This window comes from Kaistella montana (assembly GCF_024436175.1).
Lineage (GTDB): Bacteria > Bacteroidota > Bacteroidia > Flavobacteriales > Weeksellaceae > Kaistella > Kaistella montana.
Genome location: NZ_JANFQP010000001.1, coordinates 1 through 57,671 on the forward strand (window position 1 = coordinate 1; position 57,671 = coordinate 57,671).

Annotated in this window: 57 protein-coding genes and 1 tRNA gene (1 of these 58 running past the window's edge); 34 read left to right on the top strand and 24 right to left on the bottom strand. The window is 37.1% G+C overall.

Annotation, left to right across the window (positions count from 1 at the left end):
* The 8 genes from NOV28_RS00005 to NOV28_RS00040 form a co-directional block, all read left to right on the top strand.
* Positions 1 to 1,192 (top strand): hypothetical protein (locus NOV28_RS00005; RefSeq protein ID WP_255926262.1); only part of this gene is annotated, 1,192 nt, incomplete at its 5' end.
* A 429-nt stretch (positions 1,193 to 1,621) separates the two neighbouring features.
* Positions 1,622 to 1,819: a hypothetical protein gene (locus NOV28_RS00010; RefSeq protein WP_255926264.1), complete on the top strand. Its 198-nt coding sequence runs from the start codon at positions 1,622 to 1,624 to the stop codon at positions 1,817 to 1,819.
* A gap of 79 nt (positions 1,820 to 1,898) precedes the next feature.
* The gene (gene rfbC, locus NOV28_RS00015) at positions 1,899 to 2,444 is read left to right on the top strand and encodes a dTDP-4-dehydrorhamnose 3,5-epimerase (protein ID WP_255926266.1); all 546 of its coding nucleotides are present in this window, start codon (positions 1,899 to 1,901) and stop codon (positions 2,442 to 2,444) included.
* Between the two features lie 215 nt (positions 2,445 to 2,659).
* Positions 2,660 to 3,013: a four helix bundle protein gene (locus NOV28_RS00020; protein ID WP_255926268.1), complete on the top strand. Its 354-nt coding sequence runs from the start codon at positions 2,660 to 2,662 to the stop codon at positions 3,011 to 3,013.
* Positions 3,014 to 3,079: 66 nt separating this feature from the next.
* Positions 3,080 to 4,174, top strand: coding sequence for a dTDP-glucose 4,6-dehydratase (gene rfbB, locus NOV28_RS00025; protein WP_255926270.1), 1,095 nt, complete (start codon positions 3,080 to 3,082; stop codon positions 4,172 to 4,174).
* 62 nt (positions 4,175 to 4,236) lie between these two features.
* Entirely contained in the window at positions 4,237 to 5,094 is an 858-nt protein-coding gene (gene rfbA / locus NOV28_RS00030) for a glucose-1-phosphate thymidylyltransferase RfbA (RefSeq protein ID WP_255926272.1), read from the top strand.
* Between the two features lie 114 nt (positions 5,095 to 5,208).
* Entirely contained in the window at positions 5,209 to 6,510 is a 1,302-nt protein-coding gene (gene rimO, locus NOV28_RS00035; RefSeq protein ID WP_255926274.1) for a 30S ribosomal protein S12 methylthiotransferase RimO, read from the top strand.
* A gap of 523 nt (positions 6,511 to 7,033) precedes the next feature.
* On the top strand, positions 7,034 to 7,405 hold the full coding sequence (locus tag NOV28_RS00040; RefSeq protein WP_255926276.1) for a septal ring lytic transglycosylase RlpA family protein: 372 nt from the start codon (positions 7,034 to 7,036) through the stop codon (positions 7,403 to 7,405).
* A 63-nt stretch (positions 7,406 to 7,468) separates the two neighbouring features.
* Here the strand turns inward: NOV28_RS00040 and NOV28_RS00045 are convergent, their stop codons facing one another.
* The 3 genes from NOV28_RS00045 to porX form a co-directional block, all read right to left on the bottom strand.
* Entirely contained in the window at positions 7,469 to 8,158 is a 690-nt protein-coding gene (locus tag NOV28_RS00045) for a YciE/YciF ferroxidase family protein (protein WP_255926278.1), read from the bottom strand.
* Between the two features lie 240 nt (positions 8,159 to 8,398).
* Positions 8,399 to 9,163, bottom strand: a complete 765-nt coding sequence (locus tag NOV28_RS00050) for an exodeoxyribonuclease III (RefSeq protein WP_255926280.1) — start codon at positions 9,161 to 9,163, stop codon at positions 8,399 to 8,401.
* Positions 9,164 to 9,297: 134 nt separating this feature from the next.
* A complete protein-coding gene (porX, locus tag NOV28_RS00055; protein WP_255926282.1) occupies positions 9,298 to 10,839 on the bottom strand; it encodes a T9SS response regulator signal transducer PorX in 1,542 nt (513 codons plus the stop codon).
* A 213-nt stretch (positions 10,840 to 11,052) separates the two neighbouring features.
* On the opposite strand from porX, the gene NOV28_RS00060 reads away from it, so the two are divergent.
* The 7 genes from NOV28_RS00060 (at position 11,053) to sucD (ending at position 18,313) form a co-directional block, all read left to right on the top strand.
* Positions 11,053 to 12,267, top strand: a complete 1,215-nt coding sequence (locus NOV28_RS00060; protein WP_255926284.1) for an HD domain-containing protein — start codon at positions 11,053 to 11,055, stop codon at positions 12,265 to 12,267.
* A 161-nt stretch (positions 12,268 to 12,428) separates the two neighbouring features.
* Positions 12,429 to 13,460: a UDP-3-O-(3-hydroxymyristoyl)glucosamine N-acyltransferase gene (gene lpxD, locus NOV28_RS00065; protein WP_255926286.1), complete on the top strand. Its 1,032-nt coding sequence runs from the start codon at positions 12,429 to 12,431 to the stop codon at positions 13,458 to 13,460.
* Complete coding sequence (locus NOV28_RS00070; protein WP_255926288.1) at positions 13,453 to 14,850, top strand: bifunctional UDP-3-O-[3-hydroxymyristoyl] N-acetylglucosamine deacetylase/3-hydroxyacyl-ACP dehydratase; 1,398 nt, start codon at positions 13,453 to 13,455, stop codon at positions 14,848 to 14,850. The genes lpxD and NOV28_RS00070 overlap by 8 nt, the downstream gene beginning before the upstream one ends.
* Positions 14,851 to 15,639, top strand: coding sequence for an acyl-ACP--UDP-N-acetylglucosamine O-acyltransferase (gene lpxA / locus NOV28_RS00075; RefSeq protein ID WP_255926290.1), 789 nt, complete (start codon positions 14,851 to 14,853; stop codon positions 15,637 to 15,639).
* Between the two features lie 35 nt (positions 15,640 to 15,674).
* The gene (gene efp / locus NOV28_RS00080) at positions 15,675 to 16,238 is read left to right on the top strand and encodes an elongation factor P (protein ID WP_255926292.1); all 564 of its coding nucleotides are present in this window, start codon (positions 15,675 to 15,677) and stop codon (positions 16,236 to 16,238) included.
* 75 nt (positions 16,239 to 16,313) lie between these two features.
* Positions 16,314 to 17,216 (top strand): LpxD N-terminal domain-containing protein, encoded by a 903-nt coding sequence (locus NOV28_RS00085; RefSeq protein WP_255926294.1) that lies wholly within the window; start codon positions 16,314 to 16,316, stop codon positions 17,214 to 17,216.
* A 224-nt stretch (positions 17,217 to 17,440) separates the two neighbouring features.
* Complete coding sequence (gene sucD, locus NOV28_RS00090; protein WP_255926296.1) at positions 17,441 to 18,313, top strand: succinate--CoA ligase subunit alpha; 873 nt, start codon at positions 17,441 to 17,443, stop codon at positions 18,311 to 18,313.
* A gap of 196 nt (positions 18,314 to 18,509) precedes the next feature.
* Here sucD and NOV28_RS00095 read toward each other — a convergent pair whose 3' ends face one another.
* The 3 genes from NOV28_RS00095 to dusB form a co-directional block, all read right to left on the bottom strand.
* Positions 18,510 to 19,826: an ABC transporter permease gene (locus tag NOV28_RS00095; protein WP_255926298.1), complete on the bottom strand. Its 1,317-nt coding sequence runs from the start codon at positions 19,824 to 19,826 to the stop codon at positions 18,510 to 18,512.
* A gap of 53 nt (positions 19,827 to 19,879) precedes the next feature.
* Complete coding sequence (locus NOV28_RS00100; protein WP_255926300.1) at positions 19,880 to 20,785, bottom strand: ABC transporter ATP-binding protein; 906 nt, start codon at positions 20,783 to 20,785, stop codon at positions 19,880 to 19,882.
* Positions 20,786 to 20,985: 200 nt separating this feature from the next.
* On the bottom strand, positions 20,986 to 21,981 hold the full coding sequence (gene dusB, locus NOV28_RS00105; RefSeq protein ID WP_255926302.1) for a tRNA dihydrouridine synthase DusB: 996 nt from the start codon (positions 21,979 to 21,981) through the stop codon (positions 20,986 to 20,988).
* Positions 21,982 to 22,177: 196 nt separating this feature from the next.
* Here dusB and NOV28_RS00110 point away from each other — a divergent pair, with 196 nt between their 5' ends.
* On the top strand, positions 22,178 to 22,564 hold the full coding sequence (locus NOV28_RS00110; protein WP_255926304.1) for a hypothetical protein: 387 nt from the start codon (positions 22,178 to 22,180) through the stop codon (positions 22,562 to 22,564).
* Between the two features lie 68 nt (positions 22,565 to 22,632).
* Here the strand turns inward: NOV28_RS00110 and NOV28_RS00115 are convergent, their stop codons facing one another.
* From NOV28_RS00115 to fbp, 6 genes are all read right to left on the bottom strand, one after another.
* The gene (locus NOV28_RS00115; RefSeq protein WP_255926306.1) at positions 22,633 to 22,836 is read right to left on the bottom strand and encodes a hypothetical protein; all 204 of its coding nucleotides are present in this window, start codon (positions 22,834 to 22,836) and stop codon (positions 22,633 to 22,635) included.
* Positions 22,836 to 23,465, bottom strand: a complete 630-nt coding sequence (locus NOV28_RS00120; RefSeq protein WP_255926308.1) for a DUF3575 domain-containing protein — start codon at positions 23,463 to 23,465, stop codon at positions 22,836 to 22,838. Before NOV28_RS00120 ends, NOV28_RS00115 begins: the two co-directional genes overlap by 1 nt.
* Before the next feature lie 7 nt (positions 23,466 to 23,472).
* Positions 23,473 to 24,645, bottom strand: coding sequence for a thioredoxin fold domain-containing protein (locus tag NOV28_RS00125; protein ID WP_255926310.1), 1,173 nt, complete (start codon positions 24,643 to 24,645; stop codon positions 23,473 to 23,475).
* Positions 24,646 to 24,914: 269 nt separating this feature from the next.
* Positions 24,915 to 26,588: a glutamine--tRNA ligase/YqeY domain fusion protein gene (locus tag NOV28_RS00130; protein WP_255926312.1), complete on the bottom strand. Its 1,674-nt coding sequence runs from the start codon at positions 26,586 to 26,588 to the stop codon at positions 24,915 to 24,917.
* Between the two features lie 106 nt (positions 26,589 to 26,694).
* Positions 26,695 to 27,702 (bottom strand): o-succinylbenzoate synthase, encoded by a 1,008-nt coding sequence (menC, locus tag NOV28_RS00135; protein WP_255926314.1) that lies wholly within the window; start codon positions 27,700 to 27,702, stop codon positions 26,695 to 26,697.
* Positions 27,703 to 27,705: 3 nt separating this feature from the next.
* Entirely contained in the window at positions 27,706 to 28,713 is a 1,008-nt protein-coding gene (fbp, locus tag NOV28_RS00140) for a class 1 fructose-bisphosphatase (RefSeq protein WP_255926316.1), read from the bottom strand.
* A 253-nt stretch (positions 28,714 to 28,966) separates the two neighbouring features.
* Here fbp and NOV28_RS00145 point away from each other — a divergent pair, with 253 nt between their 5' ends.
* The 11 genes from NOV28_RS00145 to NOV28_RS00195 all read left to right on the top strand — a co-directional run bounded on the left by NOV28_RS00145 (position 28,967) and on the right by NOV28_RS00195 (position 39,345).
* Positions 28,967 to 30,205 carry an aspartate kinase gene (locus tag NOV28_RS00145; RefSeq protein ID WP_255926318.1) on the top strand — a complete coding sequence of 413 codons (1,239 nt, stop codon included), beginning with the start codon at positions 28,967 to 28,969 and terminating at the stop codon, positions 30,203 to 30,205.
* Positions 30,206 to 30,211: 6 nt separating this feature from the next.
* Complete coding sequence (locus NOV28_RS00150) at positions 30,212 to 32,050, top strand: bifunctional lysophospholipid acyltransferase family protein/GNAT family N-acetyltransferase (protein WP_255926320.1); 1,839 nt, start codon at positions 30,212 to 30,214, stop codon at positions 32,048 to 32,050.
* A gap of 86 nt (positions 32,051 to 32,136) precedes the next feature.
* Positions 32,137 to 32,209, top strand: a tRNA-Phe gene (locus tag NOV28_RS00155).
* A gap of 181 nt (positions 32,210 to 32,390) precedes the next feature.
* Positions 32,391 to 32,822, top strand: a complete 432-nt coding sequence (locus NOV28_RS00160; protein WP_055042538.1) for an RrF2 family transcriptional regulator — start codon at positions 32,391 to 32,393, stop codon at positions 32,820 to 32,822.
* Positions 32,823 to 32,880: 58 nt separating this feature from the next.
* Positions 32,881 to 33,324 (top strand): DUF4149 domain-containing protein, encoded by a 444-nt coding sequence (locus NOV28_RS00165; RefSeq protein ID WP_255926325.1) that lies wholly within the window; start codon positions 32,881 to 32,883, stop codon positions 33,322 to 33,324.
* Positions 33,325 to 33,335: 11 nt separating this feature from the next.
* On the top strand, positions 33,336 to 34,370 hold the full coding sequence (gene nirK / locus NOV28_RS00170; protein ID WP_255926327.1) for a copper-containing nitrite reductase: 1,035 nt from the start codon (positions 33,336 to 33,338) through the stop codon (positions 34,368 to 34,370).
* A 58-nt stretch (positions 34,371 to 34,428) separates the two neighbouring features.
* Positions 34,429 to 35,253 carry a formylglycine-generating enzyme family protein gene (locus NOV28_RS00175; RefSeq protein WP_255926329.1) on the top strand — a complete coding sequence of 275 codons (825 nt, stop codon included), beginning with the start codon at positions 34,429 to 34,431 and terminating at the stop codon, positions 35,251 to 35,253.
* Between the two features lie 34 nt (positions 35,254 to 35,287).
* A complete protein-coding gene (locus NOV28_RS00180) occupies positions 35,288 to 35,866 on the top strand; it encodes an SCO family protein (RefSeq protein WP_255926331.1) in 579 nt (192 codons plus the stop codon).
* A 25-nt stretch (positions 35,867 to 35,891) separates the two neighbouring features.
* Entirely contained in the window at positions 35,892 to 36,314 is a 423-nt protein-coding gene (locus tag NOV28_RS00185; protein ID WP_255926333.1) for a c-type cytochrome, read from the top strand.
* Between the two features lie 46 nt (positions 36,315 to 36,360).
* A complete protein-coding gene (gene ric / locus NOV28_RS00190) occupies positions 36,361 to 37,083 on the top strand; it encodes an iron-sulfur cluster repair di-iron protein (protein ID WP_255926335.1) in 723 nt (240 codons plus the stop codon).
* A gap of 18 nt (positions 37,084 to 37,101) precedes the next feature.
* Positions 37,102 to 39,345, top strand: coding sequence for a nitric-oxide reductase large subunit (locus tag NOV28_RS00195; protein WP_255926337.1), 2,244 nt, complete (start codon positions 37,102 to 37,104; stop codon positions 39,343 to 39,345).
* 72 nt (positions 39,346 to 39,417) lie between these two features.
* On the opposite strand, the gene NOV28_RS00200 is transcribed toward NOV28_RS00195, so the two are convergent.
* On the bottom strand, positions 39,418 to 41,568 hold the full coding sequence (locus NOV28_RS00200; protein WP_255926339.1) for an endonuclease MutS2: 2,151 nt from the start codon (positions 41,566 to 41,568) through the stop codon (positions 39,418 to 39,420).
* 88 nt (positions 41,569 to 41,656) lie between these two features.
* On the opposite strand from NOV28_RS00200, the gene NOV28_RS00205 reads away from it, so the two are divergent.
* Positions 41,657 to 42,298, top strand: a complete 642-nt coding sequence (locus NOV28_RS00205; RefSeq protein WP_255926341.1) for a uracil-DNA glycosylase — start codon at positions 41,657 to 41,659, stop codon at positions 42,296 to 42,298.
* On the opposite strand, the gene NOV28_RS00210 is transcribed toward NOV28_RS00205, so the two are convergent.
* Both NOV28_RS00210 and NOV28_RS00215 read right to left on the bottom strand, forming a co-directional pair.
* Positions 42,285 to 42,908, bottom strand: coding sequence for a hypothetical protein (locus NOV28_RS00210; protein ID WP_255926343.1), 624 nt, complete (start codon positions 42,906 to 42,908; stop codon positions 42,285 to 42,287). The two genes, NOV28_RS00205 and NOV28_RS00210, sit on opposite strands and share 14 nt — an antisense overlap.
* A 4-nt stretch (positions 42,909 to 42,912) precedes the next feature.
* The gene (locus NOV28_RS00215) at positions 42,913 to 43,404 is read right to left on the bottom strand and encodes a DUF456 domain-containing protein (RefSeq protein WP_255926345.1); all 492 of its coding nucleotides are present in this window, start codon (positions 43,402 to 43,404) and stop codon (positions 42,913 to 42,915) included.
* Between the two features lie 69 nt (positions 43,405 to 43,473).
* On the opposite strand from NOV28_RS00215, the gene NOV28_RS00220 reads away from it, so the two are divergent.
* From NOV28_RS00220 to mvaD, 6 genes are read left to right on the top strand one after another with little or no spacing between them, the layout of a single operon-like run.
* A complete protein-coding gene (locus NOV28_RS00220) occupies positions 43,474 to 44,733 on the top strand; it encodes a mechanosensitive ion channel family protein (RefSeq protein WP_255926347.1) in 1,260 nt (419 codons plus the stop codon).
* 5 nt (positions 44,734 to 44,738) lie between these two features.
* Positions 44,739 to 45,458: a pyridoxine 5'-phosphate synthase gene (locus NOV28_RS00225; RefSeq protein WP_255926349.1), complete on the top strand. Its 720-nt coding sequence runs from the start codon at positions 44,739 to 44,741 to the stop codon at positions 45,456 to 45,458.
* A gap of 43 nt (positions 45,459 to 45,501) precedes the next feature.
* Positions 45,502 to 46,281 carry an alpha/beta fold hydrolase gene (locus tag NOV28_RS00230; protein WP_255926351.1) on the top strand — a complete coding sequence of 260 codons (780 nt, stop codon included), beginning with the start codon at positions 45,502 to 45,504 and terminating at the stop codon, positions 46,279 to 46,281.
* Positions 46,282 to 46,300: 19 nt separating this feature from the next.
* Positions 46,301 to 47,308: an NAD-dependent epimerase/dehydratase family protein gene (locus tag NOV28_RS00235; protein ID WP_255926353.1), complete on the top strand. Its 1,008-nt coding sequence runs from the start codon at positions 46,301 to 46,303 to the stop codon at positions 47,306 to 47,308.
* Between the two features lie 2 nt (positions 47,309 to 47,310).
* Positions 47,311 to 49,074, top strand: a complete 1,764-nt coding sequence (locus NOV28_RS00240; RefSeq protein WP_255926355.1) for an AMP-dependent synthetase/ligase — start codon at positions 47,311 to 47,313, stop codon at positions 49,072 to 49,074.
* 21 nt (positions 49,075 to 49,095) lie between these two features.
* Positions 49,096 to 50,148 carry a diphosphomevalonate decarboxylase gene (gene mvaD, locus NOV28_RS00245; RefSeq protein ID WP_255926357.1) on the top strand — a complete coding sequence of 351 codons (1,053 nt, stop codon included), beginning with the start codon at positions 49,096 to 49,098 and terminating at the stop codon, positions 50,146 to 50,148.
* Between the two features lie 10 nt (positions 50,149 to 50,158).
* Here mvaD and NOV28_RS00250 read toward each other — a convergent pair whose 3' ends face one another.
* The 9 genes from NOV28_RS00250 to NOV28_RS00290 all read right to left on the bottom strand — a co-directional run.
* Complete coding sequence (locus NOV28_RS00250; RefSeq protein ID WP_255926359.1) at positions 50,159 to 50,353, bottom strand: hypothetical protein; 195 nt, start codon at positions 50,351 to 50,353, stop codon at positions 50,159 to 50,161.
* 11 nt (positions 50,354 to 50,364) lie between these two features.
* Positions 50,365 to 50,961, bottom strand: coding sequence for a MarC family protein (locus NOV28_RS00255; protein WP_255926361.1), 597 nt, complete (start codon positions 50,959 to 50,961; stop codon positions 50,365 to 50,367).
* Positions 50,962 to 51,004: 43 nt separating this feature from the next.
* Positions 51,005 to 52,741 carry a BatD family protein gene (locus NOV28_RS00260; protein WP_255926363.1) on the bottom strand — a complete coding sequence of 579 codons (1,737 nt, stop codon included), beginning with the start codon at positions 52,739 to 52,741 and terminating at the stop codon, positions 51,005 to 51,007.
* On the bottom strand, positions 52,741 to 53,481 hold the full coding sequence (locus NOV28_RS00265; RefSeq protein ID WP_255926365.1) for a tetratricopeptide repeat protein: 741 nt from the start codon (positions 53,479 to 53,481) through the stop codon (positions 52,741 to 52,743). Before NOV28_RS00265 ends, NOV28_RS00260 begins: the two co-directional genes overlap by 1 nt.
* Before the next feature lie 89 nt (positions 53,482 to 53,570).
* A complete protein-coding gene (locus NOV28_RS00270) occupies positions 53,571 to 54,578 on the bottom strand; it encodes a vWA domain-containing protein (protein ID WP_255926367.1) in 1,008 nt (335 codons plus the stop codon).
* 36 nt (positions 54,579 to 54,614) lie between these two features.
* Complete coding sequence (locus NOV28_RS00275; protein WP_255926369.1) at positions 54,615 to 55,619, bottom strand: VWA domain-containing protein; 1,005 nt, start codon at positions 55,617 to 55,619, stop codon at positions 54,615 to 54,617.
* Positions 55,616 to 56,512, bottom strand: coding sequence for a BatD family protein (locus NOV28_RS00280; protein WP_255926371.1), 897 nt, complete (start codon positions 56,510 to 56,512; stop codon positions 55,616 to 55,618). Before NOV28_RS00280 ends, NOV28_RS00275 begins: the two co-directional genes overlap by 4 nt.
* Before the next feature lie 35 nt (positions 56,513 to 56,547).
* Positions 56,548 to 57,411, bottom strand: a complete 864-nt coding sequence (locus tag NOV28_RS00285) for a DUF58 domain-containing protein (protein WP_255926373.1) — start codon at positions 57,409 to 57,411, stop codon at positions 56,548 to 56,550.
* A 50-nt stretch (positions 57,412 to 57,461) separates the two neighbouring features.
* A protein-coding gene (locus NOV28_RS00290) for a GNAT family N-acetyltransferase (protein WP_255926376.1) crosses the window boundary here: on the bottom strand, positions 57,462 to 57,671 show its end. 231 nt of this gene lie beyond the right edge of the window; the window shows 210 of its 441 coding nt (coding positions 232-441); its start codon lies beyond the right edge, outside the window; it ends in the stop codon at positions 57,462 to 57,464.

Sequence of the window (57,671 nt, forward strand, 5' to 3'; positions counted from 1 at the left end):
AATGGACAGCAAGCCCATGCTAAGGCAAGCACTTTTCCTGCCCGCTTTTCCACATCCGACAACAACAGCAGTAAAATATCAAGAAAAAATTCTACTTTTGAAGTGTACTGAAAATGGGGAGCTTACACACACACTTGAACTTCTATTGTTTTTATATGTCAGGATAATTTCTCATTTTTGTAGAAATGAATCATATAACGCATTGAATATGAAATTTTTAGTTTCTTCCGGAGAACTCCAGAAAGCACTTGAAATCATCAGCGGGGCAGTAGCAGCATCTGCTGATGAATCGAAAAGGATGGCGCAAAAACTTGAAAAGGCTACCAACGGCTTTTTGCAGGATAACAGCCAGTATTTTATACCAACTGCCCAAATCGGTGGATATGCCGAGGATTTGAAGCAAAGAAGCAGTGATTACTGCGACGCAGTGGAGCAGTTCCTCGGTGTGGGGATGTGGAATTCCTTCTGGTTCTCAGGGGAAAAGAATACTCTAGAAACGATTTGGAAAGCAGCGCAGCATCAGATACAGGAAATTGTCGGTGATCTGCTAATGGAAGTGTTTGTAAGGAATGAAGTCAAAAATTTTGACAGCATCGTGAGCGCAATTCTTAAAAAACACCACTGGAAAGCCTTTGCTGGTTTCCATGCATTGTCGGTCACATCTCCTGAGTACCGTTTATCTGCGGTGAACATCCTTAATGCCCTTCTCAAAGGAATACAGGCACAATGGTCTGCATTTGAAAAACTGGAAGGCCAAAGGCCGTATCTCGACAGCCTCCTTTGTCTGCTGACGCACATGCTGAATGTGGTGGGAGATTTTTTAGAATCCTTTAAAGAAGCTACGGACGGGGTAAGCACCGCAGGAGAGCCAAAAGGGGAGGACACAGATGCAGCGCAAAACAGTGGAGAATATCCTGCCTGGATCTTCAGTTCACGGAAGGCGTTTGAAAAATTTTCTGCCATTCACAGAGACTTTTGCAGTTCCATCTCTGATATCGCATTCTTGTACCGAAAATTCTTTGAGGAGCGGTTAATCATTATTGGTATGAGCGGTTTCCAGGAATGGTACAACCATTGGACCGCACGCAAAAAAGAATATTGGAGCCAGTTTAAAACCATGAACCGACTGGCAGTGCCCAAACGTTTACAGCTGTACGAAATGACGCTGCAAAAATACCTCGATGCCGCCTGACCATACTGTTAATAAATATACAAAACACCGCTTTTGCGGTGTTTCCCTTTTGTTATGCCATAACCTACGGCATGGCCGGTGGCAACACTTAAAAAGGTAAAAGAACATTACTGATGAGTAGTCTCCAGGTATTTTTAGGGGTCGGATATGGAGGCGGGGCAAGGGATGAAGAAGAGATTTCGGTAAGGATGGTAGGTAGATAAAGGGTACATACTGAGTACATAGTAGCTATCTGGTGGCTGCAATACGGACAGAGGGGTGGTGCACACCTCGGTACGCTGCAGCCACCTCCCGGTCTGGTGGAAGAAGCAAGGCAGGGAAGTCCCGATTTAAGGAGGGTAATTAGTCCTGTTTGGGACGCTCAAAAGTCCTGTTTTGTCCTGAATCCTTTGCATCGATCGCCGGATCTTTGTTAAAAATTTGTAAACGATGAGAAAGATTGTTAAACCCGCAGATGTCGCACTCATTTTTGGAATCAGCCCAAGACAGGCTTCCCGGATTCTCGCCACGCTAAGAAAAACTTTGGGAAAAGAAAAACACCACTGTGTAACCGTTACCGAATTCGTAACACACTTTGGGCTCCCGAGGAACGAAATGGAAGATGTTATTTTTTATAATGACAATTGAGCCGGCGCAAATTGCACCACAGGAAGAAAAACCTTCTGAAAATTGCATATATTTGCAAAAGTGAAAAACGATATGATCAATGAAAATAAAACCGACCCCACTCCAAGACTGCTACATAATAGAACCCACAATTTTCGAAGACGAAAGAGGGTATTTCTATGAAAAATTCAATGAGCAAAAATTTGAAGAGCTTACCGGAATGAATGGCCATTTTGTGCAGGACAATATTTCCAAATCTTCTTATGGAGTTTTGCGAGGTATTCATTTGCAAAAAGGCGAACATGCACAGGCAAAATTGGTTTCTTGTCTCGAAGGGAAAGTTTTCGATGTTGCGGTAGATTTGCGAGAAGATTCCCCAACTTTCGGACAATGGTTCGGGGTGGAATTGACTCCGGAAAATAAATTGCAGCTCTATGTTCCTAGAGGTTTCGGTCATGGTTTTTCCGTATTGAGTGAAACTGCAATTTTTTCTTATAAATGCGATAATTTCTACCATAAAGAATCGGAAGGAAGTGTTATCTGGAACGATAAAGACCTCAATATCGACTGGAAATTACCAGCAGATAAGGTGCTTCTTTCTGAAAAAGACAGCCAATTGCCTACTTTCGCGGAGAAGAATTTTTGAGGAAAGGTTAGAAAGTTAAGAGGTTAAATAGTTAGAAAGCATATTTGTTTTAAGAAAATTAACTGAAAACCAATTTAGTGAGTAGCCAAACTCGACTAACCCTATTAGACCTAACCAAGCCGCCTAACTTAACCTACACAACCTTTTTTCCAAATATTGCACCAACCCTCTAACTACTTAACCTCTTAACTTTCTAACCTTCTAACCCCAAAAGAATGACCTCCCACAAAGACTTACAGGTTTATCAAGAATCTTTGCTGTTGGTGAAAGATGTTTATTCCTTAGTGGCTCTTTTTCCAAAGGATGAGCTTTTCGGATTAACTTCGCAAATGAAAAGATGTGCGATTTCAATCCCATCCAATATCGCAGAAGGCGGCGGAAGAAAGGGTGGTGCTGAATTTATGAGATTTTTGTATATTTCTTTGGGTTCTTTAAGCGAATTAGAAACTCAATTAGATATCGCCGTAATGCTTAATTTTTGTGAAAAAAGAGAAGATATAATCAAAAGAATATTCTACATTAAAAACATGCTGTCAAAACTTATCATAAGTCTAAACAAAACCAAATAAACATTATAACCTCTTAACCACTTAACCTTCTAACCCCTTAACCTTTTAACTTTTTTACCATAAAAAATGAAAAATATCATCATCACCGGAGGTGCCGGATTTATCGGTTCCCACGTCGTAAGAGAATTTGTTAAAAATAATACGGACAAGAAAATCATCAACCTTGATGCATTAACCTACGCCGGAAATCTTGAGAACCTAAAAGACATCGAAAACGAACCCAACTACGTTTTCGAAAAAGCAGATATTACCAAAGTAGACGAACTTCGTAAAGTATTTGAGAAACACCAACCCGATGCAGTTGTTCATTTAGCTGCAGAAAGCCACGTGGACCGAAGCATCACCGATCCTAATGCATTTATTAACACCAATGTTGTAGGAACTGCCAATTTATTGAATCTCTGTAAAGAATTCTGGACCTTAAATCCCGAACATTCCCACGGAAATTTCCCGGACGGACCACGCGGGAATTTGTTCTACCATGTTTCTACCGATGAGGTTTATGGGAGTTTAGGTGAAACAGGATTTTTCTTAGAAACTACCGCTTACGATCCACAATCGCCCTATTCTGCAAGTAAAGCCGCTTCCGATCACTTGGTTCGAGCTTATGGAAACACTTACGGAATGCCGTTTATGGTGTCCAATTGCTCCAATAACTACGGTCCCAATCACTTCCCGGAAAAGCTGATTCCGCTTTGTATTTCGAATATCATTAATGAAAAACCGCTTCCAATTTACGGTGACGGAAAATATACCAGAGACTGGCTTTTCGTTATCGACCATGCTAAAGCGATTCACCAATTGTTTTTTGAAGCAAAAACCGGGGAAACCTACAATATCGGAGGTTTCAACGAATGGCAAAACATCGATTTAGTAAAAGAACTCATCAAACAGATGGATGAAAAACTAGGAAAACCAGCGGGCTACTCCGAAAAACTGATTACCTATGTGAAAGACCGTCCAGGCCACGATAAGCGTTACGCCATTGATGCTACCAAAATCAATAAAGACTTGGGCTGGAAACCATCCGTAACTTTCGAACAAGGATTAAGCAAAACCATTGACTGGTTCCTCGAAAATAAAGAATGGCTGGAGAATGTGACGAGTGGTTCTTATCAGGATTATTATAATGAGCAATATGCAGAACGCAGCAAACAATAAGCATTTAATATTAGATTAAATCCGGCTTAAAGCATTTTGCCTATAGCCTAAAGCATAAAAAAATGAAAGGAATTATACTCGCCGGAGGATCCGGTACCCGACTTTATCCATTGACGATTGCGGTAAGTAAGCAGTTGATGCCGGTTTACGACAAGCCGATGATTTATTATCCGCTTTCCACATTGTTGCTTGCGGGGATTAAGGATATATTGATTATCACCACACCTCATGATCAGGAAGGATTCATTAAGCTTTTAGGCGATGGATCTGCGATTGGTTGTAATATTCAGTACAAAGTGCAGCCTTCACCGGATGGTTTAGCGCAGGCTTTTATTTTGGGAGAAGAATTTATCGGTAATGATTCTGTGGCACTCGTTTTGGGCGATAATATATTTTATGGCGCCGGATTGCCGAAATTATTGGAGAGTAAAACTAATGTTAAAGGCGGATGTGTCTTTGCGTATCAGGTTACCGATCCGGAAAGATATGGCGTTGTGGAATTTGATGAAAACTTAAAAGCTATCTCTATTGAGGAAAAACCAGCAGATCCGAAATCTAATTTTGCCGTTCCTGGTTTGTATTTTTATGATAATTCAGTGGTTGAAATTGCGAAAAACCTTAAACCATCTCCTCGCGGTGAACTTGAAATCACGGATGTGAATAAGATTTATCTTGAAAAAGGACAGTTGGAAGTAGGCGTGATGTCTCGCGGAACCGCTTGGCTGGACACCGGAACTTTCGATTCTTTACACGAAGCGTCTGAATTTGTGAAAGTTTTGGAGAAAAGACAAGGTTTCAAAATTTCTTGTATCGAAGAAATTGCATATATAAAAGGTTTCATCAATAAAGAGCAACTTTTGGAATCTGCGAAGAAATATGGTAAAAGCGGTTATGGCGATTATTTGAAAGGAATCGTATAAACCATTTTAAATGAAATATTTAGAAAGACTTTAAGCGCAACCTTAAAGTCTTTTTTTATTCCTAAATTTGCACCCTGAAATATTAATCTGTTTTTTCTATTAAAATATACATCCATGCGTACAAAATCCGTCGGCAAAAAGAAAATCAATATCGTCACTTTAGGCTGCTCCAAAAATGTTTATGACTCCGAAGTTCTGATGGGACAGTTGCAAGCCAACGGAAAAGAGGTTGTACACGAAGATCGCGGCGATATCGTGGTGATCAATACTTGCGGTTTCATCGATAATGCCAAAGAAGAATCCATCAACACGATTTTGGAATATGTAGAAGCCAAAAATCGTGGCGAAGTAGAGAAAGTTTTCGTTACCGGTTGCCTTTCTGAAAGGTATAAGCCGGATTTGGTCCGCGAAATTCCCGATGTAGACCAGTATTTCGGAACCAGAGATTTGCCGATTTTGCTCAAACATCTGGGTGCAGATTATAAACATGAGTTGGTGGGTGAAAGAATGACGACCACGCCAAAACACTACGCCTATTTGAAAATCGCGGAAGGTTGCGACCGGCCGTGTTCTTTCTGCGCAATCCCTTTGATGAGAGGTAAAAATATTTCCACCCCGATTGAAAATTTGGTGATTGAAGCAGAAAAATTGGCAAAAAAAGGAGTGAAAGAACTCATCCTTATTGCACAGGATTTAACGTATTACGGGCTTGATCTTTACAAAAAAAGAGCTTTAGGCGATTTGCTTTTGCGTTTGGTAAAAGTAGAAGGAATTGAGTGGATTCGTTTGCATTACGCGTTTCCAACAGGGTTTCCGGAGGATGTTTTAGAAATCATTAAAAACGAACCTAAAGTTTGTAACTATATTGATATTCCTTTGCAGCACATCAACTCCGATATTTTGAAGGCGATGAAACGAGGAACAACGCATGAAAAAACCAATGCTTTATTGGATAAATTCCGTGAGAAAGTTCCGGATATGGCGATTAGAACGACTTTAATTGTAGGCTTTCCGGGAGAAACGGAAGAGAAATTCCAGGAAATGAAAGAGTGGGTTCGAACTCAGCGTTTCGACCGACTTGGCTGTTTTACCTATTCTCACGAAGAAAATACGACTGCTTTTGTTTTGGAAGATGATGTTCCACAAGAAGTGAAGGAAGCCCGTGTAGAAGAGATTATGGAGTTACAATCGCAGATTTCATGGGAGAAAAATCAAGAGAAAATTGGGAAGACGTTCCGATGTATCTTTGATAGAAAAGAAGGAAATTACTTCGTGGGAAGAACCGAATTTGATTCTCCGGACGTTGATAATACCGTTTTGGTACCCGCAGAAAACACTTATTTATCGATCGGAGAATTTGCAGATATCAAGATTACTTCAGCTGAAGAGTTTGATTTGTACGGTGAACTCGTTTAAAATCAGAATTATAAAGAATAAAAAACCAGTGAATTTCATTGGTTTTTTTGTTTTCATGAGAATTGCACTTTAAATTTTTGTTAAAATTTAGATAAAAATACAACTTAGATACTTTGTCTGCTAAAAGTGGGAAGAGCAGAATCACCACCAATAAAAGGCTCAGAAGGATTTTGTTGCTCTTTTTATTGAATTATCACCCTTTTTGTTTTGTTAATGGTTTGATGATGTTTTAAAGAAGTTATCGCAGATTTTCAAAAAAGTACATATTTGTTAAAGTGTTGATTATTAATTGAATGAATGGTTAGGAAAACCGAAACTATGCAATGAATTGTTAATTACGTTAACTTTTGAACCTTGTTTTTAACACTTTTTAACAAATCTTCTCGATTCCCATAAATAGGGCAATTGGAAGAGTCTTTAACATAAAATTAAGAATTTATTAACAGAGTTTAACAGTTTGGTTGTGGTGAAAAATGATTTCGGGATAAATTTGCAGAGTCAAAACCAATTAAAATAATTCAAAATGATGAAAAGAGCGATTCTCGTAATCATAATGATGATTTCAACACTTGGTATTTATTCTTTCAACAAGTATAATGCCAATGATGCCAAAACAAGTTTTGCATCGTTCTACCACGATAAGTTTAATGGTAGAAAAACAGCAAGCGGAGAGATTTTCAGTAACAAGAAACTTACCGCAGCGCACAGAACGCTTCCTTTCGGTACCGTAATTGAGGTTACGAATCTGAGAACAGGGAAAAGTGTAGAAGTGAGAATCAACGACCGCGGTCCGTTCCACTCCTCCAGAGCGTTGGATTTATCCAAAGCAGCGTTCGATTCAATTGGAAATACCGCCAGAGGCACGATGCCAGTTGAATACGAAATTGTCGATTAAGATCCACTAAGGAAAACAAAAAAAGCCGTCCCAATTTTTGGGACGGCTTTTTATTTTAGACTTTTATTTCGCATCTAAATTAATTTCTGATACTGCGAGTTCTGTTAGATCTACATCACAGTTTTTTTCTTCGTTAAGCGTGGCCACAAGTAATTCCATTGCTTCCGGCTCGTCAAGATGTTTAGCATATGTAGCTAAGGTTCCGTAAGACGCAATTTCGTAGTGTTCTACCTTTTGCGCTGCAGCAATAATAGCGGCATCCCGAACCGCACCTGGTTCTGTTTCTTCTAAAATGCCTTCAGCCTCTTTCAGCAAACCGTCCATCGCATCACATTTTTCAGCTTTTGCTTTCTCGCCTAGCGCTTTAAACACATCCTCAAGCCTTGCAACATGGTTCTGGGTTTCTTCCAAATGTTTATTGATTGCTTGAGTAAGTTTTTTTGAAGTAGCGTTCTTAGCCATCTTTGGAAGGTTTTTTACCAATGCTTTTTCAGCCCAATAAATATCCTTTAAACCATCCATTAAGAATTCTCTTAAGTTTTCAGCAGCATCACTTGCAGGCTTTACTTTATTGGTTGCTTTGGTAGAAGTTTTTGCGGATTTAGCTTTGGAACTTGTGCTTTTTTTCGTACTTGCAGCTGTTTTCGTAGATGATGCTTTTGTAGAAGCAGCTTTTCCGGTAGTGGATTTTGCAGCGGAACTTTTAGCAGCCGTTGACTTGGAGGAGCCGGCTTTTGTCGTAGTCTTTGCCATAATGTTTAATTTTTTAATATTAATATGTTGTGAATTGGTTTTCTGGTTTTAACAAAATCTATACCAGTAAGATTGAGTCGGATGTACTGTTTTTTCAAGTTTGGGAGCTTTCTGTGCTTTTTATTAGAGTTGCTCTCGTAGTTAAACCTCTTTTCTTAGATTGGTTTTGAGATGTCCTTTAAATCTTTCTTTGTTTCCGAATTCAGTACATAGTCGACACAAAATATGTCCATTAAGATTTTAAAATTCTAATTCCACCAAAACAGGACAATGATCCGAATGAACAGCTTCTTTTAAAATAACCGCTCGAGAAAGCTTTTCTTTTAGGGTATAGGAAACAAAATTGTAGTCTAATCTCCAACCTTTGTTTCGCTCCCGAGAATTTTGTCGATAGCTCCACCAGGAATAATTATCGGGCTGATCATTAAAAAACCGGAAACTGTCGATCAGTTCACATTCGTTGATGAATTTCGTCATCCATTCTCTTTCCATCGGTAAGAATCCGGAAGTGTTTTTCAAACCTTCAGGATTATGAATGTCAATCGCTTGATGACAAATATTAAAATCGCCTGAAATGATGAGGTTTGGGATGGTTTTTCTTAATTCATTAATATACACCAAGAAGTCTTCGCAAAACTGCATTTTGAAGCCTAATCTTTCGATATTGGAAGCAGAAGGAACGTACACCGAAAAGACAGAGAAACCTTCGAAATCAGCTCTCATTACTCTTCCTTCGCTGTCGTAACGCTCGATGCCGCAACCATATTCTACATGAAGAGGTTCAATTTTAGAGGCGATTCCTACGCCGGAATACCCTTTTCGCTGCGCAGAATGCCAATAACTTTTGTAGCCGATTTTTTCTAAACTTTCGATATCGATTTGGTCGTTTCCGGCTTTGCTTTCTTGGATGCAAATAACGTCTGGATCAGCGATTTTCAGCCAGCCGAGGAAATCTTTGGTGAAAGCAGCACGAATTCCGTTCACGTTGTATGATATAATTCTCATTGAATCTTTTTAAATTTTTCCAAAATTACAAAAGCGATTTTGATTCGACCGAAATCTATCCCACAAAAAAGGCGGAAAAAACATTACGTTTCTTCCGCCCATTGGAACCCAAATTAAATAAACTATGAAAAAAACTATTTGGGCTCCATAATGCTGATCGGGATAATCACTTCTTCCAATGAAATTCCGCCGTGTTGGTAGGTTTCTTTGTAATAATTCACAAAGTGGTTGTAATTTTTCGGATATGCTAAAAAAGTATTGTTCTTGGCGAAAATATATTTTGAACTTAGATTTCCTTTTGGTAAAAATAGTTTTTCAGGGTTTGAAATCGCCCAAACATCACTGTTTTCGTAGGTTAAACTTCTTCCGGTTTTGTATCGTATGTTGGTTGAAGTTTCGCGGTCGCCGACCACTTTGCTTGGTTTTTTTACATAAATTGTCCCATGATCGGTAGTAATAACCAGTTTGAAACCATTATCAGCAGCTTGTTTGATGATTTTAAGCAGCGATGAATTTTCGAACCAGTTATACGTTAATGATCGGAAAGTTTTATCATCCCGAATCAATTGGTTGACGATGACGTTATCGGTTTTCGCGTGGGAAAGGATATCGATAAAGTTGTATACAATCACCAATAAATCGTTGTTTTTGTGTTGGTTGAAATCTTCCAATACCTTTTTCTCGAAATCTGCATTCAAAATTTTTAGGTATTTCATCGATTTTCCAGATAATCCGAGGCGTTTCATTTGATCTTCCAGGAAATCTCTTTCGTGCTCGTTTTTGTTGCCTTCTTCATTGTCATTAAACCAATATTGTGGAAATCTTTTCTCGATTTCTGAAGGTAAAAGTCCGGCGAAGAAAGAGTTTCTCGCATATTGAGTTGCCGTCGGAAGGATACTGAAATAGTAATCCTCCGAGGTTTTGTTGTAAAATTTGGTAAACAAAGGTTCGATGACTTTCCATTGATCGTAACGCAAATTATCGATCATGAGGAGCAGCACTTTATCGTTTTCCACCTCATTTTTCACTTTTTCTTTGAAAAGCGTGTGGCTCATCATTGGTTTTTCGTTGGTATGAAGCCAATCTTCATAGTTGTTTTCAATGAATTTAGAAAACTGAATGTTTGCTTCTTCTTTTTGAGATTGGAGCAGATCTGAAAATTCATTATCAAATACTTTATCGAATTTGATTTCCCAATTCAGGATTTTCTTGTAATATTCTGCCCAATCCTGATATGTTTTCAGGTAAGAAAGTTCCATCGAAAGGTTGCGGAATTCCTGCTGATATTCTTGAATGGTTTGCTGTTCCACCAAAGATTCTTCCTGAAGATTTTTCTTTAAAGACAATAAAACCTGGTTGGGATTTACCGGTTTCAGGATATAATCGGCGATTTGGGAACCGATGGCTTGTTCCATGATTCGTTCTTCTTCGTTTTTGGTCACCATCACGATTTTAATCGCTGAATCAATATTTTTAATCATCGGAATGGCTTCCAAACCGGAGATTCCGGGCATATTCTCGTCGAGTAAAGCTAATTGAAAGTTTTCTTTTTCGATCATTTCCAACGCTTCATTCACGTTGTTTACGGAGGTTACTTGGTAACCTTTGTTTTCTAAAAATACAATATGAGGTTTCAGTAAATCTACTTCATCATCAATCCATATCAATTTTGCCATACAATAAATTTAAATTTTAAAAGATGCAGTTTCCTTATACTTAACTGCTTTTCAGAAGTCCAAAAATACAACCAAAGATTGCCAATTTTGTTTTAAGTACAAGTTAAAGTTCCGTTAAATTTAAATCTCAAATGACCGAAAATTAATGGGTTTTACAATTTCTTTAAGCATAGAAATCCTTAAATTTGTACGCAATCATTCAATTTTCACTTCATGACCAACAAATTCAAAATCATCAACGATCCGGTACACGGTTTCATCAAAATTCCTCATGAAATCTTGTTCGATGTCATTGAGCATCGTTATTTTCAACGTTTGCGGCGTATTTCCCAAACCGGATTATTGAATCTTATCTTTCCTGGAGCTACCCACACGAGGTTTCATCATGCATTGGGTGCGATGCATTTGATGTTTACGGCTTTGGAAACTTTGAAATTGAAAGGAGTTGAGATTTCCAAAGAAGAAGAAAAATCGGCGATGTTGGCTATTTTGCTTCATGATGTTGGTCACGGCCCGTTTTCTCACGCGTTGGAAAATATGTTGATGGACGATTGGCATCACGAAAAACTGTCGCTATTGCTGATGAGTAAAATGAATGAAGAGTTTGGTGGTGCTTTATCCATGGCGATGGAAATGTTTCAGGGGAAATATCATCGGAAGTTTTTTAATCAACTGATTTCTTCCCAATTGGATGTGGATCGGTTGGATTATTTGAAACGCGACAGCTTCTACACCGGCGTTTCTGAAGGAAATGTAAACACGCAGCGAATTATTTCGATGATGAATGTTTCGGATGATGAATTGGTGATTGATGCGAAAGGAATTTACTCCATCGAAAATTATTTAACGGCGAGAATGTTCATGTATTGGCAGGTTTATTACCACAAAACTTCGGCTTTGGCGGAGCATCTTTTGGTGAAAATTTTGGATCGTGCGAAATTCTTAATTTCTGAAGGAAAAGATTTGCCCGCTTCTGAAAATTTGAAATATTTTTTAACCAGAAACCAGTTCGAAACCGCTTCGGATGAGGATATCCGAAGATTTACGGAGTTGGATGATAATGATGTGATTCAGGCGATGAAATTCTGGTCCAAGAATGAAGATTTCGTACTTTCTTACCTTTGTAAAAGCGTGATTCAAAGGAATTTTCTGAAAACTAAGATCTCTTCGAAGCCGTTTGATGCTGCGTTTATTAATGAAAAAATTGAAAAAACCAATGCTGTTTTTGGGATTGATAATGGAGATCAGCTTGTAGATCAAATCTCCCGAAGTCTTTTGCCTTATAATACCGAAAAGCAACCGATTTATTTATTATTGAAAAATGGTGAAAAAATCACGCTTGAAAATTCGGAAAACCAAATTCTTTCTTCTTACATCAACCAGCCAAATACGAAGTATATTCTGTCTTTTCCGAGAGAAATATTGTAAATTACTGTTGTGTAATAGGTTGACTTTTATCAAGATATCGTTTCAAAGCTATTCTTGATGAAACGATCAATTGAAAATTTTATTACAGTTTTTTCTATTTTTTCAAATCAAAATTTTCAAAAAAGTATTGCGTAATTCATAATTTCTTATCTTTGCAGGATATGGAATTTACAGCATCGCAGATTGCAGCTTTTATCAACGGGAAAATTATTGGCGACGAAAACACCACTATTACAGGGGTTTCGCCGATAGAAAGCGGTGAACATAATCACCTGTCTTTTATTGCCCAGGAAAGATTTGCAGATCATATCTACAACACAAAATGCTCCGTTCTCATTGTTTCAGAAAAATTATTAACCAAAGACTCTTATCCTGTTACCATTATCGCTGTAGAAGATGCTTATCTTTCTTTTCAGGTGCTAATGAATCTTTATATGGAGATGCAGGGCCGCAAAACCGGTATTGAACAAGGTGCGGTGTTCCACGAAACCTCTGTAGTAGGCGAGAATGTGTATGTAGGAGCTTTTACTTGTGTTTCTGAAAAAGTGAAAATAGGTGACGGAAGCCAGATTTATCCTCATGTTTATATCGGGAAAAATGTAAAAATCGGAAAGAATTGTATTTTGTACAGTGGCGTTCGGGTTTACGATTATTGCGTCATTGGTGACAATTGCGTGGTTCATTCCAATACCGTAATAGGTTCGGATGGATTTGGATTTCAGCCGACCAAGGATGGTTACCAGAAAATTCCGCAACTTGGGAATGTAGTTTTGGAAGATAACGTGGAAATTGGCTCCAATTGCAGTATCGATCGCGGAACCATCGGTTCTACGGTAATTGGCAAGGGAACCAAGATTGATAATTTGATCCAAATTGCCCACAACGTAAAAATTGGGGAGAATAATGTGATTGCAGCACAAGCAGGAATTGCAGGATCTACCGTGATTGGCGACTGGAACCAAATCGGTGGTCAGGTTGGAATTGTAGGACATATCAACATTGGAAATCAGGTAAAAATTCAGGCACAAAGTGGAGTGAATTCCAATACCAAAGATGGCGAAATTCTTTATGGTTCACCTGCGATCAATGCCGGCGAATACAGAAGGAATTATGTTCATTTCCGCAACTTTACCGAGATTGTAAAACGCATCAATAACTTAGAAAACAACTCAAAAGATAACCCTAATGAGTGATAAACAAAAAACTTTAAAAGAAGAAGTTTCTCTTTCAGGGATCGGACTTCATACCGGAAGAGAAGTTGTTCTTACTCTTAAACCTGCAAAAGAAAATACCGGATTTGTGTTCGTAAGAACCGATTTGGAAGGTCACCCGCAAGTGGAAGCTGATGTTAATTATGTCACTACTACCGAAAGAGGGACTACCCTAGAAAAACTTGGTGTAAGAATTCATACTTGTGAGCATGTTCTGGCAGCTTTAGTAGGTTGTGATATCGACAACGCTATTCTCGAAATGAACAGTGCTGAACCGCCCATTTTAGACGGATCGTCTAAATTTTTTGTGGAAGCTATCGAAAAGGCAGGAATCGTAGAGCAAAACTTTGACCGCGAATATCTCGTTGTGAAAGAAGTTCTCAATTATATCGATGCTGCTACAGGATCTGAAATCACGATTATCCCTTCCGATACTTACGAAGTGACTACCATGGTCGATTTTGGAACTAAGGTTTTGGGAACCCAAAATGCCACTTTAAAAGATATTTCTGAATTTAAAGAAGAAATTTCTTCTGCCCGTACTTTTAGTTTCCTTCATGAGTTGGAAATGCTATTGGATGCAGGCTTGATCAAAGGTGGAGATATATCGAATGCGATTGTGTATGTGGATAAAGAATTGACTGCGGATACTGCAGATAAACTTAAAAAAGCTTTCGGAAAAGACGATGTTTCGATTCGTCCGAATGGAATTTTAGATAATCTTACTTTAAATTATCCCAATGAAGCTGCACGTCATAAATTACTTGATGTGATTGGTGATTTGGCTTTGGTAGGAGTGAAAATTAAAGGAAAAGTGATCGCCAACAAACCGGGACATTTTGTAAATACTCAGTTTGCCAAGAAGCTTAACCGTCAATGGAAACTTCAGAAAAAGAAAAACGTTCCGGATATCGACATCAACAAAGAACCGGTATTTGATATTAACGGAATCATGAGATTGATGCCGCATCGTCCACCGTTTTTGTTGATTGATAAAATTTTGGAACTTTCAGATTCTCATGTCGTTGGATTGAAAAATGTGACGATGAACGAACCGTTTTTCGTAGGACATTTCCCAAAAGAGCCTGTAATGCCTGGAGTTTTGCAGGTAGAAGCTTTAGCACAAACCGGTGGAATTTTGGTTTTGGCGAGTGTGCCGGATCCGGAAAATTATTCTACCTATTTTATCAAAATCGATAAAGTAAAATTCAAGAAAAAAGTAGTTCCTGGCGATACCATGATATTTAAAATAGAACTCATCTCTCCGATTAGAAGAGGGATTGTTCATATGCAAGGTTATGGTTATGTAGGCGATAGTGTAGTAGTAGAAGCGGAACTGATGGCACAAGTTGCAAAAAATAAACCGGACTAAATGGTACATCAATTAGCTGCCGTAGATAAACGGGCAAAAATTAATAAAAACGTAATTGTAGAGCCTTTCACCACCATCGCAGGTGATGTGGAGATTGGTGAAGGAACTTGGATTGGTCCTAATGTGACCATCATGGACGGAGCTAGAATCGGCAAAAACTGCCGCATTTTCCCTGGAACTGTGATCTCTGCAATTCCCCAGGATTTGAAATTTGATGGTGAAGATACTCAGGTGATTATCGGCGACGGAACCACTATCCGCGAATCGGTTACTATCAATCGCGGTACGAAAGCTTTAGGTTATACCAAGATCGGAAACGATTGTCTGATTATGGCCACTTCGCACATCGCTCACGATTGCATCATCGGAAATGGCGTAATCATCGTCAATGGTTGTGGAATCGCTGGACATGTAGAAATCGGTGATTTTACCGTAATGGGAGGACTTTCCGCAGTGCACCAGTTCGGAAAAATTGGTAAACATGTGATGATTTCCGGAGGAACTTTGGTAAGAAAAGATATTCCACCTTACGTAAAAGTAGCGCGAGAACCTATGACTTATGCAGGAATTAATTCCGTAGGATTAAGAAGAAGAGGTTTTACGAATGAGAAAATATTTGAAATCCAGAAAATTTATAGGGCTATCTTCCAAATGAAAATGAATGTTTCCCAAGCTTCAAGTTACATTGAAAAAGAAATGCTTCCTACCGCCGAACGCGATGAAATTTTAGAGTTTATTAAAAATTCTCCGCGCGGTATTGTGAAAGGTTACGGAACCGGAAAAGAATAAAGAATCAAAATAATAAATATATTCAAACTAATTAAATGGCAACAAGCAACGATATCAAAAAAGGAATGTGTATCGAGTATAGCAACGATATCTTCAAAATTATTGAATTTCTTCACGTAAAACCAGGAAAAGGACCGGCTTTCGTTAGAACCAAAATGAAATCGGTGACTAATGGAAAAGTTCTTGATAATACTTTTTCTGCAGGACATAAAATTGACGAAGTAAAGGTGATTACCAGAAAATTCCAATATCTTTATGACGATGAAAACGGGTACCACTTTATGAATAACGACGATTTTTCTCAGTTGTATCTTGATAAAGAAATGATCGAAAACGCTCAATTTATGAAAGCGGGTGAAGAAGTAACTATTATCCTTAAAGATATTGACGAAACTCCACTTTCTGCTGAGATTCCACCAACAGTATATTTAGATGTAATCGAAGCAGATCCAGGTGTAAAAGGAAATACCGCAACCAATGCTTTGAAAAATGCGATCGTAGAAACCGGAGCGAGAGTGATGGTTCCTTTGTTCATCGAAGCTGGCGACAAAATTAAAGTCAATACCGAAGACGGAACTTACTTGGAAAGAGTAAAATAATTCCAATTTATTTATTGAAATTCAGGGGGATTGTTGAACCCAACTTTCCTCCATTATTTCGCATTTATCAGAAAAATGACTTTCAAAAAACCTCAGACCCTCCAATCCATCGCTGAAATTATCGGAGCCCAAATGATTGGCGACGCAAATTTTCCGGTTTTGGGAACCAACGAAATTCACATGGTCAAAAATGGAGAAATCGTTTTTGTAAACCATCCGAAATATTACGACAAAGCCCTGAATTCCGACGCTACGATTATTCTTATCGATAAAGAAGTCGCTTGTCCGGAAGGAAAAGCTTTGCTGATTTCAGAAGATCCTTTCAGAGATTTTAATAAAATCAACACTCATTTTACCCGAATTTATAATTTCACCGAGGAACTTCACGATTTGGAAGTGGGAGAGGGAACTTTCGTGCATCCAACTGCTGTGATCGGCAACGAAGTGAAGATTGGTAAAAATTGCCATATTTTCCCGAATGTAGTAATCGGCGACAGAACCGTAATTGGAGATAATGTGATTATCCAGAGCGGAACTGTTTTGGGCGGCGACGCATTTTATTACAGAAAACTGAACGGAAATTTCGATCGCTTGATTTCTGTGGGAAATGTCGTTATTGAAAACAATGTAGAAATCGGGAACAATTGTACCATCGACCGCGGCGTTACGGATTCTACCATCATTGGCGAAGGTTCTATTTTAGATAATTTAATACAAATCGGCCACGATACCATCATCGGAAAAAAAGTGCTTATTGCTTCTCTTGCTGCGATTGCAGGTTGTTGTGTCATCGAAGATGAGGTAACGGTTTGGGGACAAGTGGGAATGGCTTCTGGAAACCGTGTGGGAAAAGGAGCAGTTCTTTTAGGCAAAACCGGCGTCAATAAAGACTTGGAAGGCGGGAAAACCTATTTCGGACAGTTGGCGGAAGAATTTAGAGAATATTTAAGAAAAGAGGTGAAATTGAAAAATCTTTAGGATAAAAAAACTCAAGGAATTCTTTGCAGATAGGGCTGATTTATTTCCATTGATCGAGAAGATTAATTATAATAGATTGAATTAATATGATCTTTATGCTCTTCTAAAAAAAATATGATCAGTAAATTTTTACCATTTTTCTTTGAAAATGCCCCGATTTCCGGACTAGAATAATTAAATTTGTAGTGAATTAAATTATAAAGAACAAATTTAAAAAATATAAAATGTCAGTATTAGTAAACAAAGATTCTAAAGTAATCGTACAAGGATTTACCGGAAACGAAGGAACTTTCCATGCAAGTCAAATGATTGAATACGGAACCAACGTTGTAGGTGGGGTAACTCCAGGAAAAGGAGGAACTGAGCACTTAGGAAAACCGGTGTTCAATACCGTTGCAGAAACCGTAGAAAAAGCGGGTGCTAATGTATCTATCATTTTCGTTCCGCCGGCATTTGCTGCTGATGCGATTATGGAAGCTGCTGAAGCAGGTATCAAAGTAATCGTTTGTATTACTGAAGGTATTCCTGTAGAAGATATGGTAAAAGTAAAATCTTACATTGCTGACAGAGATTGCCGATTGATCGGGCCAAACTGCCCAGGAATCATCACTTCTGACGAAGCTAAAATCGGTATTATGCCAGGTTTTGTTTTCAAAAAAGGAAGAGTAGGAATCGTTTCAAAATCCGGAACTTTAACTTACGAAGCAGCTGATCAAGTAGTGAAAGCTGGTTACGGAGTTTCTACAGCAATCGGAATCGGTGGTGACCCAATCATCGGAACTACAACTAAAGAAGCTTTGGAATTGTTCATCAACGATTCAGAAACCGATGCTGTTGTAATGATCGGTGAAATCGGAGGTTCATTGGAAGCTGAGGCTGCAAGATGGTATAAAGAAAGCGGTTCTAAAAAACCGGTTGTTGGTTTCATCGCAGGACAAACTGCTCCTAAAGGAAGAACAATGGGTCACGCAGGTGCAATCGTAGGTGGTGCTGAAGATACTGCACAAGCGAAAATGGAAATCATGAGAGAAAACGGTATCAACGTGGTAGATTCACCAGCTGAAATTGGTTCTACAGTTGCTAAAGTTTTAGGATAAGATTGATATAACTTTAATATTAAAACGTTCCGTAATATTTGCGGAACGTTTTTTTATAATTTGTTAATAAATAACAGAGAAATAATAATTTGAGTAGGACTTTGCCCTATTTTCCAGTAATTTTCATTTAATAAATAAAAAAATCCCATCAAATTTTATTGATGGGATTTTTATTTTGTTTAAAATTGAATTCAATCTAGCTTCTAATCCATTTCCAAAGTTCTTTTGCTGTGGCTTTATTTCCGTACATTAAAATTCCTACTCGATAGATTTTTGCTGCCACGAAAATCATTAACAAAGTTGAAATAATCAGCAATGCCATTGAAAGTGCAATTTGCCAAGCCGGAACACCAAACGGAATTCTCGCAATCATCGCAACAGGCGATGTAAACGGAATGATTGAAAGCCAAAAACCAAGCGGACCTTCCGGATTGTTCATAATTGTGAAACTTCCGTACATTCCCAACATCAGCGGAATAATTGCAAAAAGAGTGAATTGTTGCGTTTCAGTTTCGTTGTCTACAGCTGATCCAATTGCTGCGTACATTGAGCTGTAGAAAATATATCCCATCAAGAAAAATACAATGAATACGAAGATGATCAACGGGAAATTCATATCTAAAAGGATGTGTGAAACCTGTGTAGCAGTTTCTGCGATGTCGAATTTCTGCATCATTTCTGCAGATTGTTCACCGCCAGGAATTTGTTTTTGCATTGCTTGAAAGCCCGTGTTCAGGAAGATTGCTCCCATAACCGACATCGTAATCCAAATTACAAATTGAGTGAGCGCTACCAAAGTTACGCCCAATATTTTCCCCATCATCAACTCAAAAGGCTTCACCGAAGAGATGATAATTTCGACCACACGGTTGTTTTTTTCTTCCAAAACGCTTCGCATTACGCGAACGCCGTAGATGATGATAAACATGAAAACAGCATACATCAAAATCATACTGAGACCAGATTTTACACCGAAATCAAGGTCAGAATCAGCTTTGTTATTGTCCACCACATTTTGGGTGTTTAGATCAAAATTTTTATCAAGGTTTACAAGTTGGTCTTCCGAGAGACCGAGGGTTTTGATTTTTTCTTTTTTAATGACTTTAGAAAGGTCAGCAGAAACGCTTGATTTGGTTTCGAAACCGATTTTTTTATTGATGAGTAATTTGGTGCTTTTCTCCAACTCGTCGAAATCGTTGTTTTTCAATTCTGGGATGATCAAAAGCCCTTCGATGCCCGTCATTTCCTTTAAAGTCGAAGTGAGCGCTCGTTCATTTTCCTTGGGAACAAAAACATATTTTATGGTGTTATCGCTCTTCAGATTTCCCACGAAAAGTCCGCTTTTATCAACTACATTGAAGGTGCTGGAACTTTCATTTGCCTTAAACATAAACGCAATTAAAGCTCCGAAACCAATCATTAAAATCGGCGCAAGAAGCGTGAGAATGATGAAAGATTTTTTCTTCACTTGCGTGAGATATTCTCTTTTCGTGATTAAAAATATATTTTTCATGGAATTTTTTCAGTTTTTATTGATGTGAATTTTGTTAATGAAATCGCTACAACTTATTTCGCAACTGCATTGATGAAAACTTCATTCATGCTTGGGATTTTTTCATCAAACGAACGGATTTTTCCGATTTTCATCAGTTCATTCAGCAATAAATTTTGGTCGTTATCATTTTTCAATTCGAAAGAAACGAGCTGGTTTTGAGTATCGAATTCGTTGATGTGAAATTTTTTTCTAAAGTTTTCAAATTTTTCCAAATCTACTTCTGAAAGCGTGATTCCGAAGATATTTTTTTTGAATTTTTCTCTCACATCGAATACTTTTCCGTCCAGAACTTTTTTTGATTGATTGATCAAAGCAACATAATCGCACATTTCTTCCACACTTTCCATTCGGTGTGTGGAGAGGATGATTGTGGTTCCGTTGTTTTTCAAATTCAGGATTTGATCTTTAATTAAATTGGCGTTCACGGGATCGAAACCAGAAAAAGGTTCATCCAAAATCAGCAGTTTCGGGCGATGCAAAACGGTGACTACAAACTGTATTTTCTGCGCCATTCCTTTGGAAAGTTCGCTGAGTTTTTTCTTCCACCACTGATCTATTTCTAGCTGCTCGAACCAATATTTTGCCTGACTTAATGCTTCATTTTTGCTCATTCCTTTCAGCTCGCCGAAGTATAAAATCTGGTCTCCGACGGACATGTTTTTGTACAAACCGCGTTCTTCAGGCATATAACCGATTTGTTTGATGTGCTCCGGATTGAGTTTTTGTTGATTGATGAAGACTTCTCCCGAATCAGCTTGAGTAATTTGATTAATGATTCGGATGAATGTCGTTTTTCCTGCGCCATTGGGTCCTAAAAGTCCATAAATACTGGCTTCGGGAACATTGATTGAGAAGTTGTCGAGCGCGAGTTTTTTACCGGCGTTGTAGGTTTTGGTGACGTTTTCTGCTTTCAGCATGAAGATGATTATTTGAAAGGATTAGTATAAAAATACTTTGGAAAGTTACGGAATTTTGGGAGAAAATTCGGATAAGGTTTCTGGGATTTCCTTTTTTGGGTAGGTAAGGTGTCAAAAAAAATAGCGTTCCGTAGGAACGCTATATATCAGTGGGATTTTATTGATCTACACAGATTTGATTCTTACGGAATCTGAGAAAATTAATTTGAAAATTGATGTTCGCGATAAAAATCAGCAGCTTCGGCAATCACCTGATCCATTTCTTCTAAAGTGAAAACTTCGAGGAATTTTCTCCGGAAATCTTTAAAATGCGGAATTCCACGGAAATAATTGCTGTAATGTTGGCGCATTTCGATGAGTCCTAGTCTTTCGCCTTTCCATTCCATGCTCCATTCTGCATGCTGGCGAACGGCTAATAAACGATCCGTAATCGTAGGTTCAGGTAATTTTTCTCCAGTTTGGAAAAAATGTTTGATTTCATTAAAAATCCAAGGGTAACCAATCGCTCCACGGCCGATCATGATACCGTCGCAATCATATTTTTGCTTGTATTCCAGAGCTTTTTCGGGAGAATCTACATCGCCGTTTCCGAAAATTGGAATTTCGATATTCGGGTTATTTTTGACTTTAGAAATATAATCCCAATCGGCTTCGCCTTTGTACATTTGAGATCGTGTTCTGGCGTGAATAGTTAGCGCTTTGATTCCTGCATCTTGCAGTCTTTCAGCGACTTCCATGATGTTAATCGTTTCGGTGTCCCAACCTAAACGGGTTTTTACGGTAACCGGCAAATGTGTAGAGTTTACGACCGCTTTGGTGAGGCGAACCATTAAATCAATATCTTTTAAAACGCCGGCTCCGGCTCCTTTGCAAACGACTTTTTTCACTGGACAACCGAAATTGATGTCGACCAAATCGGGGTTAACGGTTTCTACGATTTTCGCGGACATCGCCATTGCTTCTTCATCGCCACCAAAAATTTGAATTCCGACCGGTCTTTCGTAATCGAAAATGTCGAGTTTTTTGCGGCTTTTCATGGCATCACGAATTAAACCTTCGGATGAAATAAATTCGGAATACATCATATCGGCGCCGTGCATTTTGCAAAGTCTGCGAAAAGGAGGGTCCGAAACGTCCTCCATTGGGGCAAGAAGGAGTGGGAACTCAGGAAGTTCTATATTTCCGATTTTTATCATGGTGCAAAAATACTATTTTTTTGAATGATAGAGGAATTGGTTTTTTTTAATGAATTTGATTTTGTTGTTTAATGTTTTATTTTGATTGTTTCTAAGGTGTTTTTGAATATTATTTATTTTTTTATAAAAATGTATCTATTTTATTAAAATATTAGTAATTTTATTATCTAAAAACAACACTATGAGAAAATTTTTATTGACATTGTTTCTTTTGGGGATTTCTTTTGTTCAGGCTCAACTGACAGTTACAACCAATCTACGCGAAGATGGGGTTTGGAACAAGGACAAGATGATTTGGGATATTACGTCTACGGAAGAAGGTCTCACGGTTTTTAATTTTGATAAAAATCTGTCCAGTTTCCGTCATATTACCAATAGTATGACTTCTGTTTATACTATTAAAGATTGGGATTATGATGAAAAAGAAGTGCTTTACGAAATGCAGGTGCAAAGTGATGCTGGGAACGATTATGATTTTTTGATTGATGGGATTAATGAAGTTGTGATTTTCTTTTATCATGACAAGGATGGAAACTATCGAATGGTAAGACATGTTATTAAAGATACTAATTTTCAAGAATAGTATTTTTGAGTTTCATAAAAAAAAAACAGATCCGAAAAAGATCTGTTTTTTTATGTTATAACCAAGCTTCAATCAAAATCATGATGCGTGTCGTCTTTTGAGTTTTTAAGAACGAACCACATTCCGATGGTTAATCCGATTACGCCGGCTACAGCCGTCATCAAAGCGCGTTCTAACTTGTCTGGAAGATCATTTCCGATATAATTCATTAAGAAAAGAATCAGGAAAGTGATGACAGCGATTACAGCGAATTTTTTACTTTTTATATTCATTATCTTATTTTATATGAAATCATAATTCCACCTCTGTACGGAAGCCATTCTCCGCTTCTGTTGTATTCTCTGGTCGGATCGGTATCGTAACGAACGCCTAATTCTTTATGATAGCCTTTGTAATAACTTTGTATTGAACCACCACCGACGTATAAATCCATATTCCAATTTTCGCTCAATTCAAACTGATAACCGACGGTTGCTCCAATGAGGAAAGAGAAACCGTTTTGGTACAAATCTGAAGTTGTATAAATCGGCGATTCTGGAGTATACTGGTAATCACTGTTGCTCCAGTAATTATATTTTTGAATAATAAAGCGAGAAAAAGAGATGTTTCCAGCAACATACCAATGTTTAAAAGCTTCGTTAAAATAATATCTTCCGTCAAAACCGAGCATATAAACTTGTGCATATTTTCCGGCAAAAGATTTCCACGGAGAAATGAAAACGTCGCCTTGAAGCGTCCATTTTTTGTTCAATTGATATTCAACACCCGCGTTCAACATTCCAATCGGAAGGAAAAGCGCATTGGCTTTCACGTAAAGTTTTTTGGTTGTGAGAGAATCTTGCGATTGAGCAGTAGAAAGCGCTGCAAATGAAATTGCGATTGCCAATAAAAGTTTTTTCAAAACAGATTTATTTTAAAGTTTCTAAAAGTTGAGTTGCGAGTGTGGCGTCTTTGCCTTGAGCATTGGCGATTTTTTTCGAGATTTCGGCATAAGCTTTTGCCTGATCTTTATTGCCTGTTTTCGAATAAATTTTTGCCAAAATATAAGTGTTTTCAGGAGTTTCAGATTTCATTACCGATTTTTCTGCCCACTCTTCAGCTTTCTTTAGTGAAGAAGGCTTGGTGATGTGCTCACTGAAAATCCAAGCTGCTTTTAGAAGTTCCTCGGATTCGAAGTTTTCTGCGTTTTGATAGTATGATAAAGCTGCTTTTTCGTATTCAGCAAATTTCCCGTAATTGGGATAAAGTATGACTTTCATTCGGTTCAAAGCAGTTTCAGCTTCGGTTTTTCCGACCAATGGAATTGCGTTTTTGTAGAATTCTTCATCATTAATTGTTCCGGTTTTTTGATCCAAAGCATTTTCTAGAATTTTAGAAATTTTGATGTTGGTATCAAATTGATTGTAAATATCTTCCGACATCAAAGTAGTGATTTCCTGTTTTTTAGCAACAAAAATCTGATAATTGGGGTCGCTTGGAGATTTAATGAAATAAAGCAACATTCCAACTTCGTCTTTCGTCAAAGCTTGATTGCCTTTCACTTTGAAATATCTTTCCGAAGCTTTTTTTGCCAATTCGTAATCGCTTTGTGCGTACAAACTCATCATATTGAGTAAAAATTCAGGATCACTTTCTCCTTTTTCAAATAATTCTTTGTTGGAAGAATTTCTGTATTTCGGTTGGTTGGCTTCTTTTGCGATGGTCAGAAAATCCTGCTCTCCCATGTAACCGTAGTTTTTCATCACCACTTCACCTTCACCATTCAGAAAAAGAAAAGTAGGATAGGAACGAACCCCGTATTTCATTGCGATTTCTCGACCTTCCCCTTTTTCCATATCAAATCTTGCGTTGATGAAATTGGCGTTGTAATATTCTGTAACCGAAGGCAGCGGGAAAATATTTTTCTCCATCATTTTGCAAGGTCCGCACCAAGAGGCATATGCATCGATGAAAACCAATTTTTTTTCAGCTTTTGCTTTAGCTAAGATCTCTTTGAAACTTGTGTTCTGAAAATAGATGCTTTGCTGGGCAAAAACAGTGATGGAAAAAGAAATAAGAATTAAAAAAAACAGTTTTTTCATAGAAGCTGAGAAATTTGATGCGAATATAATTATAAATAAATAACAAGGAAAAAATATTTAAAAACAACTTAATTATGTTTAATAAATGAATTTTTGGCTTAAATATTGATGGCCTTTTAAAAAATAAATGTCACATGAAAAAGAGCATGAAACAATTCAAGATCCGGTATTTGCGAATGCTTTCGAAAGTGAAAGATCAAGTTTTTGTAAATGGAGTCATTTAAATTAAAAACCCTTTCGGTGCAATTTCCGAAAGGGTTTTTTGGTTTTTATTCTGGTTTGTAGCCGTCTTTCAAAGTGACCGTTCTGTTGAAAACCAGTTTTTCGTTTGTAGAATCGGGATCTTTGGTGAAGTAGCCAATTCTTTGGAACTGATAAGGTTTTCCTACTTCAGCGTCTTTCAAGCTTGGTTCGGCAAATCCTTGAACGATTTTTAAACTTTCAGGATTGATGAATTCCAAGAAATCAGTTTCTTTCTCTGCATCTGGTTGCGGAGTGGTGAAAAGTCGGTCGTAGATTCTTACTTCTACCGGTAAAGCATGGTTTGCGGAAACCCAATGAAGCGTTCCTTTTACTTTTCTTAAACTTTCTTCGGTGCCACTTCCTGATTTGCTTTTCGGGTCGTAAGTTGCATAAATGGTCGTGATTTCGCCATTTTCCTCCTTTTCAACACGTTCTGCTTTGATGATGTAAGCGGATTTTAAACGAACCTCGCCACCTAATTTTAATCGGAAAAATTTGTTACCGGCTTCTTCCTTGAAATCTTCTCTTTCGATATACAATTCTCTGGAGAAAGGAATTTCACGGATTCCAGCGTTTTCATCTTCCGGATTATTTTCGGTTTCTAGCCATTCTTCAGCGTTTTCAGGATAGTTTTCAATCACCAATTTCACGGGATCAATTACCGACATCACGCGGGTTGAAACTTTATTTAAATCTTCTCTTACGAAGAATTCGAGCAATTGAATATCAATCAAATTCTCTCTTTTTGCAACACCAACTCTTTCGATGAAATTTCGAATTGATTTAGGCGTAAATCCTAATCTTCTCATTCCTGAAATGGTAGGCATTCGCGGATCATCCCATCCTGTTACCACATTTTCGGCAACCAAACGTTGTAGCTTTCTTTTGGAAGTGATCATGTAAGAAACATTCATTCGCGCAAATTCTCTTTGCTTGTTTCTCACTTTGGATTCATCATAAACTTGATCCAAATACCAATCGTAAAGTGGACGGTGGTTTTCGAATTCTAAAGAACAAAGCGAGTGTGAAATTTGCTCGATATAATCGGATTCCCCATGTGCCCAATCGTACATCGGATAGATTTTCCATTTGTCTCCGGTTCTGTGGTGCGGTCTTTTCAAAATTCGGTACATCACAGGATCGCGCATGTTCATGTTTGGCGATTTCATGTCGATTTTTGCTCTTAAAGACATACTTCCTTCCTCGAATTCGCCGTTTTTCATTCTTTCAAAAAGATCCAAAGATTCTTCTACCGGTCGATTTCGGAAAGGGGATTCGATGCCATCTTCGAAAGGGTTTTTTCTTTGTGCGGTGATTTCTTCCGAAGATTGTTCATCTACGTAAGCTTTTCCGTCTTTGATCATCTGAACCGCCCATGCGTAAAGTTGATCGAAATAATCAGAAGCATAAAGTTCTTTATCGTACTTGAAACCAAGCCATTCCACATCTTTTTTAATGGAATCTACGAATTCTTGCTCTTCTTTTTCAGGGTTGGTGTCATCAAAACGCAAATTTACCGGTGCGCCGTATTTTTCGCCCAAACCAAAATTGATGCAAATCGCTTTAGTGTGACCTACATGCAGATAACCATTTGGCTCCGGCGGAAAGCGGAAACGCAGTTGGTCTTTGGAGAAACCGTTGGCTAAATCGTCTTCTATAATTTGCTCAATAAAATTGAGGGATTTTTTTTCTTCTTCCATTGTCTATTCTTGTATCGGCAAATTTACGGATTCTTCGCAAAAGATAAATACTAAATGAGTTGCTCATTTTGAACTTCAATATAAATCTTGAAAATCGGTACTGTTTTTAAGTTTTTTCTATCGAAAGTTGGTCACCAACTAAACGAAGTGGAGAGGGAAAATTGTTAGTAAATAAACCACCTGTTCCCAATCCTTGTGGAATTTTTGGATTTTTGGTGAAAGTATATTGTGCGATGGCATTTAAGCCGATATTACTTTCCAATGCGGAGGTGATCCACCAACCGATTTGCAACTTTTCTGCTAATGAAATCCACTCGTCGGAACCTGAAAATCCACCTATTAGTGAAGGTTTCAGGATGATGTATTGCGGTTTTATTTTTTCTAAAAGTTCTTCTTTTGCATTGAAATCGAGAATTCCGATTAATTCTTCATCCAAAGCAATCGGTGTTGGAGTTGTTTTGCAAAGCATTTCCATCTCTGCTAAATTTCCAGCTTTTATCGGTTGTTCGATGGAGTGAATTTCCAAATCTGCTAATTCTTTTAAAATCGTTTTCGCTTCATCGAAACTGAAACCGCCATTGGCATCAACGCGCAATTCAAGTTCATCTTTCGAAAAATTTTTGCGAAGTTGGGCAATAATTTTTTTCTCAGAATTCCAATCGACACCAATTTTTAGTTTGATGCAATTGAAACCATCTTTTAGTTTTTCTTCGATTTGTTGTTGCATGAAATCTGCATCGCCCATCCAAATTAATCCATTGATTTTGATGGAAGATTTTCCAGCGGTAAAATCACTTGGAAAGTAAATTTCATTTCCATTTTTAAGGTTCAGTATTGCTTGTTCATAACCGAACCAAATCGAAGGAAAATGAAGTAATTCTTCTTTTATAAAATCTGGATTTTCATCAATGTTTTTACACAACCAACGAAGTTTTTCTTCGTATTCAGGAACGTCATCATAACTTAATCCTCTGAAAACGGCGCATTCTCCGACTCCGGTTTGGTTATTTTCCGAAATTTTCAAAAAATAAGTTTCTTTGGTATGCAAAACGCCGCGGGAAGTTCCTCCCGGGCGCTTGAAATTGAGAATGTATTGATGATATTCTGCTGTCATTTATTATGCTTCTTTCATGAATTCTTCTGCTTTTTCCACCATTTTAGTGCTTCCGCAGAAAAAAGGAACTCTTTGGTGTAATTCCGTTGGCTGAATTTCCAAAATTCTTCTGAAACCATCGCTGCATTTTCCACCTGCTTGTTCTGCCAAAAACGCCATCGGATTGCATTCATACAGCAAACGAAGTTTTCCGTTGGGAGATTGGGAAGTTGATGGATAAATATAAATTCCGCCTTTAATCATATTTCGGTGAAAATCAGAAACCAAACTTCCGATGTATCGCGATGTATAAGGACGATCGCCTTCTTCAAGCTGACAATATTTAATGTAATTCTTTACTCCTTGTGGAAATTTAATGTAATTTCCTTCGTTAATGGAATAAATTTTACCAGTTTCCGAGAATTTCATATTCGGATGGGAAAGGTAATAAGTTCCTAAACTCGGATCCAAAGTGAAACCATTTACTCCGTTTCCGGTGGTGTAAACAATCATTGTGGAAGAACCGTAAACAACATAACCAGCCGCGATTTGGTTCACTCCTTTTTGTAGAAAATCTTCGAGAGAAACGGGAGTTCCGGGTTCGGTAACCCTTCTGTAAATTGAAAAAATAGTTCCTACAGAAACATTCACATCAATGTTGGAAGAACCGTCGAGAGGATCAATCAGCACTACATATTTGCTCAAATGTGCATTCGAACTGGCGCGAATTTCAATGAAATCGTCACTTTCTTCGGAGGCAATTCCGCAGACAACTTCCCGCTGAGAAAGCGCTTCGATAAAGATTTCGTTGGCCAAAACATCTAATTTTTGTTGTTCTTCTCCTTGGATATTTTCATTGCCCGCTTTGCCGATGATATTGGCAATTCCGGCTTTGTTTACCTCGCGATTTACAACTTTCGAGGCGAGTCGGATTGCACTTAAAAGTCGAGAAAGTTCACCGGTTGAGTATTGGAAATCTTCCTGTTTATCAATTATAAATTCACCAAGGGTTTGAAAATTCTGTTCTGACATTATTTGGGTTTTTGCATTTTCACAAATTTCGGAATTTTCTTTTAATTAAATGTGTTTTAATTGTTTTAAAAAGCTGATTTTTGCTTTCTTTTTTCCATTTTTTAATGATAATTGAGCGCAGAATTTGAAAAAGAGCTTCTTCCAAATTAAAGCAAGTTTTTTTATCTCGCGTTAAATTAATAATTTTGATAAATATTAATTTTTAGTTAATGTAAGTTTTTCGAGTATAAATTATTGATTATTAAATATTTAAATGAAAATTTTTAAGTTTGGTGGAGCATCAGTGAAAGATGCGGAAGGAGTGAAAAATGTAGCATTTGTTCTGGAATCTCAGGGTTTTGAGAATTGTTTGCTTGTGGTTTCGGCAATGGGAAAAACAACCAACGCTTTGGAAAAAGTGGTTGAAAATTATTTTGCTAAACAGGATTACCAAACGGAAATTGAAAAAGTAAAACAATCGCATTTGGAAATTTCCAACGGACTTTTTAAAGAAAATCATCCCGTTTTTGCTGAAATTTCTTTGTTTTTTGATGATATTGAATCTTTCTTGAGAAGAAATAAATCGCCGAATTATAATTTCGTGTACGATCAAGTTGTAAGTTGTGGTGAAATGATTTCCTCGAAGATTTTGAGCGAATATTTGAATGATATTCAGTTTAAAAATACTTGGCTTGATGCGCGCGATTACCTAAAAACTGATAGCAACTACCGAGAAGGAAACATCAATTGGGAAGAAACCCAGAAAAATATTTCAACGTTGGATGTTAGTAAATCGTTTGTAACTCAAGGGTTTATTGGTTCTGAAGCGAATAATTTTACGGTCACTTTAGGAAGAGAAGGTTCCGATTATTCAGCCGCGATATTTGCGTACTGCCTCAATGCGGAAGCAATGACGATTTGGAAAGACGTTCCCGGAGTGATGACCGGCGATCCGCGAAAATTTGATAACGTAAATCTTTTATCAAATATTTCTTACGAAGAAGCGATTGAAATGGCGTATTACGGAGCATCAGTAATTCACCCAAAGACTTTGCAACCGCTGAAACAAAAGAATATTCCTTTTTATGTAAAATCATTTTTGGAACCAAAAAGACCGGGGACCAAAGTTGGAAATGCTTCTGAAAATCAACAAGAAGAATCTTATATTTTAAAGGAAAATCAGCATTTGATGCGCATTGCGACGCGAGATTTTTCGTTTATTGCAGAAGAACATTTAAGCCAGATTTTTGCACAATTGGCTAAATTTAAAATCAAAATTTCGTTGATGCAGAATTCCGCGATCTCTCTTGCGCTTTGCCTTGAGGACAAATATGGAAATATCGACGAGCTGAACCATGAATTGCAGACAATTTTCAGTACCGAACTTACGAAAAATGTATCGCTGTTTACAGTGAGAAACGCTAAATTAGAGGATCTAAATAAATTTTACGAGAAGAAAAATATCTTGCTTGAGCAGATTTCTAAAAAAACAATACAAGTTGTATTTAACTGATAACCAATGAGTCTTATTTCTAAAAATGATTTAATTAAAGTGTCGGGTCTGAACCGTCTAGGATTTCTGAAAAATCCTGTTGCAGCGGCAGTCATGTACTTCACGAAAATTAATGAAGTGAACAAATTATATGATGTTCTGAAAGACAAAACCGGAAAAGATTTTTTCGATTCTTTCGTGCGAGAAAGAAATCTAAAATATATTGTTTTCGAAGAAGATCTTGCTAAAATCCCTAAAACAGGACCTTTTATTTTAGTTTCTAACCATCCGTTGGGTGCAATTGATGGAATTTTGATGACGAAAATTCTCAGTGAAATTCGACCGGATTTTAAAGTGATGGGAAATTTTCTCCTTGAAAAAATAAAACCCATGGAACCTTACGTGATTTCCGTAAATCCCTTTGAAAACCGAAAAGAAATCCGAAACAGCGCTTCCGGAATGCGGGAAACCTTGAAGCATCTTGAAAACGGAGGTTGTGTAGGAATTTTTCCTGCGGGGGAAGTTTCAAATAAAAACAATGAATTCGGAGAAATACACGATAAACAATGGGAAAAACCTGCGTTGAAATTAATTAAAATGGCGAAAGTTCCTGTAATTCCGATGTATTTTCATGCGAAAAACAGTCGGCTTTTTTATCAAGTTTCCAAAATTCATCCGGAATTGCAAACATTGATGCTCCCTGCAGAAATGATGCATAAAAGAGAAAAACCGATCCGAATAAGAATCGGAAAACAGATATCAGTAAAAGTTCTCGAAGATCATGATTCGGTGGAGGAAATGGGAGAGTTCCTGCGCAAGAAAATCTACATGCTGAAATCGTATTACGACAAAAGAAAATCTATCGCCGAACAGCTGAAACTTTCTAATTTAAAACTCAATTTTCCTTTATTGAAAGAAGAAAATGTAGTACAAAATATCATCGATGAAACGCCACAGGAAGATTTGATAAAAGACATTGAGTCGCTTTACAAAAAAGATAAAATGCTGTTCCGAAACGGCAATTATGAAGTGTTTTTTGCAACCTATTCGGAGATTCCTTCCATCATGCGCGAAATTGGAAGACAACGCGAGCTTACCTTCCGAAAAATTGGAGAAGGAAGCAATTTGCCTTTTGATTTGGACCATTATGACGAACATTATCATCATCTTTTTCTTTGGGATAATGTTGCGCAGCGATTGGTCGGTGCTTATCGGATGGCGTTGGGAAGCGAAGTGATGAAAGTCCACGGCATCGATGGGTTTTACACCAGTTCTTTATTCGAATTTGATCCGGAATTGAGACCTTTTTTCCGAAAAGTAATTGAAATGGGAAGGGCTTATATTTCTGCGGAATATCAGCAAAAACCTTTGCCACTTTTCCTTTTGTGGAGAGGGATTGTACATGTTTGCCTGAGAAATCCTGAACACAAATTCTTGATGGGCGGAGTGAGTATTTCGGATAAATTTTCGGAGTTTTCTAAATCATTGATGATTGAATTTATGAGGTCGCATTACTACGATTCTGCCGTTGCACAATACATCCATCCGAAAAAAGAATTTAAAATAAAACTGAAAGATCGCGATAAACATTTGTTTTTCGATGAGGTAGAATCGGATTTAAACAAACTTGATAAAATTATTGACGATTTGGAGCCGGAAATGCGTTTGCCAGTTTTGATTAAAAAATATATCAAACAAAACGCAAAAGTGATCTCTTTCAATGTAGATCCTAGTTTTAATGATGCAATTGATGGATTAATGTACATCAGAATCAGCGAACTTCCGGAGAGTACAATCAAACCTGTACTCGATGAAATGAGTGAGCAAATACAGAAAGAAGAAAATAATTCCACTGAAAATCAATAAATTTCGATTTAATTGCAATATTTTTCACAAAATCATTTGCATCATAACGGAAAAGGTTATACTTTTGCACCACTCAATAACGGAACGGTTTCTTAGCTCAGTTGGTAGAGCAATGGATTGAAAATCCATGTGTCCCTGGTTCGATTCCTGGAGAAACCACAAAAAATTGATATTCAACCACTTACAGAAATGTAGGTGGTTTTTTATTTCTCAATATTTAATTTTTAGGAAAGATTAATGGCCTTAAAATAAACATGAATTAAATCATATTTAAATAAAAGAGTTTTTTGTCTTTTATTTAAAAAATAATTTTACATTTGTATCAGAAAAAGAAAGAGATATGTTTTCTAAAACTTGCGAATATGCTTTAAGAGCTTTGATTTATATCACCCAACAAACAAAAGATGGGGGAAAGATAGGAATCAAAGACATTGCAGTGGGAATTGATTCGCCTGAATATTTTATCGCTAAAATATTACAAGATCTTAGTCGCAAAGGTTTTGTGCAATCAGCAAAAGGACCAACCGGTGGATTTTATTTAGATGAAACCAGCCTTAATCGTTCTTTGGCAGAAATCGTAAAGGAAATGGATGGTGACAAAATTTTCACGGGTTGTGCTTTAGGGCTGAAAGAATGCTCAGAAACCCATCCGTGTCCCGTTCACCATGAATTTAAAAGTATCAGAAATAACTTGTATAGGATGTTGCAGAATAATAAAGTAGGGGATTTTGTGGATCGATTAGATGCTCATGAAGCTTTTTTAAAAAAATAAATCAAAGAATTCTATTTTTTTATTCTAATAAAATATAAAAAGGTATTAATATATTAAAATGAAATATCAAATTAAATATCCATTGGTTTTCGCTATCAGTTTTTTCTGGTTCGGATTACTATTAGCGATTAGTTTCATAGAAACACCGATGAAATTTCAGGTTCCCGGCATCACGCTGCCTGTTGCTTTGCAATTAGGAAAAACAATGTTCAGGATTTCCACCTGTATTCAATTGGTTTTGATGGTTTTGGTCTTTTTGAATTTATTCTTAGATCAATCGAAACTCACTAAAACTATTTTATCTACAAGTATTTTGCTCGCTTTGATTTTGATTTTAGAGAAATTTTGGATGTTGCCAATTTTGGATGAAAGAGCAAACATTTTAGCGTTAGGAAAAGGTCTTCCACCAACTCCGCTGCACGATTATTTTATCTACGCAGAATCTTTTAAAGCCATTTTGCTCCTTTTATTAGGTTTTTCACAACTAAAGAAAATTTTATAAATACCCATACTATGAAAAAGTATTTTTTAACCCTCGCTACTTTGCTTACAGTTATTACTTTAAATTCATGTAAGAAAAGTTCAACAGAGTCTAATTCTGCCGATACCGAAAAAATTTCAGTTTCTGGCAATGCGGAAGAAATTAAACTTACCTCGCCACCATTTGTACCTGCAGCAATTGGGGATAGAGCCGCCAAAAAAGTAATCGTTCGTTTGGAAACAATAGAAAAAACCGGCGAATTGGCAGATGGAACACAATATAACTTCTGGACTTTCGGAGGTTCTGTTCCGGGAAGTTTCATTCGCGCAAGAGTTGGCGATGAAGTTGAATTTCATTTAAAAAACAACGAAAATTCAACGTTCCCACATAATATTGATCTTCATGCAGTAAATGGTCCTGGAGGTGGAGCAGAAGCTACTTTCGTAGCACCAGGAAAAGAAGCCGTTTTCAATTTCAAAGCTCTAAATCCTGGTTTGTATGTTTACCATTGTGCTACAGCGCCGGTTGGAATGCATATCGCCAACGGAATGTATGGGTTAATTTTAATTGAACCGGAAGGCGGATTACCAAAAGTAGACAAAGAATTCTACATCATGCAAGGCGATTTCTATACTAAAGGAAAATTTGGAGACAAAGGAATGCAGGAATTTGATATGGATAAAGCCATTGCTGAAAATCCGGAATATGTAGTATTCAACGGGAAAACAGGATCTTTATTAGGTGAAGGCGAACTTCAGGCTAAAGTTGGTGAAACCGTTCGTTTCTTTGTTGGAAATGGTGGACCAAACCTTACTTCTTCATTCCACGTAATTGGTGAGATTTTCGATAGAGTTTATATTGAAGGCGGAAGCACAATCAATGAAAATGTGCAAACCACTGTAATTCCTCCTGGAGGAGCTGCGATTGTAGAGTTTAAAGCGACTGTTCCGGGAGAATATGTCATCGTAGATCATGCTCTTTTCCGAGCATTCAACAAAGGAGCTTTGGGTAAAATAAAAATTACAGGAGCCGATAACCCGAAAGTTTACAAATCGAATAAGCAATAAATCCATAGTTTTTTTAATGTTTTTGGTTCTGCTTGGGGATTTTAATTCTATTTTAAAAATGAAATATTTCGCGTACATATTAGGTTTTACTTTACTTTTTTCTTGTAGTAAAAAGCAAATTACGGTTGAAAATACCACCGCAAAACCTCATTTGACATTCATTTCCTGCCAAAAAAAAATGGTGAGAGTTGAAGGTGGAAAATATCGCCCATTTGTAGGTGAAGAAAGCGATAGTTTAACCTCTGTGAAATCTTTTTTGATAGATGAAACCGCTGTTACGAATGCGGAATATCTTAAATTTTTGAAGAAAAATCCCCAATGGACCAAAAGCAAAGTTTTGAAACTATTTGCTGACAGTACTTACCTTCATTCTTGGAAAAGCGATTATGAAATTCCAGCAGATGTAAGTTTGGATGCGCCTGTAACCAATATATCTTGGTACGCCGCAAAAGCCTACGCAGAAAGTGTTGGGAAAAGATTGCCAACTGTGGATGAATGGGAATTTGCCGCAAGAGCTAGCGAAAAACTAAAAGACGCGACCGAAAACCCAGAATTCACTTCCGAAATTCTGAATCTTTATCAACAGAAATATGGATACAAAAAACCGGTGAAACAGCACGCAGCTAATGCTTGGGGGATTTATGATCTCTATGGAACAATCTGGGAATGGACGGAAGATTTCAATTCGGTGATGATGACCGGAGAATCTCGAAAAGACAATACGGTGAACGAAACGTTGTTTTGCGCAGGTGCTTCAGTGACTTCCTCGGATCTAAGAAATTATGCCGCATTTATAAGATTTGCAATGCGAGGAAGCATGAAAGCCAACTACACCGTCAATAACCTCGGTTTCCGATGTGCAAAGGATTTAGTTGAAAATTAAAGATCTGACAAAGGAAAACCCAATAAATAATACTATGAAAAATATTTTAAAAACCCTTGTTTTTGCATCCCTTTCGCTTCTTGTTTTGGGAAGTTGTAAAAAACAAGAAAACGAAAATATAGATCCTGCTTCTATTTTTAATTTAAGTTCAAAATGGGAGACGCCCGACGGAACCAAAATTCAATTGGAAGATCTTAAAGGGAAAGTACTCACGATGGTTATGGTTTACACTTCTTGTAAAACGGCTTGCCCAAAATTAACAGCCGATATGAAAGTCATAGAAGCAAAAGTAGGACACAAAAATCCTGAAGATCTACGCTATGTTTTAATCTCAATCGATCCTAAAAATGACACTCCTGAGAAAATGCGAGAATTCATTAAAAACTATCATTTAGAAGGCAAACAATGGCTATTTATTCGAAGCAATGAAGACAATACAAGAGAATTGGCCAATGTTTTAGCCGTAAAATACAAACAAATTTCCCCAATGGAATTTTCACATTCCAATATCATCAGTGTTTTTTCAAAAGACGGAGTTTTGGCTCATCAAAAAGAAGGAATCAGCGTTGATATCGAAGGAACAGTAAACGCAATTAAAAATCAACTCAAATAATTATTCATCATTAAAATTAATCAAAATGAAAAAGCTTTTTTTAACATCAGCCTTAGCAGTTTTAACAATAATGTCTTGCTCCAAAAAAGAAGAAGCGACACAAGAATCTGCAAACCAACCAGAATCTAACGTAATGTTGGAAGAAAAACCGACAGAAGCTCCTGCAGCAACTCCCGCAGCTGCAGCATTAAGCCCTGAAGAACAAGGAAAACAGTTGGTAGAAGGTACTGATTGTCTTTCATGCCATAAAGTTGACGCAAAATTAGTTGGTCCGGCTTATCAGGATGTTGCTGCAAAATATACCGACGCAGATATTGATAAACTCGCAACAAAAATCATCGATGGTGGAAAAGGTGTTTGGGGCGATATCCCAATGACGCCACATGCGGGATTAAGTCCTGATAATGCAAAATTAATGGTAAAATATATTCTTTCTTTGAAAAAATAAGTTGCTGGATTTCAATTATTTAAATAAATTTGTATATAAAATAGTCATGAATACAAGAACAGACCTCATAGGAGAAATGGTTGCAGAAGATTTTAGAACGGCAGCTGTTTTTAAAAAATATGGAATCGATTTTTGCTGCAAAGGCGGTAGAACCATCGCTGATGCATGTGAGAAAAAAAATATTGATCAAGAAAAAATCATTTCTGAATTAGAAAGTCTTCCTAAAACCGATGCTTCCGGAATTGATTTTAACAATTTCCCCATCGACTTGCTTGCTGATTATGTAGAGAAAACGCATCATCGTTATGTGGAAGAAAAAACACCAATACTTCAGCAATTTCTAGATAAACTTTGCAAAGTTCACGGAGATCGTCATCCGGAATTGTTTGAAATTAACGCTATTTTCAACGAATCTGCCCGAGATTTAGCAGCACACATGAAGAAAGAAGAATTGGTGCTATTTCCATTTATTAAGCAAATGGTAAAAGCTAAAATTTCTGGTGAAGATGTTTTGCAGCCTCATTTTGGAACCGTAGAAAATCCTGTAAATATGATGATGCACGAGCATACTACAGAAGGAGAACGATTTGAAAAAATCGCGCAATTAACCAATAATTATATTCCTCCAGCAGATGCTTGCAACACTTACCGCGTAACTTTTGCCATGCTTCAAGATTTTGAGAACGATCTTCATAAACATATTCATTTAGAAAATAATATTCTTTTCCCAAAATCCATCCAACTGGAAAAAGAATTTGCTGCAGTTTAAATTTTTAATCTCAAAAATATGACACCAAAAAAACTATGGACTTGGTTGGCTTTCGTAATGATCGCTTCTTTTGCGGTTCTTATATTTTACGGAGCTGATATTTACCGTAAAGTTCCGCCCATTGCAGAAAAAGTGATGACTACAGACGGACAAGTTTTGTACACAGCTCAGAACGTAAAAGATGGGCAAAATGTATGGCAATCCATCGGTGGACAAACCGTGGGAAGTATTTGGGGACATGGTGCTTACATTGCTCCCGATTGGAATGCGGATTATCTGCATCGTGAGGCTTTGCTTCTTTTAGATGAATTGGCAAAAAAAGACGGGAAAATCTACAAAGAACTTCCCGATGAAGACCAAGCAAAGTATCATATTTTACTGAAGAAAGAACTTCGCACCAATACTTTTGATGAGCAAACCAACACGATTACATTTTCTCCGGAAAGAGCAAAAGTGCAAAAGGAATTAGCGGTTTATTATACTAAACTATTCATGAATGATCCCTCGATGGCAAAACTGCGGGATGCTTATGCAATTCCTGTAAATTCCATCAAGGATAAAGATCGTATGAATGATATGAATGCTTTCTTTTCTTGGAGCACTTGGGTTTGTATTACCCAGCGTCCGGGAGATGATGTTACTTACACCAATAACTGGCCCCATGATCCATTGGTAGGAAATACCCCTTCGAGTTCTCTGCACTTGTGGTCTGGTTTCAGTATCTTAATGCTATTGGGCTGTGTTGGATTATTGGTGTTTTATCATGCTAGAAACAAAGAAGAAGAAATAAGCGAAGAGCTTCCACTAGAAGATCCGCTTAGGAATATGAAGCCAACTCCATCTATGAGAGCTACTTTGAAATATATTTGGGTAGTGGCATTGCTTATTCTTGTACAAATGTTAGCAGGGGTTGTTACTGCTCATTACGGGGTAGAAGGAAGTGCATTTTACGGAATTCCTTTAGACCAAATTTTGCCTCAATCCGTTTCCCGAAGTTGGCATGTTCAGTTGGCAATTTTCTGGATCGCAACTTCTTGGTTAGCAACCGGGCTTTATATTGCACCTGCTGTATCGGGATATGAACCAAAATATCAGAAATTAGGAGTGAATGTTCTGTTCGGAGCGCTTCTTGTCGTGGTTTTTGGCTCATTGACGGGTCAATGGTTGGGCGTGATGCAAAAACTAGGTTTGGTTGATAATTTCCTTTGGGGACATCAAGGTTATGAATATATTGAGCTGGGAAGAGTTTGGCAAATTTTATTATTGGTTGGCTTAATTCTTTGGTTGATATTGATGCTAAGAGCTTTGATGCCTGCCTTGAAAAAGAAAGATGAAAACCGTCACATGCTCACTTTATTTGTTATCGCATCTGTTGCTATCGCAATGTTCTATGCAGCTGGATTAATGTATGGGCGACAAACTCACTTGGCAATTGCCGAATACTGGAGATGGTGGGTGGTTCACCTTTGGGTAGAAGGTTTCTTTGAAGTTTTCGCCACCGTGGTAGCTGCGTTCTTGTTTACCAGATTAGGTCTGTTGAGAATAAAATCTGCTACAAATTCCGTATTGTTCTCCACGATAATCTTTTTAGCAGGCGGAATTTTAGGAACTTTCCATCACTTATATTTTAGTGCAACTCCAACTGCTGTTTTGGCTTTGGGAGCAACATTTAGCGCATTAGAAATCGTTCCTTTAGTACTGATTGGGTATGAAGCGTATCATAACTATCAATTAACCAAAACCACGAAATGGATTTCTGCTTACAAATGGCCAATTTACTGCTTTATTGCGATGTGTTTCTGGAATTTCTTAGGAGCCGGAATCTTCGGATTTGCCATTAATCCACCAATTGCTTTGTATTATATTCAAGGTTTAAATACCACTGCAGTCCACGGTCACGCCGCACTATTTGGAGTATATGGAATTCTTGGAATCGGGTTGATGCTATTTATTTTAAGAGGTTTGTATCCAGATCGTCAGTGGAATGATAAATTGATTGGTTGGGCCTTTTGGCTTACGAATATTGGTTTGTTTGTAATGACAACGATAAGCTTACTTCCGATAGGAATTATGCAAGCAGTTGCTTCTATTCAGGAAGGATATTGGTATGCACGTTCTGCCGAATTTATGCAAACGGATGTGATGAATTTTTTAAGATGGATGCGCGTTCCGGGAGATACTCTTCTGGCTTTGGGTGAGCTTCTTTTAGTGATTTTCATCATCGGACTACAATTTGGTTGGTCTCAGAAAGAAAAACGCTAAAATTCAACATTATTTAAAGAAAAAGGATTGGAGTTTTATAAATTCCAATCCTTTTTTATTGTGTTTTATGGTTTAAATTCTTTCCAGTTCCTCCGCAGAAATTTGGGTTTTGAACATTCCGTAATTCACAGTCACTTTTTGGTTTTTATCGATTTTCTCAATAGTTCCAACGCTTGTGCTACCTGAGATTCGAACACGCTGACCAACTTTCAGCCACACAGCACGTTCTTTTAGTCTTTTGTCCTCCAGTTTTTCGTGGGTTTCAGCGATTTTTTCCTGAACATTTTCCTTTTTCAGTTGCTGTGTGATTTTCCGTTTCACCACCTGAAGTTTCTTGGTTTCATTTTTGTCAGAACCCAATTTTCGGAATTTTTCTTGTTCCAAAATTTTCACAAAATCTTTCACCACATCTTTCCGAGATTTCCCTTTTACATAAGAATCGATGAAGCCTTCAATCTTGTTCCCAAATTGTAATTTTCGGTGTTCATCTTCGTATAATTTCTGGAAATTAAAGAGTTTCTGTTGCAGTTGCTCGTTGAGTTTTTCCAGATTTTCTTTCTTATTTTGGGTCGATTCTTTTTGTTCGGTAAGATTGCTTTTCAGTTTTTCGACTTCAAATTTTTCTTGCTGAAGTTTTACAATCGTTTTATCGAGATTTACAATGTCATGTTCCACCTTTTTCTTCGCTGAATTAATGATGAATGCAGGGATTTTGTTCTTTTTTGCTACCTCAAAAGTGAAAGAACTTCCGGCTTGTCCAACTTCTAATTTATACAAAGGTTCCAGCGTGTTTTCATCAAAAAGCATTGCCGCATTTTGCGCATTCGGAAGCTGTTCCACAACGAGTTTGATGTTGGTATAATGCGTTGTGATAATCGCAAAAGATTTTTTATTGTAGAAAAATTCTAGGAAACTTTCCGCCAAAGCGCCGCCGAGTTCAGGATCAGAACCTGTTCCGAATTCATCGATGAGTAAAAGGGTATTTTCATCGGCTTCGCGAATGATCCCGGCCATTTTTTTTAGTCGAGAAGAGTAGGTGGAAAGATGGTTTTCAATGGACTGATTATCACCAATATCGGTCATAATTTTATCAAAGAAAAACATTTCCGATTTCGGATGAACAGGAACCAAAATCCCACTTTGAATCATCAGTTGAAGCAATCCGACCGTTTTTAGCGTGATCGATTTTCCTCCTGCATTCGGACCAGAAATACAAAGAATTCTGTTGTGTTCCGTTAAAGTAAAAGTTTGCGGGAAAATCTGTTTTTTTTCTTCGCGGTTTCTAATCAACAAAAGCGGATGATAAGCATTAACCAAACGAAGTGTTTTGTGAGGATTGATTTTCGGTAAAATTCCACCGATTTTTTCAGCAAATTTCGCTTTTGCTCGCGTGAGATCCAAATCGAAAATATACTCTTGATACGACGAAAGCTGAGGTTGAAATTCCGCGATTTCGGCGGTGAGTTTTCGTAGAATTTTATCAACTTCTTTCTTTTCTTCTTCGATGTCTTCGCGCAGTTTAAACTGATGTTTTACCACCGATTCAGGCTGAATATAAGTGATGGAACCTGTTTTTGAAAGTCCTAAAACTCTGCCTAAAACTCTTTTTTTGTAAGCCGATTTCACCGCCAAAACTCTTTGATCATCAATAATACTTTCTCGGATATCATCTAAAAAATCAGTTGATGAAAGCGATGCAAGTGTTCTGTTGAAATTTTCCTGAATGGCTTTCCTCGCATGCGAAATTTCAGCTCTTAAGGTTTTGAGGATCGGCGAAGCTTCACTTTTCACTTCTCCAAAACGGTTGAAAACTTTGTCAATTTTTTCGATAATTTCTTTCCGGAAATCCAGATCTTTCACATCATCATTCAATGTTGCGAAAACTTCATCGTAAGCCGGATAAAATTTTTGAAGTTTACCGATTTGTTCGGTTAAACTTTTTATTTTGATGAAAGCACTGTTTTCTAGCCGAAAATTCTCGATCAGCATCAGTTTCAGTTCGCTTTCGATATCGTCGTATTCGTTGAACGGAATCGCATTATCGCTTTCGAAACTCGATAAAAATTCGGATACTTTTTTTAATGAAGTTTTTGCTTCATCGATCGAAAATGGCCGCAATTCTGAAATTTTTGTGGCGATCTTATGGGAAAAAGCAAAGGGCGAAATTTCCGCAAGCAAATCCGGAAATTCTAGTTCTTCTAATTGGTCTTTTGTAATTTGCACAGCACAAATTTAGTGATAATTTGATAATCTGATCTGCCCCGTTTTTTTTGTATTTTTGAATCTTAAATTCAAATAAAATTGTCATTCAATGAATTGGGAAACCGTTTTAGAACCCTTCAAAAACTCCGATTATTTCAGGATTCTTTGGGAAAAAGTGAATCAAGAATATGCTTCAGAAAAATGTTTCCCGCCGAAAGATCAAATTTTCCGCGCTTTTGATTTGACGCCTTTTGATGAAATTAAAGTTGTAATTATCGGGCAAGATCCTTATCATAATGATTTCCAAGCAAATGGATTGGCTTTTTCGGTTTCTGAAAATGTAAAAGCACCGCCTTCTCTTAAAAATATTTTCACCGAACTCAAAGATGATTTAGGAATTCTAAGAACGAAAACTGAACTTGACGATTGGGCTGAACAAGGCGTTTTGCTGCTGAATGCCACACTTTCGGTGAAGGCTCATTCGCCCAATTCTCACAAAGATCTGGGTTGGGAATCATTTACCAATGAAGTGATTAAAGAAATTTCAGCGAAAAAGGAAAATGTAGTTTTTGTTTTGTGGGGAAATTTTGCGCAAAAAAAGGAGGAACTGATCGATTCCTCCAAACATTTTATCGTAAAATCTGCACATCCATCGCCGTTTTCGGTGTATCGAGGTTTTTTTGGGAGTAAACCTTTTTCTAAAATTAATGAATATTTAAAAAGCAAAAATTTAAAACCTATTTCGTGGTAGTTCCGTTTGTGTTTTCGGAATTTTCTTTGCTAAATTTTAAACCAATTTTGTAACTTCCTTTCAATGCTTTGAAGCCTTTGTCAGAAGTTGTTTCCGGGCTTAATTCTACCAATGAAACAGAAAATCCGTTGAAGACTTGGGTTTTGCGGTAATTTTTATTGGCGTCATTGATGGTGCTCAATTTTAAGGTAACAGGTCGTGTATAAAGTCCCATTAATTCGACTTCTGCGGTAGCAACTCCGGCCCAAATACAGTTTACATCTTTCGGACAACGGCTGTCTTCGGTGATCTGTTTGAAAGTAACATTGGTTTCGTATTCTTTCAGAAACTTATTTTCACCTTCTTTAAAATAAATCACATTTGAAGTGTTTTGTTGTTCTTTTTTGGCAGTTTCCAACGCCTCTTTATCAGGAGGTAATCCTACGGACATCTCTGGTTCGCCGGTTTTTGTTGGTTTTGGTATTTCAGGTTTTGGTTGTGAAGTTGCTTCTGTTTTTACTTCGGTTTTCACTTCCGTTTTGGGAATGTTTTGGTTTTCTGCCGGTTTTGGCTTTTGACAAGCGGTGAAAGTTAGAAATCCGATCGCGATAAATAATTGTTTGTGTATCATTGGATTACGATTTAAAAATATCAATTAAAACTACCAAAAACATTGCGAAACCTACAATGAAATTAAAACCGGTTCCGTAGAGAAATCCGATAAAGGCTCCTTTGGTGGAGTTCCACGCCTTTTTTTTGTCGTTCGCGTCGTGTAATAATTCGCCCACAAAAACACCCAAAAACATTCCGATTAAAAATCCGAAAGGAAGTGGAATGAAGAACATTCCAACTAAAGTTCCAATTACAGAGCCAATGCTTCCCCAACGCGTTCCGCCGTATTTTCGGTTCGTTCTCGCAGGAATCACATAGTTGAGCACGATGGAAAGAAGCGTGAGGCAAACGAAAATCCAAATATAAACCATTGAAAGTGACGATTCTGTCCCGAATTTATAAATCAATAATCCGCAAAGACTGAGCAATAATCCCGGTAAAACGGGCAAAAATGTTCCCAGAATTCCTGCAATGAGCAGTACGATGCTTACTAAAGGAATGAGCGTGTCGTTCATGTGTAATAAATTTTGTTAAAAATAAGCATTAATCCTATAAACACAATCAGATTTCTTATTTTTGCTGTAATGAAAGATGAGTTGAAAGATACCAAAGATTTTTTGCAAAGAATTAGTGATTATATCCACTATTCTGTGAGAGACAGTTTGCCGGATAGCTGGGTTTTGTTGGTGCAAATTATATTGAAATTTCTGTTTTTAGTGGCGCTGGTTTATGTTGCCGATTTTATCGTGAAATTTCTTTTGAATCAAATTTTCAAAATATTTTTTAATAAAGATAAATATCCGGTTTTCAAATCGATTTATCAATCGAGAATTACCAATTCTATTTCTCATGTTTTTGCGCTACTCATCGGAAGTTTCGCGCTGTTTTCAATTTTTTACAGGCATCCCAAAAGCTTTACCTTTCTGGAAAGAATGGTTTATTTGGCGATGGTTTTTGTAGTTGTGGGAATGTTATACCGAGGTTTGAATGCATTTAGAAATTACTTCATCATCCAACAAGATTATTATAAAATTATGGCGCTGAACGCCGTTTCCCAAACTGTGAAAATTTTCGGAACTTTTGTTTCAGCAATCATTGCAATTTGTGTGATTTTCGGGATTAGCGGAACTACAATTGTTGGAAGTTTAGGAGCGATTACTGCGGTGCTCGTTTTGGTTTTCCGGGATACGATTTTGGGTTTTGTGACGGGACTTCACGTTGCGACTTCTAAAAACTTGAAAGTTGGCGACTGGATCGGGATTCCGAAGTATAATTTGGAAGGAAATATTCAGGATATTAATCTTTTAACGACTAAAATTCAAAATTTCGATAAAACCATTTCCACGATTCCGACTTACGATTTGTTGACCACCGAGATCAAAAATATTCAGGTGATGACAGAAAGCAATACCCGAAGAATCAAGCGTTCTATTATTTTCAATATCAATTCTTTCAAGTTTTTAAATGAAGAAATTCTTGAAAAATTATCGAAAGTAAATTTAATTAAAGATTATCTGGAATTCAAAAAATCGGAAATGTCCGAGCAAAGAAGTCATATCGACAATCCGGAATTGCTCATCAATGGGAAACAACTCACTAATATTGGTGTTTTCCGCGAATATGTTTTTAATTATCTAAAAAATAATCCGCACATCGATCAGGAAGGAACCATCCTCGTGCGACAACTCGAAAATACGCCACAAGGTCTTCCGCTGGAGATTTATTGTTTCACCAACGATTCTGAATGGGGAAATTATGAAGACATTCAGGCCGATATTTTCGATCATTTGCTGGTCGCTTCCAAAGAGTTTGATTTAGAAGTGATTCAGTTTGCTAAAATTTAAAATTTATGACAAAACTTAGTGTAAATATCAATAAAATTGCAACCATCCGAAATGCGCGTGGTGGCGAATTTCCAAGTGTAACTGAAGCTGCAATAAAGCTTCAAGAGTTTGGTGCACAAGGAATTACGATTCATCCAAGACCAGATGAACGACACATTACCCGAAAAGATGTTTATGATTTGAAACCTTTGGTTCATACCGAATTTAATATTGAAGGAAATCCACATCGTCCGTTTATCGACATGGTTTTAGAGGTAAAACCAGAACAAGTAACGTTGGTTCCCGATGCCGACGATGCAGTAACTTCTAACGCAGGTTGGGATTGCGAGAAAAATCTTGATTTCCTAAAATCAGTAATTTCTGAATTTAAAAATGCCGGAATTCGAACTTCTATTTTCCTAGATCCAAATCCTGAAATGGTGAAATTTGCCGCAGAAACCGGAACTGACAGAATAGAATTGTATACCGAAGCATACGCAAAAAACTATTTTCAAGATAAAGAATCTGCCATAAAACCATACTACGAAACAGCTCTAGAAGCTACAAAATACGGTTTAGGAATTAATGCAGGACACGATTTGAGTTTAGATAATGTAAAATATTTCGCGGAAAATATCCCGAATTTGTTGGAAGTTTCCATCGGTCATGCTTTAATTTCCGAAGCGTTGTATTTAGGTTTAGAAAACACGGTTCAAGCGTATTTGAAGCGCTTGGCGAAGTGGTAAATAACTTTTAAATATTTAATTAAAAAAAAATCAGCGAGAAGAAATGAATATTTTACACTCAAAAATATATGGTGAAGACCAATCCGGAACACCGCTGCTGGTTTTCCACGGACTTTTCGGCATGCTCGATAACTGGGGAAGTTTCGGCAAAGAAATGGGCGAGTTTTTCCCGGTTCATTTAATTGATTTAAGAAATCACGGCAAAAGTTTTCACTCCGAAGAAATGTCACACGACGATTTGGCCCACGATATCGCACATTACATGGAGTTTCATCATTTGGAAACAGCCAATTTATTGGGGCATTCTCTCGGTGGAAAAGCGGTGATGCAATTTGCTATAAAATATCCGCTAAAACTAGAAAAATTAATCGTTGTAGATATTTCTCCAAAAGCATATCCGCCTCATCATCAAGGAATTTTGAAAGCCCTAGAAAGTGTAGATTTCGAAAAAGTAAACACGAGACAAGAAGTAGAAGAGGTGCTTCAGCAATATATTCCCGAAAAATCAGTCATTCAGTTTCTTGCCAAAAATCTTTATTGGAATGACGATAAAAAATTGGCTTGGCGATTTAATTTGAAAACTTTATCCGAGAAATATGCTCAATTTGTGTCAAATGCGATTAAATTTGGCGTTTTTACCGGCAAAACTTTATTTATTTCCGGTGCAAAATCTCATTATATTTTGCCTCAAGATGAGTTTCTCATCAAGCAACAATTTCCAAATTCTTCGGTGGTGAAAGTCGAAAATGCAGGACATTGGGTTCAGGCAGAAAATCCGAAAGATTTTACAATTGTGGTGAAAGATTTTCTCCTTCAAAAATAGCAATGTTTAAAAAATATTCATGATTTTAGTTACAGGTGCAACAGGAATTCTCGGAAGTGTAATCGTTTTAGAACTGCTGAAACGTGGCGAAAAAGTGCGCGCTACCAAAAGAAATTCTAGTAACATCGATGAAGTAAGAAAATCATTTCATTATTACACCGAAAATCCTGATGAATATTTTGAAAAAATAGAATGGATCGATGCCGATTTTGATGATATTTTTAGTTTGCAAAATGCAGTTGATGGTGTTGAAGAAGTATATCATTGTGCTGCAAAAGTTGATTTTCATCCCTCTTCGCAGCGCGAAATGTATCACACCAATATTGAAGGAACTAAAAATCTTTTGTTTGCTTGCGCCGATTCTTCGGTGAAGAAATTCTGTTTTGTAAGTTCCATCGCGGTTCTTGATGGATTAAACGAAAGCCGCGAACTCGATGAAAATTCCGATTACAATTCCAAAATTCATCATTCGGCTTATGCGATTTCCAAACATTTTTCCGAAATGGAAGTTTGGCGCGCTTCGGCGGAAGGTTTAAATACCATTATTGTCAATCCTGGCGTGATTCTCGGAAGCGGAAATTGGGACAGAAGCAGCGGAAAATTGTTCGAAAACCTTTCAAAATCCTTTACTTTTTCAGGTGGAACTTCTTATGTTGATGTTCGTGATGTTGCCAAAATCGCTATTAGTTTAATGGAGAAAAATAGTTTTGGCGAACGATTTATTCTGGTTTCCGAAACCAAATCTTTTCACGAAATGGGAACTTTAGTCAGAAAAAAAATGGGAAAATCGGCTCCTAAAATTATTCCTCAATTTTTGTTGAATTTCGCTCGTCTTTTAAATTTTCTTTTCGGATGGTTGGTTCCGGCGCTTCGAATTGTAAATAAAGTCAATGTAGATTCAGTTTCTACTACGACCCCAATTTCTAATAAAAAAATCACTGAAAAACTAGATTTTCAGTTTATTCCTGTATCGGAAAGTGTAGATTTTCATTTTAAAAATTATGCTTCCGAAAATATTAAAAGTTAATCATGAATCTTGTAGAATTTCTAAATACCAATACCGAAAAATTCAATTCTAAACCAGCAATCGGCTTCAAAAAAGGTGATAAATGGAAGGATTTGAGCTGGCGCGATTTCCGAAGAATGGTTTTCAAAACAGCCAATGCATTGAAAAATGCTGGAGTTTCTCCTAATGATAAAGTTGCGATTTATTCCGATAATTCTGCGGAATGGATCGTTTTCGATTTGGCGATTCTTGCTTTGGGCGCGGTTACCGTTCCGATTTATTCTACAAGCAATGGCGAACAAGCGGAATATATTATCAACGATTCTGGTTCGAAAATTATTTTGGTCGGAAATCAAGAGCAATACGATGCAGTTTTCGAGATTTTAAGTAAAAATGGATCACTTCAACAAATCATTGTAGCTAAAAAATCGATTTGGATTAAAAAAGACCGAAGCATTTACTTAGAAGATTTCATTAAAAAAGAACCTGAAACTTTCGATATTGTTTCCAAAGAAGACGATGAATTGGCAACAATTATTTACACTTCTGGAACCACCGGAGTTCCGAAAGGAGTGATGCTTTCTCACGGAAATTTCCACAAATGTTTTCAGGCACATTTCGATTTTTTTAAGTTTAAAAACTTTGAAAATGAAGTTTCTCTCGCATTTTTGCCGCTCACTCACGTTTTCGAAAGAAGTTGGACTTTGCTTTCCTTGTACGGTGGTGCTAAGGTTTGTTTTCTAGAAAATACAAAACTCATAGCACATGCTTTAACTGAAGTAAAACCAACGATGATGTGCGCTGTTCCGAGATTTTACCAGAAAATTTATGCCGGCGTGAACGAAATGGTGGCAAATGGCTCCGAAACAAAAAAGAAAATTTTCAATTGGGCGATCAAAACCGGAAGCGAACTCGCGGAATTGAAACGATTGGAAAAAAATATTCCATTAGGTTTAAAATTAAAAAATAAAATTGCTAAAGTATTGGTTTTTAATAAAATCAAAAATAAAATGGGAGGTAAACTTTGGTTTATGCCTTGTGGTGGCGCTTCGGTTTCGCCGGAAGTTACCCGTTTTTTTGATGCTTTAGGCGCCCATATCACCGTTGGATACGGACTTACGGAAACTACTGCGACGCTCACCGCTTTTCCTTTTATTCAATATCAACATGGCAGCGCAGGAGTTTGTCTCGGTGATACACAGCTGAAAATTGGCGAAAACAGCGAAATTTTGGCGAAAGGAAGCGGGATTATGAAAGGTTATTACCAACAACCGGAAGAAACTGCCAAAGTTTTCACAGAAGATGGTTGGTTCAAAACTGGTGACGCCGGATTAATCGATGAGAAAGGAAATCTCACCATTACCGACCGAATCAAGGATTTAATGAAAACTTCCAATGGAAAATATGTGACTCCGCAACCGATAGAAAACCTGCTTTCTAACAACAATTATATCACTCAAGCTATGGTTGTTGCCGAAGGAAAACCTTACGTAACCGCTTTGATTATCCCAAATTTTGATGCCTTGAAAGAGGTCGTTGAGAAAATGAATATTCCTTTCACCAATTGGCAAGAAATCGTCAATTCTGAAAAAATTAAAGAGTTTTATCGTCTAAAAATTGATGAAATTCAGAAAGGGCTTTCGGGTTTTGAAAAGGTGAAAAAATTTATTTTAATGCCTTCGGAATTTGAAATCGGAACCGGTGAAATTACGCCGACTTTAAAGGTGAAAAGAAATGTGGTGCTCAACAAATATGCTATATTGATCGACCAAATGTATTCATCATAATTAAAATTTAGAAGCTTCAAAATGAACGAATTTTCAGTAAATAAACCATTCAATATTACGAATCAAAAAGTTTCGGCAAGTTGCCCTTCCAATATCGCTTTGATTAAATATTGGGGAAAATACGACCCGCAAATTCCCGCAAATCCAAGTATTAGTTATACGCTGAATCATTGTAAAACCAATACGGAAATGGAGTTTCTGGCTGATGAAAAATTCAGTGTTCAAACCTATTTGTCGGGAAATGAAGAACTAAAATTTGCCCAAAAAATTGAAAAATATTTTCAAAAAATCGAAGAATATTTACCTTGGATTTTGAAAGGAAAATATATCATTAAAACGGAAAATACATTTCCTCACAGTTCAGGAATTGCGAGTTCGGCATCTGGTTTTGGCGCAATTGCCAAATGTTTAATGGCTTTGGATGAGCAATTTTCTGGGAAATTGGATGAAGATTTTAAGCTTAAAAAAGCGAGTTTTTTAGCAAGATTGGGCAGTGGAAGCGCTTGTAGAAGTCTGTATGACGGTTTGGTCGTTTGGGGAAAAACTGAAGAAGTTGCGGACAGTTCAGATTTGTTTGCGGTACAATATCCTAATGAAGAAATTCATCCAATTTTCAAAAGTTTTAACGATTGGGTTTTGCTGATTCACGAAGGTGAAAAATCGGTGAGTTCCACTGTTGGACACGGTTTGATGAACACTAATCCTTATGCACAACGCAGATTTCAGGAAGCTCACGAGAATTTCAAAACGCTGAAAGGAATTTTGAAAAATGGTGATTTAGAAGCTTTTATAAAATTGGTTGAACACGAAGCGTTAACACTCCACGCGATGATGATGATGAGCGAACCGGCTTTTATTTTGATGAAAACTGGAACTTTGCAAGTAATCAACAAGATTTGGGAATTCAGAAAAGAAAATAATCTTCCTTTATTCTTTACTTTGGATGCGGGTGCGAATGTTCATCTCTTATTTCCTGAAAATACTGATTCCGAAAAAATACAAGAATTTATCGTAAAAGAACTTTTACAATTTACCCAAAACAACGGTTTAGTAAAGGATGTGATGAGATTTTAAAACCGGGAAATTATTTTTTCTCGGTAAATTTGCTCAAAGTATGCATTACAAAAACAACCAAAATTCCGATAATTCCTGCGGAAATTGATAAAATGAATTTAGCATTTTCTTCGTGCCAAAAACCTAAGTCCCATTCCATTACATAAAGGTTGAAACCGATGAAAATTACGAATAGTGCTAAAAATATTTTATAAAAAAGATGCATTTTTTGAATTTTTAAAATTTAACATAAGTGCTGAAAAGCTGTGCAAAATTAGCAGTAAACAGCTTAATAGAAATCGCGAGTAGAACAATTCCGAAAACTTTTTGCAAAACCTGAAGCGTTCCGTCGCCGAGTTTTCTTTCGAGCCAGTTGGCTGATTTCAGCACCAAATATACGAAAATAGTGTTGAGGATGATGCCACAAATGATATTAATATCATGATATTCCGCACGCAGCGAAAGGGTAGTAGTAAGGGTTCCGGCGCCCGCAATCAGCGGAAACGCGATAGGAACGATTGATGCGGATTTGGCTTCCTGGTTTTTCTGAATTTCAATGCCGAGAATCATTTCCACTGCGATAATGAAAATAACGAAAGCACCAGCAATCGCAAATGAATTTACATCAACGCCGATGAATTTCAGGATTTTATTTCCAATGAAAAGAAAACAAATCATAAGAACTCCTGAAACAATTGCTGCTTTTTCAGATTCAATATGACCGAATTTCTGTTTTAAACTTACAATAATCGGTATCGAACCCATAATGTCGATTACGGCAAATAGCACCATTGTGGCGGTAAGTGTTTCTTTTAGGGAGAAAAATTCAAACATAAACAGGAATTATTAATTTCGTAAAAATATAAAAAATAAATGATTATTTTCTAATTTCAGTGTAGATGCTAATTATTCTTTTCAAAAGTTCCTCAATTTGCTCTTCTGAGTGATAAGGTGCATACTTTTCAATTTGGATTTCTTCAGATAGTGCTCTGTATTGATCTGCTAACGGATGACCGTTATTTTCTTCCAAATATTTTCTAAACTCAGATTCTGTAGAGATTTCAAGCGAAGTTTTAACATCAGTTTTCATTTCCTCATAAGTTGAAAAGAATTTGATGAAATCTTTTTCTTTCGCTAATTTTTTCAAATATTCAATATGATCCTCGAATTGATGGCTCATTTTTTCTCTTAGCAAAGCTTCGGTTTCGGCAATGGTGACGATTGGTTTTCGTTCTACTACTGGTTTTTCTTTGCTTGTTTTGATCTTCTTTTTTACCACCAAAAATAACGAAAATAGAGCTGCCATGAATGCCAAATTACCAGCTACAATTTTCCAGTTGATTTTGTTTTTATCTTTAATTTTTAAATTATGAGTTTGCAAAACCGGCGTATTTACTGTTTCCAGAACGGTGTTGGTGTAATCGTTTACCTTTTCCAAAGTGCTTTTGGATTCTACAATTTGTTCGTGAGTTTTTACATTCAGCAGAATTGATTTTGCTCCCAAATCGACATATTTTTTTGCGGAAGGATCAAAAAATGAAAAGTTTTCAAAATCTACAGAAATAGGTCCTGTTTTTTTAGGAATCACCACATAATCCACGATGATGTCACCCGAAAGCTGATCATTTTGTGGTGAAGTTTTTGAGGTGATTTTTGGAGGAAATGAAGTGTAGTTTTCAGAACTTACAATTTTTGGTAAATGTAAAGTACCGAAGTTTCCGGTTCCGCTTAGTTTCAACGAAATATTAACAGGTTTTTCCAATTCTGGAGTTTCCGTTGCATTTTTTTTGGCTACACTAATATCGAAATTTCCCACCGCATTTTTGTAATTTTCAGGCATTCCGGAAGGAAGTTTTTTCACATTCAAAGCCACTCGGTTCGACGAAATTTTATGTTCTTTGGTAGGACTTGTTATTGTCGTGGTAACGGGATTTAGTTCCACTTTTCCAGATTCCGTAGGGAAAATCATGAAAACGCCAAGAACTTGTGAAGCTGTTCCTGCGCTGGTTTCTATCTCAGATTTTGCGAAACTCACGGGTTTTATCCGAACATTTTTCTGATGCGGAAAATGTATTTTACTTAGCTTTCTAAAATTATCGTAGTTGCGGCTATGAGCGCGAACAACTGCCACTGCAGGTTCGTTTTTGTAAACATCTTTATCCTGAATATCAACGGTGAGATAAACATCATTTGCTGCAGCATTATCAGCTACCGACGATTTTTTTTCGCTATCGCGGACATTAATTTCAAAAGGTTCTGTTTTATAAATTTTCCCGTTGACAGTAACCAAAACGGAACCGAATCTCAATTTCCCCGGTTGCTTTGGACTCAGCGCCAACTGATAAACCATCTGGTTTAAAATGTCCCCTTTTTTAGCATCTAAAACTACCGTATTTTGCTCAGAAGCCGATCCAAGAATTTCGAATTTTGATAAATCGGGCATTCTCAATGGCGTTTCTTGTTGCATGTTTTCACCTGCAATTTCAAGCAAAACAGTAAGGTTCAACCGTTGATTTACTTTAGCATCTTTTACTTCAGAAATGGCCAAAGTGACCTGGCCATAAGTTAATACGGTGCAAAATAAAAGTAATATGTGAAGTGTTTTTTCTTTCATTACCAGTCCTTTTCGTTGCTTTGTGGCATCGAATAGGAATTTTTGTTGAGAATCCGTTTTGCAGTCTCTCTTTCTTTGTTTTCTACACGGTTAAGGATGGAGTTTTCTAAATCTTTCGGCAATTTGCCGTCGTTATCGTTATTGTTTTTATTAGGGTCGTTTCCTTCGCCTTCACCTTTGTTTTGTTGTCCGCTTCCGGCTTGGTTTTGTGGCGTGTTACCTTTATCTTGTCCGTTATTTTGGTCTTTATTTTGATCTTTTCCTCCACCTCCGGAGTTGTTTTTTTGCTTTTGCTGTTCTTTCTTTTCCTTTTCTTTCAGCATTGCTATTTCATAATTCTTGCGAATCGATTCGTTGTAAGGATCTTGTTTTAATGCTTTTTTGTAAAATTCGGCAGCTTTTTCGGAATTGTTGGTTTGCATATTTGCATTTCCTAAATTGTACAAAGCAGCAGCTTTATCGGGAATTGTAATGGCAAGTTTCTCCGCTTTTTCATACTCCGCTTTGGCTTCTTCGTACATTTTTCTTTTATAAAGAGCATTTCCTAAATTGTAATGAGCAGTAAAATCTTTATCATTCAGTTTTACTGCTTCCAAATATTTAGAGGAAGAAGTTTCGTAATTTTTTTTATCAAAAGCATTATTTCCCTCGAAAACCAAAGTGTTATAATTTTCCTGAGCTTGAAAAAAAACACTGGTAATGAGAAGTATAAAAACCGAGAAAAGCAGATTCCTATTCATGTTCTGCAAAATTATTCCATTATATGTTAATATCTTAATCAGAAATTGTTAAAATTCGGTTAAATATGTTTGAAAATACTGATTATTAGTTAAATATTGAATTCTTTTTTAGGGTTAAAGAAGAAAATGAGCAGAAAGAAAAATATAGAAACTCCCAAAAAATACTGGTAATAATGAATTGCATTTTGAGATTTTACCACGCTTTCGGAAGAGGTGTTGCTTTTCTTTAATCCATCGATGATTTGCGAGGTTGCATTTTCTAAATTATTCCCATCTACATACGTTCCACCGGTTTCGGACGCGATATTTTTTAATGCATTGCTTTGTCTTTTAGAAATTACGGTTTGCCCGGAAAGATCGGTTTTGTAGCCCATCAATTGTCCAAAAACATACTCTGGAATCGGAGCGCCTTCTTCGGAGCCAATTCCTACCGATATCACCGTGATTCCTTCTTTATTGGCAAGTCGTATTGCCGCTTTTTCGTTTCCTTCGTTATCTTCGCCATCGCTCAGTAATACTACTTTTCTGGAACCTTTGGCAATGTTTTTAAACTTATCCGAAACCGTTTTTATTCCATTTAAAAAGTCGGTGCCTTGTATTTTCAAAATATTGGTTTCTACGCCACCGATATACGTTTCAGCTGCGGTGAAATCAGTTGTTAATGGCATAATTGAAGTAGATTCTCCTGCGAAAACCACAATTCCTACTTTATCATTGGTGAGTTTTCCGATGGTGTTGACGATAATATTTTTGGCTTCATCGAGTCGGTTAGGTTCAATATCTTGCGCATTCATCGAGTTGGAAACATCGAGCAGAAAAATCACATTGTTCATTTTCTGTTTTGTTTTAATTTCTTCGGAACCGCCCAATAAATCAACTATTGAAAGAATTAAAAACAAAGTTCCCAACAAATAAAATAGTGGCAAAAATTTCGAAAATCTTTTTTCTTTTTCAAATAATTCTTCTTGAAATCGCGATTCTGCAAATACTTCTTTTTTGCGTTTTTTCCACTTTAAATATTGAAAAATAATGATTCCAAGCAGTGGCAAAAGCAACAGCAAAAGTAAATACCAGTAATTTCCTAAATACCAATTCATTTTATAGTTGAGCGAAATTATGCGCCAAAATATTATTTAACTTAAAAATTTATAAAACACCCAACGCAACAATGCATCGAGGATTAAAGTTCCCAAAGCAATCCACAGAAAAATTCGGAAATATTCCTGATAATTATAGAGTTTGGTCGATTTCAGTTCCGTTTTTTCGAGTTGATTAATTTCGTTATAAACTTCTTCCAAGCTTTGATTAGAAGTTGCTCGGAAGTATTTTCCACCAGTGGTTTGCGCGATTTCCCGAAGAACAGGTTCGTCAATTTTTACTTCAGCTTCAGTGAAAACCAAATCTCCAAAAATATCAGTCGCGGTCGGCATCAGTGCATATCCGTTGGTCCCGATTCCGATGGTGTAAACTTTGATATCGTTGCTTTTTGCGAGTTGCGCGCCAACTTGTGCAGGCATTGCATTTTCAATCGTATTGACGCCATCAGTCATCAAAATAATGATTTTAGATTTGGCTTTGCTGTTTTTAAGGTGACTAACTGCTACCGAAAGTCCTTCTCCGATTGCCGTTCCTGGTTGTAATTCAAGGGAATTGAGGCTATTTAATTCTTCCAACAAAACTGCGTGATCGGAAGTCACAGGAACTTTGGTAAAAGCTTCGCCGGAATAGGCAACAAGTCCGATTCTGTCACCGGGTCTTTTGTCCACAAACCTTTTGGCAATGCTTTTGAGAGCGGTAAGTCGATCGGGTTCCAAATCTTTTGCAAGCATACTGAGCGAAACGTCCACGGAGAGCATGATGTCGATTCCTTTATTATCATCTTGATCCTGAGAAATTGTGAATGTCCGAGGACGTGCGATGGCAATAATCATTGCCGAAAGAATGATATATTTTGAAATTTTCAGTAAAAATAAAACCCACAAAATCCCTTTGTTTTCCACCATGTTTTGGGTAGAAGGAACGCGGATTCCTGGTTTTTTTTTCTTCCGAATATCTAAAATAATCAGCGGAATGAACAGCAAAAACAGCAACAAAAACCAAGGGCTGTAAAATTCGAAATTGAGAAAATCAAGTGTCATACGCCGGTTCTTAGTTGTTCTGCTTCCAGATCTTTGGAGGATCTTTTCACAAAGTTTTTCATTTCTTCATAATCTTTTTCCATCATCGCTTGATCGGGGAATGTTTTGGCAAATTTCACCAAATCTCCGCGAAGGAAGATGTGTTCCACGATTTTTTCATTCTCCGGAGAAATCGTGTTATTGAGTTTCATCACATCAATCAAATCGTCTGTTAATAGTACATCCGCCGGGATTTTGTATTGTTTGGTGATGAATTTTCGGGAAATATCAATCAGTTCCACATAGAAAGATCGATAGTCGCCATTTTCAATGAATTTTTTCTTTTTTAAATTTTCTAAATCCTTCAATGTTTGGTTGGTCGTCACAATTGGAGAGGTTTTTCTGCGTTTTGCGTATTGCACCAATTGATAAATAACGAAAATTAAAGCGAGAAGAATTAAAACTCCTAAAATATACCATTTGTAAAGTTGCCAATAATCCTTCACCTCGAGTTTCACCTCTTTGTTTTTCATGATATCGTTGATCTGATCGCCTTTTTGAGCGGTATTGATCACGTCAACTTCATAAGGGATGGTATGAAAAACCTTCCCGCCGATTTTGAAATCTAGCGCTGGAATGGTGAATTTCCCTTCTTCAAAAACCTGAAATTCAATGATTCTTTCGTATACATCGGGCTGTTTGCTGATGCTGTCCTTAATTTCTTCAAAATGAAATGGCAACAATTCGTTTTTCGGCGCAGAAACCACATCTTTGCCTTGAAGATTGGAAATATTAACGCGGAAAACTCCGACTTCACCTAAAGCCAGCGTATTTTTGTCGAGTTTGGAACCTAAGGTTTGCGAAAATGCAAGAACACTTAGAAGGGTGAATAGGATAAAAAATATTTTTTTCAAAATGATTTTCTGTTTATTTAAAGCCCCAAAAGGCATTATCTTTTTCTGAAATATTGATAAAGGAATTTAGAATAATCGTCGCCGGTATTGATGTTCATGAAAGTCGCTGAAGAGTTTTCGAAGTCTTCTTCTAAATTTTTGATCCTTAATTTTTGTTTTTCGGCAAAATCGTAGCGCCATCTTGCATTGGAAGTGTTTGCCCAGACTTGTTTTCCGGTTTCGGAATCTATAAAAAGAGTGTAACCAACATCTGGAATTTCGTTGTCTTTTTCATCGAAAATGCGCATTCCTAAAAGCTGATGTTTTCGGGAAGCAACTCTGAGGATTTTCTGCTCAAAATCGTCCTGAAAATCAGAAAAAAGAAAAACCATCGATTTTTTCTTGAAAACGCCCATCATATATTCCAAAGCGACATCAATTTTAGATGGCGCTGCAACATAATCTGCGGTGAGAATATTGCTGATAATTGCGAGAATGTGCTTCCTTCCTTTTTGTGGCGGAATCACTTTGTAAACTTTGTCTGCAAACAAAATCAGGCCAACTTTATCGTTGTTTCCCGCTGCGGAAAAGCCCAAACTTGCGGCGATTTCTGCTACAAATTCGCGTTTCAGTTGCGTTTTTGTACCATAATCCATTGAGGAAGAAATGTCTACCAAAAGCATCATCGTCAGTTCGCGTTCTTCTTCCATCACTTTCACGAAAGGTTCGCGAAATCTTGCGGTTTTGTTCCAATCAATCCTGCGGATTTCGTCGCCAAATTGATACGGACGAACTTCCGAAAAAGTCATTCCTTGCCCTTTGAAAGCGCTGTGATATTGGCCCATCAAAGTAGCTTCCGACTTTTTTTTGGTTCGGATTTCTATTTGTTTTACTTTCTTTATGATGTCTTTAATCTCCATTTTTTGGCGACATTTTTTGATGAAATTTTAAAAAATAATTGATGTTTTTCTTAAAATTCCACACTTACATTAACCCATTCATCATCAAATTTTGTAGGGTATTTTTTGTAAAATTCAATGGCGTTTTCATTCCAATTTAAAACTTGAAAAACCATTCCGGAATATCCACTGGCTTTTCCGTGTTCTAAAGTGGCGTCAAATAACAGTTTTCCGATGTTTTTCCCGCGCATTTTTTCGGTGACTACGAGATCTTCCAAATA

Excerpts from the sequence above, each read along its gene's own strand:
- NOV28_RS00010 (WP_255926264.1), top strand. The coding sequence starts at position 1,622 with ATGAGAAAGATTGTTAAACCCGCAGATGTCGCACTCATTTTTGGAATC.
- rfbC (WP_255926266.1), top strand. The coding sequence starts at position 1,899 with ATGAAAATAAAACCGACCCCACTCCAAGACTGCTACATAATAGAACCC.
- NOV28_RS00020 (WP_255926268.1), top strand. The coding sequence starts at position 2,660 with ATGACCTCCCACAAAGACTTACAGGTTTATCAAGAATCTTTGCTGTTG.
- rfbB (WP_255926270.1), top strand. The coding sequence starts at position 3,080 with ATGAAAAATATCATCATCACCGGAGGTGCCGGATTTATCGGTTCCCAC.
- rfbA (WP_255926272.1), top strand. The coding sequence starts at position 4,237 with ATGAAAGGAATTATACTCGCCGGAGGATCCGGTACCCGACTTTATCCA.
- rimO (WP_255926274.1), top strand. The coding sequence starts at position 5,209 with ATGCGTACAAAATCCGTCGGCAAAAAGAAAATCAATATCGTCACTTTA.
- NOV28_RS00040 (WP_255926276.1), top strand. The coding sequence starts at position 7,034 with ATGATGAAAAGAGCGATTCTCGTAATCATAATGATGATTTCAACACTT.
- NOV28_RS00045 (WP_255926278.1), bottom strand. The coding sequence starts at position 8,158 with ATGGCAAAGACTACGACAAAAGCCGGCTCCTCCAAGTCAACGGCTGCT.
- NOV28_RS00050 (WP_255926280.1), bottom strand. The coding sequence starts at position 9,163 with ATGAGAATTATATCATACAACGTGAACGGAATTCGTGCTGCTTTCACC.
- porX (WP_255926282.1), bottom strand. The coding sequence starts at position 10,839 with ATGGCAAAATTGATATGGATTGATGATGAAGTAGATTTACTGAAACCT.
- NOV28_RS00060 (WP_255926284.1), top strand. The coding sequence starts at position 11,053 with ATGACCAACAAATTCAAAATCATCAACGATCCGGTACACGGTTTCATC.
- lpxD (WP_255926286.1), top strand. The coding sequence starts at position 12,429 with ATGGAATTTACAGCATCGCAGATTGCAGCTTTTATCAACGGGAAAATT.
- NOV28_RS00070 (WP_255926288.1), top strand. The coding sequence starts at position 13,453 with ATGAGTGATAAACAAAAAACTTTAAAAGAAGAAGTTTCTCTTTCAGGG.
- lpxA (WP_255926290.1), top strand. The coding sequence starts at position 14,851 with ATGGTACATCAATTAGCTGCCGTAGATAAACGGGCAAAAATTAATAAA.
- efp (WP_255926292.1), top strand. The coding sequence starts at position 15,675 with ATGGCAACAAGCAACGATATCAAAAAAGGAATGTGTATCGAGTATAGC.
- NOV28_RS00085 (WP_255926294.1), top strand. The coding sequence starts at position 16,314 with ATGACTTTCAAAAAACCTCAGACCCTCCAATCCATCGCTGAAATTATC.
- sucD (WP_255926296.1), top strand. The coding sequence starts at position 17,441 with ATGTCAGTATTAGTAAACAAAGATTCTAAAGTAATCGTACAAGGATTT.
- NOV28_RS00095 (WP_255926298.1), bottom strand. The coding sequence starts at position 19,826 with ATGAAAAATATATTTTTAATCACGAAAAGAGAATATCTCACGCAAGTG.
- NOV28_RS00100 (WP_255926300.1), bottom strand. The coding sequence starts at position 20,785 with ATGCTGAAAGCAGAAAACGTCACCAAAACCTACAACGCCGGTAAAAAA.
- dusB (WP_255926302.1), bottom strand. The coding sequence starts at position 21,981 with ATGATAAAAATCGGAAATATAGAACTTCCTGAGTTCCCACTCCTTCTT.
- NOV28_RS00115 (WP_255926306.1), bottom strand. The coding sequence starts at position 22,836 with ATGAATATAAAAAGTAAAAAATTCGCTGTAATCGCTGTCATCACTTTC.
- NOV28_RS00125 (WP_255926310.1), bottom strand. The coding sequence starts at position 24,645 with ATGAAAAAACTGTTTTTTTTAATTCTTATTTCTTTTTCCATCACTGTT.
- NOV28_RS00130 (WP_255926312.1), bottom strand. The coding sequence starts at position 26,588 with ATGGAAGAAGAAAAAAAATCCCTCAATTTTATTGAGCAAATTATAGAA.
- menC (WP_255926314.1), bottom strand. The coding sequence starts at position 27,702 with ATGACAGCAGAATATCATCAATACATTCTCAATTTCAAGCGCCCGGGA.
- fbp (WP_255926316.1), bottom strand. The coding sequence starts at position 28,713 with ATGTCAGAACAGAATTTTCAAACCCTTGGTGAATTTATAATTGATAAA.
- NOV28_RS00145 (WP_255926318.1), top strand. The coding sequence starts at position 28,967 with ATGAAAATTTTTAAGTTTGGTGGAGCATCAGTGAAAGATGCGGAAGGA.
- NOV28_RS00150 (WP_255926320.1), top strand. The coding sequence starts at position 30,212 with ATGAGTCTTATTTCTAAAAATGATTTAATTAAAGTGTCGGGTCTGAAC.
- NOV28_RS00160 (WP_055042538.1), top strand. The coding sequence starts at position 32,391 with ATGTTTTCTAAAACTTGCGAATATGCTTTAAGAGCTTTGATTTATATC.
- NOV28_RS00165 (WP_255926325.1), top strand. The coding sequence starts at position 32,881 with ATGAAATATCAAATTAAATATCCATTGGTTTTCGCTATCAGTTTTTTC.
- nirK (WP_255926327.1), top strand. The coding sequence starts at position 33,336 with ATGAAAAAGTATTTTTTAACCCTCGCTACTTTGCTTACAGTTATTACT.
- NOV28_RS00175 (WP_255926329.1), top strand. The coding sequence starts at position 34,429 with ATGAAATATTTCGCGTACATATTAGGTTTTACTTTACTTTTTTCTTGT.
- NOV28_RS00180 (WP_255926331.1), top strand. The coding sequence starts at position 35,288 with ATGAAAAATATTTTAAAAACCCTTGTTTTTGCATCCCTTTCGCTTCTT.
- NOV28_RS00185 (WP_255926333.1), top strand. The coding sequence starts at position 35,892 with ATGAAAAAGCTTTTTTTAACATCAGCCTTAGCAGTTTTAACAATAATG.
- ric (WP_255926335.1), top strand. The coding sequence starts at position 36,361 with ATGAATACAAGAACAGACCTCATAGGAGAAATGGTTGCAGAAGATTTT.
- NOV28_RS00195 (WP_255926337.1), top strand. The coding sequence starts at position 37,102 with ATGACACCAAAAAAACTATGGACTTGGTTGGCTTTCGTAATGATCGCT.
- NOV28_RS00205 (WP_255926341.1), top strand. The coding sequence starts at position 41,657 with ATGAATTGGGAAACCGTTTTAGAACCCTTCAAAAACTCCGATTATTTC.
- NOV28_RS00210 (WP_255926343.1), bottom strand. The coding sequence starts at position 42,908 with ATGATACACAAACAATTATTTATCGCGATCGGATTTCTAACTTTCACC.
- NOV28_RS00215 (WP_255926345.1), bottom strand. The coding sequence starts at position 43,404 with ATGAACGACACGCTCATTCCTTTAGTAAGCATCGTACTGCTCATTGCA.
- NOV28_RS00220 (WP_255926347.1), top strand. The coding sequence starts at position 43,474 with ATGAAAGATGAGTTGAAAGATACCAAAGATTTTTTGCAAAGAATTAGT.
- NOV28_RS00225 (WP_255926349.1), top strand. The coding sequence starts at position 44,739 with ATGACAAAACTTAGTGTAAATATCAATAAAATTGCAACCATCCGAAAT.
- NOV28_RS00230 (WP_255926351.1), top strand. The coding sequence starts at position 45,502 with ATGAATATTTTACACTCAAAAATATATGGTGAAGACCAATCCGGAACA.
- NOV28_RS00235 (WP_255926353.1), top strand. The coding sequence starts at position 46,301 with ATGATTTTAGTTACAGGTGCAACAGGAATTCTCGGAAGTGTAATCGTT.
- NOV28_RS00240 (WP_255926355.1), top strand. The coding sequence starts at position 47,311 with ATGAATCTTGTAGAATTTCTAAATACCAATACCGAAAAATTCAATTCT.
- mvaD (WP_255926357.1), top strand. The coding sequence starts at position 49,096 with ATGAACGAATTTTCAGTAAATAAACCATTCAATATTACGAATCAAAAA.
- NOV28_RS00250 (WP_255926359.1), bottom strand. The coding sequence starts at position 50,353 with ATGCATCTTTTTTATAAAATATTTTTAGCACTATTCGTAATTTTCATC.
- NOV28_RS00255 (WP_255926361.1), bottom strand. The coding sequence starts at position 50,961 with ATGTTTGAATTTTTCTCCCTAAAAGAAACACTTACCGCCACAATGGTG.
- NOV28_RS00260 (WP_255926363.1), bottom strand. The coding sequence starts at position 52,741 with ATGAAAGAAAAAACACTTCACATATTACTTTTATTTTGCACCGTATTA.
- NOV28_RS00265 (WP_255926365.1), bottom strand. The coding sequence starts at position 53,481 with ATGAATAGGAATCTGCTTTTCTCGGTTTTTATACTTCTCATTACCAGT.
- NOV28_RS00270 (WP_255926367.1), bottom strand. The coding sequence starts at position 54,578 with ATGAATTGGTATTTAGGAAATTACTGGTATTTACTTTTGCTGTTGCTT.
- NOV28_RS00275 (WP_255926369.1), bottom strand. The coding sequence starts at position 55,619 with ATGACACTTGATTTTCTCAATTTCGAATTTTACAGCCCTTGGTTTTTG.
- NOV28_RS00285 (WP_255926373.1), bottom strand. The coding sequence starts at position 57,411 with ATGGAGATTAAAGACATCATAAAGAAAGTAAAACAAATAGAAATCCGA.